General features: G+C 42.8%; 57 protein-coding genes, 1 tRNA gene and 3 pseudogenes (1 of these 61 only partly in view). 17 read left to right on the plus strand and 44 right to left on the minus strand.

Annotated elements, in window-relative coordinates; translation table 11 throughout:
* Positions 1-127: 127 nt before the first annotated feature.
* Positions 128-385, plus strand: a pseudogene (locus AC2VE5_RS04845) (type II toxin-antitoxin system VapC family toxin); the annotation flags it as partial.
* A gap of 43 nt (positions 386-428) precedes the next feature.
* On the opposite strand, the pseudogene AC2VE5_RS04850 reads toward AC2VE5_RS04845, so the two are convergent.
* The 4 genes and pseudogenes from AC2VE5_RS04850 to AC2VE5_RS04865 all read right to left on the minus strand — a co-directional run.
* Positions 429-521, minus strand: a pseudogene (locus AC2VE5_RS04850) (DUF423 domain-containing protein); the annotation flags it as partial.
* Positions 522-606: 85 nt separating this feature from the next.
* Positions 607-1,269, minus strand: coding sequence for a Vat family streptogramin A O-acetyltransferase (locus tag AC2VE5_RS04855; protein ID WP_486886651.1), 663 nt, complete (start codon positions 1,267-1,269; stop codon positions 607-609).
* A gap of 374 nt (positions 1,270-1,643) precedes the next feature.
* Entirely contained in the window at positions 1,644-2,810 is a 1,167-nt protein-coding gene (locus tag AC2VE5_RS04860; protein WP_486886652.1) for a PP2C family protein-serine/threonine phosphatase, read from the minus strand.
* A gap of 50 nt (positions 2,811-2,860) precedes the next feature.
* The gene (locus AC2VE5_RS04865) at positions 2,861-3,628 is read right to left on the minus strand and encodes a DUF1350 family protein (RefSeq protein WP_486886653.1); all 768 of its coding nucleotides are present in this window, start codon (positions 3,626-3,628) and stop codon (positions 2,861-2,863) included.
* A 171-nt stretch (positions 3,629-3,799) separates the two neighbouring features.
* On the opposite strand from AC2VE5_RS04865, the gene AC2VE5_RS04870 reads away from it, so the two are divergent.
* On the plus strand, positions 3,800-4,987 hold the full coding sequence (locus AC2VE5_RS04870; RefSeq protein ID WP_486886654.1) for a sensor histidine kinase: 1,188 nt from the start codon (positions 3,800-3,802) through the stop codon (positions 4,985-4,987).
* Positions 4,988-4,995: 8 nt separating this feature from the next.
* Here the strand turns inward: AC2VE5_RS04870 and plsY are convergent, their stop codons facing one another.
* Genes plsY through AC2VE5_RS04890 form a run of 4 tightly spaced genes read right to left on the minus strand, consistent with a single transcriptional unit; the run spans position 4,996 to position 8,143 of the window.
* The gene (gene plsY / locus AC2VE5_RS04875) at positions 4,996-5,679 is read right to left on the minus strand and encodes a glycerol-3-phosphate 1-O-acyltransferase PlsY (RefSeq protein WP_486886655.1); all 684 of its coding nucleotides are present in this window, start codon (positions 5,677-5,679) and stop codon (positions 4,996-4,998) included.
* Positions 5,680-5,706: 27 nt separating this feature from the next.
* Complete coding sequence (locus AC2VE5_RS04880) at positions 5,707-6,876, minus strand: DUF3086 domain-containing protein (protein WP_486886656.1); 1,170 nt, start codon at positions 6,874-6,876, stop codon at positions 5,707-5,709.
* A gap of 36 nt (positions 6,877-6,912) precedes the next feature.
* On the minus strand, positions 6,913-7,299 hold the full coding sequence (locus tag AC2VE5_RS04885; RefSeq protein ID WP_486886657.1) for a DUF3119 family protein: 387 nt from the start codon (positions 7,297-7,299) through the stop codon (positions 6,913-6,915).
* A 49-nt stretch (positions 7,300-7,348) separates the two neighbouring features.
* Positions 7,349-8,143, minus strand: a complete 795-nt coding sequence (locus AC2VE5_RS04890) for an MlaE family lipid ABC transporter permease subunit (RefSeq protein ID WP_486886658.1) — start codon at positions 8,141-8,143, stop codon at positions 7,349-7,351.
* Between the two features lie 306 nt (positions 8,144-8,449).
* Between AC2VE5_RS04890 and AC2VE5_RS04895 the strand changes: the two genes are divergently transcribed.
* The gene (locus AC2VE5_RS04895; protein WP_486886659.1) at positions 8,450-8,749 is read left to right on the plus strand and encodes a hypothetical protein; all 300 of its coding nucleotides are present in this window, start codon (positions 8,450-8,452) and stop codon (positions 8,747-8,749) included.
* On the opposite strand, the gene AC2VE5_RS04900 is transcribed toward AC2VE5_RS04895, so the two are convergent.
* Positions 8,746-10,386: a Ppx/GppA phosphatase family protein gene (locus AC2VE5_RS04900; protein WP_486886660.1), complete on the minus strand. Its 1,641-nt coding sequence runs from the start codon at positions 10,384-10,386 to the stop codon at positions 8,746-8,748. The genes AC2VE5_RS04895 and AC2VE5_RS04900 overlap by 4 nt on opposite strands.
* Before the next feature lie 97 nt (positions 10,387-10,483).
* Here AC2VE5_RS04900 and AC2VE5_RS04905 point away from each other — a divergent pair, with 97 nt between their 5' ends.
* Both AC2VE5_RS04905 and AC2VE5_RS04910 read left to right on the plus strand, forming a co-directional pair.
* Positions 10,484-11,368, plus strand: a complete 885-nt coding sequence (locus AC2VE5_RS04905) for a 4-hydroxybenzoate solanesyltransferase (RefSeq protein WP_486886661.1) — start codon at positions 10,484-10,486, stop codon at positions 11,366-11,368.
* A gap of 74 nt (positions 11,369-11,442) precedes the next feature.
* Positions 11,443-12,255: a carbon-nitrogen hydrolase family protein gene (locus AC2VE5_RS04910; RefSeq protein WP_486886662.1), complete on the plus strand. Its 813-nt coding sequence runs from the start codon at positions 11,443-11,445 to the stop codon at positions 12,253-12,255.
* A gap of 521 nt (positions 12,256-12,776) precedes the next feature.
* Here AC2VE5_RS04910 and fba read toward each other — a convergent pair.
* The 7 genes and pseudogenes from fba to pdhA form a co-directional block, all read right to left on the minus strand.
* Entirely contained in the window at positions 12,777-13,856 is a 1,080-nt protein-coding gene (fba, locus tag AC2VE5_RS04915) for a class II fructose-bisphosphate aldolase (RefSeq protein ID WP_486886663.1), read from the minus strand.
* Positions 13,857-13,981: 125 nt separating this feature from the next.
* Positions 13,982-14,194: a DUF433 domain-containing protein gene (locus AC2VE5_RS04920; protein WP_486886664.1), complete on the minus strand. Its 213-nt coding sequence runs from the start codon at positions 14,192-14,194 to the stop codon at positions 13,982-13,984.
* Between the two features lie 251 nt (positions 14,195-14,445).
* A pseudogene (locus AC2VE5_RS04925) lies at positions 14,446-14,598 on the minus strand (type II toxin-antitoxin system PemK/MazF family toxin); the annotation flags it as partial.
* Positions 14,582-14,779, minus strand: a complete 198-nt coding sequence (locus tag AC2VE5_RS04930) for a hypothetical protein (protein ID WP_486886665.1) — start codon at positions 14,777-14,779, stop codon at positions 14,582-14,584. The gene AC2VE5_RS04930 and the pseudogene AC2VE5_RS04925, both read right to left, overlap by 17 nt.
* 44 nt (positions 14,780-14,823) lie before the next feature.
* Positions 14,824-14,895 (minus strand) — tRNA-Lys (locus tag AC2VE5_RS04935).
* A 66-nt stretch (positions 14,896-14,961) separates the two neighbouring features.
* Entirely contained in the window at positions 14,962-15,837 is an 876-nt protein-coding gene (locus tag AC2VE5_RS04940) for an aldose epimerase family protein (RefSeq protein WP_486886666.1), read from the minus strand.
* A gap of 17 nt (positions 15,838-15,854) precedes the next feature.
* Entirely contained in the window at positions 15,855-16,892 is a 1,038-nt protein-coding gene (gene pdhA / locus AC2VE5_RS04945) for a pyruvate dehydrogenase (acetyl-transferring) E1 component subunit alpha (protein WP_486886667.1), read from the minus strand.
* A gap of 189 nt (positions 16,893-17,081) precedes the next feature.
* Here pdhA and AC2VE5_RS04950 point away from each other — a divergent pair, with 189 nt between their 5' ends.
* Both AC2VE5_RS04950 and petG read left to right on the plus strand, forming a co-directional pair.
* Positions 17,082-19,133 carry an IMS domain-containing protein gene (locus AC2VE5_RS04950; protein ID WP_486886668.1) on the plus strand — a complete coding sequence of 684 codons (2,052 nt, stop codon included), beginning with the start codon at positions 17,082-17,084 and terminating at the stop codon, positions 19,131-19,133.
* 59 nt (positions 19,134-19,192) lie between these two features.
* The gene (gene petG / locus AC2VE5_RS04955; RefSeq protein WP_106367687.1) at positions 19,193-19,306 is read left to right on the plus strand and encodes a cytochrome b6-f complex subunit V; all 114 of its coding nucleotides are present in this window, start codon (positions 19,193-19,195) and stop codon (positions 19,304-19,306) included.
* Between the two features lie 6 nt (positions 19,307-19,312).
* Here the strand turns inward: petG and rsmD are convergent, their stop codons facing one another.
* Both rsmD and hisH read right to left on the minus strand, forming a co-directional pair.
* Positions 19,313-19,867 (minus strand): 16S rRNA (guanine(966)-N(2))-methyltransferase RsmD, encoded by a 555-nt coding sequence (rsmD, locus tag AC2VE5_RS04960; RefSeq protein WP_486886669.1) that lies wholly within the window; start codon positions 19,865-19,867, stop codon positions 19,313-19,315.
* A gap of 3 nt (positions 19,868-19,870) precedes the next feature.
* Positions 19,871-20,506: an imidazole glycerol phosphate synthase subunit HisH gene (gene hisH, locus AC2VE5_RS04965; protein WP_486886670.1), complete on the minus strand. Its 636-nt coding sequence runs from the start codon at positions 20,504-20,506 to the stop codon at positions 19,871-19,873.
* A gap of 54 nt (positions 20,507-20,560) precedes the next feature.
* On the opposite strand from hisH, the gene AC2VE5_RS04970 reads away from it, so the two are divergent.
* Genes AC2VE5_RS04970 through AC2VE5_RS04980 form a run of 3 tightly spaced genes read left to right on the plus strand, consistent with a single transcriptional unit; the run spans position 20,561 to position 24,068 of the window.
* Positions 20,561-21,064, plus strand: coding sequence for a pyroglutamyl-peptidase I family protein (locus AC2VE5_RS04970; protein ID WP_486886671.1), 504 nt, complete (start codon positions 20,561-20,563; stop codon positions 21,062-21,064).
* Between the two features lie 8 nt (positions 21,065-21,072).
* Positions 21,073-22,422, plus strand: a complete 1,350-nt coding sequence (locus tag AC2VE5_RS04975; protein WP_486886672.1) for a DUF3370 domain-containing protein — start codon at positions 21,073-21,075, stop codon at positions 22,420-22,422.
* Entirely contained in the window at positions 22,419-24,068 is a 1,650-nt protein-coding gene (locus AC2VE5_RS04980; protein WP_486886673.1) for an ArnT family glycosyltransferase, read from the plus strand. The genes AC2VE5_RS04975 and AC2VE5_RS04980 overlap by 4 nt, the downstream gene beginning before the upstream one ends.
* Here AC2VE5_RS04980 and AC2VE5_RS04985 read toward each other — a convergent pair.
* Positions 24,056-25,378: a hypothetical protein gene (locus AC2VE5_RS04985; protein ID WP_486886674.1), complete on the minus strand. Its 1,323-nt coding sequence runs from the start codon at positions 25,376-25,378 to the stop codon at positions 24,056-24,058. The two genes, AC2VE5_RS04980 and AC2VE5_RS04985, sit on opposite strands and share 13 nt — an antisense overlap.
* Before the next feature lie 153 nt (positions 25,379-25,531).
* Here AC2VE5_RS04985 and AC2VE5_RS04990 point away from each other — a divergent pair, with 153 nt between their 5' ends.
* Positions 25,532-25,993, plus strand: coding sequence for a Fur family transcriptional regulator (locus tag AC2VE5_RS04990; protein ID WP_486886675.1), 462 nt, complete (start codon positions 25,532-25,534; stop codon positions 25,991-25,993).
* Positions 25,994-26,075: 82 nt separating this feature from the next.
* Here AC2VE5_RS04990 and AC2VE5_RS04995 read toward each other — a convergent pair whose 3' ends face one another.
* The 9 genes from AC2VE5_RS04995 to AC2VE5_RS05035 all read right to left on the minus strand — a co-directional run bounded on the left by AC2VE5_RS04995 (position 26,076) and on the right by AC2VE5_RS05035 (position 32,033).
* Complete coding sequence (locus tag AC2VE5_RS04995) at positions 26,076-26,540, minus strand: SH3 domain-containing protein (RefSeq protein WP_486886676.1); 465 nt, start codon at positions 26,538-26,540, stop codon at positions 26,076-26,078.
* Between the two features lie 53 nt (positions 26,541-26,593).
* Positions 26,594-28,108, minus strand: a complete 1,515-nt coding sequence (locus tag AC2VE5_RS05000) for an AAA family ATPase (protein ID WP_486886677.1) — start codon at positions 28,106-28,108, stop codon at positions 26,594-26,596.
* An 18-nt stretch (positions 28,109-28,126) separates the two neighbouring features.
* Positions 28,127-28,627 carry a YceD family protein gene (locus AC2VE5_RS05005; RefSeq protein ID WP_486886678.1) on the minus strand — a complete coding sequence of 167 codons (501 nt, stop codon included), beginning with the start codon at positions 28,625-28,627 and terminating at the stop codon, positions 28,127-28,129.
* 75 nt (positions 28,628-28,702) lie between these two features.
* Entirely contained in the window at positions 28,703-29,242 is a 540-nt protein-coding gene (locus AC2VE5_RS05010; RefSeq protein ID WP_486886742.1) for a Jag family protein, read from the minus strand.
* Entirely contained in the window at positions 29,243-30,388 is a 1,146-nt protein-coding gene (yidC, locus tag AC2VE5_RS05015) for a membrane protein insertase YidC (RefSeq protein WP_486886679.1), read from the minus strand. It abuts the gene before it with no gap.
* Between the two features lie 154 nt (positions 30,389-30,542).
* On the minus strand, positions 30,543-30,935 hold the full coding sequence (locus tag AC2VE5_RS05020) for a PH domain-containing protein (RefSeq protein ID WP_486886680.1): 393 nt from the start codon (positions 30,933-30,935) through the stop codon (positions 30,543-30,545).
* Complete coding sequence (gene rnpA / locus AC2VE5_RS05025; RefSeq protein WP_486886681.1) at positions 30,922-31,302, minus strand: ribonuclease P protein component; 381 nt, start codon at positions 31,300-31,302, stop codon at positions 30,922-30,924. Before rnpA ends, AC2VE5_RS05020 begins: the two co-directional genes overlap by 14 nt.
* A 21-nt stretch (positions 31,303-31,323) precedes the next feature.
* Positions 31,324-31,461 (minus strand): 50S ribosomal protein L34, encoded by a 138-nt coding sequence (rpmH, locus tag AC2VE5_RS05030; RefSeq protein ID WP_106367673.1) that lies wholly within the window; start codon positions 31,459-31,461, stop codon positions 31,324-31,326.
* A 59-nt stretch (positions 31,462-31,520) separates the two neighbouring features.
* On the minus strand, positions 31,521-32,033 hold the full coding sequence (locus tag AC2VE5_RS05035) for a DUF2808 domain-containing protein (protein WP_486886743.1): 513 nt from the start codon (positions 32,031-32,033) through the stop codon (positions 31,521-31,523).
* Between the two features lie 508 nt (positions 32,034-32,541).
* Between AC2VE5_RS05035 and AC2VE5_RS05040 the strand changes: the two genes are divergently transcribed.
* Genes AC2VE5_RS05040 through AC2VE5_RS05050 form a run of 3 tightly spaced genes read left to right on the plus strand, consistent with a single transcriptional unit; the run spans position 32,542 to position 35,426 of the window.
* Positions 32,542-33,708, plus strand: a complete 1,167-nt coding sequence (locus tag AC2VE5_RS05040; RefSeq protein WP_486886682.1) for a Re/Si-specific NAD(P)(+) transhydrogenase subunit alpha — start codon at positions 32,542-32,544, stop codon at positions 33,706-33,708.
* 24 nt (positions 33,709-33,732) lie between these two features.
* Complete coding sequence (locus tag AC2VE5_RS05045; RefSeq protein WP_486886683.1) at positions 33,733-34,026, plus strand: NAD(P) transhydrogenase subunit alpha part 2; 294 nt, start codon at positions 33,733-33,735, stop codon at positions 34,024-34,026.
* The gene (locus AC2VE5_RS05050) at positions 34,023-35,426 is read left to right on the plus strand and encodes an NAD(P)(+) transhydrogenase (Re/Si-specific) subunit beta (protein WP_486886684.1); all 1,404 of its coding nucleotides are present in this window, start codon (positions 34,023-34,025) and stop codon (positions 35,424-35,426) included. The genes AC2VE5_RS05045 and AC2VE5_RS05050 overlap by 4 nt, the downstream gene beginning before the upstream one ends.
* A gap of 111 nt (positions 35,427-35,537) precedes the next feature.
* On the opposite strand, the gene AC2VE5_RS05055 is transcribed toward AC2VE5_RS05050, so the two are convergent.
* The 7 genes from AC2VE5_RS05055 to clpB all read right to left on the minus strand — a co-directional run bounded on the left by AC2VE5_RS05055 (position 35,538) and on the right by clpB (position 48,335).
* Positions 35,538-36,116: a pilus assembly FimT family protein gene (locus tag AC2VE5_RS05055; RefSeq protein ID WP_486886685.1), complete on the minus strand. Its 579-nt coding sequence runs from the start codon at positions 36,114-36,116 to the stop codon at positions 35,538-35,540.
* Positions 36,117-36,155: 39 nt separating this feature from the next.
* A complete protein-coding gene (locus AC2VE5_RS05060) occupies positions 36,156-37,145 on the minus strand; it encodes a PulJ/GspJ family protein (RefSeq protein ID WP_486886686.1) in 990 nt (329 codons plus the stop codon).
* Between the two features lie 89 nt (positions 37,146-37,234).
* Positions 37,235-37,945 carry a hypothetical protein gene (locus AC2VE5_RS05065; RefSeq protein ID WP_486886687.1) on the minus strand — a complete coding sequence of 237 codons (711 nt, stop codon included), beginning with the start codon at positions 37,943-37,945 and terminating at the stop codon, positions 37,235-37,237.
* 24 nt (positions 37,946-37,969) lie between these two features.
* Positions 37,970-42,694: a hormogonium polysaccharide biosynthesis protein HpsA gene (gene hpsA / locus AC2VE5_RS05070; RefSeq protein ID WP_486886688.1), complete on the minus strand. Its 4,725-nt coding sequence runs from the start codon at positions 42,692-42,694 to the stop codon at positions 37,970-37,972.
* Positions 42,695-43,252: 558 nt separating this feature from the next.
* Entirely contained in the window at positions 43,253-43,489 is a 237-nt protein-coding gene (gene rpmB / locus AC2VE5_RS05075) for a 50S ribosomal protein L28 (RefSeq protein ID WP_486886689.1), read from the minus strand.
* Positions 43,490-43,591: 102 nt separating this feature from the next.
* Complete coding sequence (gene htpG, locus AC2VE5_RS05080; protein WP_486886690.1) at positions 43,592-45,571, minus strand: molecular chaperone HtpG; 1,980 nt, start codon at positions 45,569-45,571, stop codon at positions 43,592-43,594.
* A 124-nt stretch (positions 45,572-45,695) separates the two neighbouring features.
* Entirely contained in the window at positions 45,696-48,335 is a 2,640-nt protein-coding gene (clpB, locus tag AC2VE5_RS05085) for an ATP-dependent chaperone ClpB (protein ID WP_486886691.1), read from the minus strand.
* A 187-nt stretch (positions 48,336-48,522) separates the two neighbouring features.
* Here clpB and recN point away from each other — a divergent pair, with 187 nt between their 5' ends.
* Complete coding sequence (gene recN, locus AC2VE5_RS05090) at positions 48,523-50,253, plus strand: DNA repair protein RecN (RefSeq protein WP_486886692.1); 1,731 nt, start codon at positions 48,523-48,525, stop codon at positions 50,251-50,253.
* Here recN and AC2VE5_RS05095 read toward each other — a convergent pair.
* Positions 50,242-50,796, minus strand: coding sequence for a DUF2808 domain-containing protein (locus AC2VE5_RS05095; protein WP_486886693.1), 555 nt, complete (start codon positions 50,794-50,796; stop codon positions 50,242-50,244). The two genes, recN and AC2VE5_RS05095, sit on opposite strands and share 12 nt — an antisense overlap.
* A 188-nt stretch (positions 50,797-50,984) precedes the next feature.
* On the opposite strand from AC2VE5_RS05095, the gene AC2VE5_RS05100 reads away from it, so the two are divergent.
* Complete coding sequence (locus AC2VE5_RS05100) at positions 50,985-51,482, plus strand: DUF4149 domain-containing protein (RefSeq protein WP_486886694.1); 498 nt, start codon at positions 50,985-50,987, stop codon at positions 51,480-51,482.
* 115 nt (positions 51,483-51,597) lie between these two features.
* Here AC2VE5_RS05100 and mazE read toward each other — a convergent pair whose 3' ends face one another.
* The 5 genes from mazE to AC2VE5_RS05125 all read right to left on the minus strand — a co-directional run bounded on the left by mazE (position 51,598) and on the right by AC2VE5_RS05125 (position 53,489).
* Entirely contained in the window at positions 51,598-51,765 is a 168-nt protein-coding gene (gene mazE / locus AC2VE5_RS05105) for a type II toxin-antitoxin system MazE family antitoxin (protein WP_486886695.1), read from the minus strand.
* A 35-nt stretch (positions 51,766-51,800) separates the two neighbouring features.
* Positions 51,801-52,184, minus strand: a complete 384-nt coding sequence (locus AC2VE5_RS05110; protein WP_486886696.1) for an endonuclease domain-containing protein — start codon at positions 52,182-52,184, stop codon at positions 51,801-51,803.
* Between the two features lie 160 nt (positions 52,185-52,344).
* Positions 52,345-52,644 (minus strand): TMEM165/GDT1 family protein, encoded by a 300-nt coding sequence (locus tag AC2VE5_RS05115; protein ID WP_486886697.1) that lies wholly within the window; start codon positions 52,642-52,644, stop codon positions 52,345-52,347.
* 4 nt (positions 52,645-52,648) lie between these two features.
* Positions 52,649-52,972: a TMEM165/GDT1 family protein gene (locus AC2VE5_RS05120; protein WP_486886698.1), complete on the minus strand. Its 324-nt coding sequence runs from the start codon at positions 52,970-52,972 to the stop codon at positions 52,649-52,651.
* A 142-nt stretch (positions 52,973-53,114) separates the two neighbouring features.
* The gene (locus AC2VE5_RS05125; protein WP_486886699.1) at positions 53,115-53,489 is read right to left on the minus strand and encodes a YkgJ family cysteine cluster protein; all 375 of its coding nucleotides are present in this window, start codon (positions 53,487-53,489) and stop codon (positions 53,115-53,117) included.
* Between the two features lie 140 nt (positions 53,490-53,629).
* Between AC2VE5_RS05125 and psb30 the strand changes: the two genes are divergently transcribed.
* Complete coding sequence (gene psb30 / locus AC2VE5_RS05130; RefSeq protein WP_106370593.1) at positions 53,630-53,761, plus strand: photosystem II reaction center protein Ycf12/Psb30; 132 nt, start codon at positions 53,630-53,632, stop codon at positions 53,759-53,761.
* 120 nt (positions 53,762-53,881) lie between these two features.
* Here psb30 and AC2VE5_RS05135 read toward each other — a convergent pair whose 3' ends face one another.
* The 3 genes from AC2VE5_RS05135 to AC2VE5_RS05145 all read right to left on the minus strand — a co-directional run.
* On the minus strand, positions 53,882-54,085 hold the full coding sequence (locus AC2VE5_RS05135) for a hypothetical protein (RefSeq protein WP_486886700.1): 204 nt from the start codon (positions 54,083-54,085) through the stop codon (positions 53,882-53,884).
* Complete coding sequence (recJ, locus tag AC2VE5_RS05140) at positions 54,082-56,235, minus strand: single-stranded-DNA-specific exonuclease RecJ (RefSeq protein ID WP_486886701.1); 2,154 nt, start codon at positions 56,233-56,235, stop codon at positions 54,082-54,084. The genes AC2VE5_RS05135 and recJ overlap by 4 nt, the downstream gene beginning before the upstream one ends.
* Positions 56,236-56,395: 160 nt before the next feature.
* Positions 56,396-56,673 carry the 3' end of a polyribonucleotide nucleotidyltransferase gene (locus tag AC2VE5_RS05145; protein WP_486886702.1) on the minus strand. The gene runs 1,882 nt beyond the window's last position, so 278 of the gene's 2,160 nt are visible here — the last part of the coding sequence; the start codon falls outside the window, past its right edge; its stop codon occupies positions 56,396-56,398.

Genomic DNA, 56,673 nt, shown 5'->3' on the forward strand with positions numbered 1-56,673 from the left:
ATCTTTGGACAAGGTTGAAGATGAACTTAGCTTAGGTCTATTAGAACTTTGTGCTGACCCAGACCGTCTTCGCTCTCTAACTTTCTTCCCTCCTCTATAGCTACTTTGTTAGAACGCAACTTGGTATAAAGTTGCAATCGGTAAGTTACCACTTCCAGAACAAATAGATGATTATATCTCCACACGGATGATTCAATTAGGAGCGAAATCGCTAGATATTACAGCTTCCCATGCTTTGCGAGCGGCGGCATTGCCTTTACTTCATCGCGATCCTTTTGACAGAATGTTAATTGCCCAAGCACAGAATGATGGTATGACAATTGTAAGCGCGGATTCAATGTTTAATCAGTACGAGGTTTCTGTAATCTGGGCGGCAAGTTCATGAAAATATAGAGTCAAATTAAATCGAGGCGGAAGTGCGAAGTCTCAATCTTGATTTCAAGGTTGTGGGTGGCAAAAGCGCCTGCCACCACCGATAAGCCGCCGAAAATTGCCGCTAAAGTGATAAATAATTGGGTTATTATTTGCGTTTGGATAGCGAGCGCTATTTAGTATTACCCTTTCTCATCTTGCCAAAAAAGTTAATCTTCCAATAATTAAACCCGCCTATTCCAACAGAATTGTTTTACTGTGCTTATACTCACAATTCATTAAAGCTTCAATATCTGCGGAAACGATCTTGTCCAAATTGCGTGTAATCTTCTCGCTCTCCCAATTCCACCAAGCTATTTCAAGTAAAGATTGGATAGTTTGATCATCAAATCGCTGACGAATGCCCTTCGCTGGATTGCCCCCAAAAATCGTATAGGGCGGGATATCACTCACTACTACTGATTTTGCGGCAACAATCGCTCCATCTCCCACCTGTACCCCCGGCATAATTACTGTTTCATACCCAATCCACACATCGTTACCAATTACTGTGTTGCCTTTGTATGGTAGTTCTTTAGGTTGAGGCTCAACTTTTTCCCAACCATTGCCGAAGATCCCAAACGGATAGGTTGAAAACCTATCTAACTTGTGATTTGCACCATTCATAATGAACTTTACGCCTCTAGCCAAAGCACAAAATTTTCCGATGATTAGTCGATCGCCGATGAAGGGAAAATGGTACAAGACGTTACGCTCAAAGTCTTCCGAGTTTTCTGGATCGTCGTAATAGGTGTAATCTCCAATGATGATATTGGGATTTGACACAGTATTTTGAATGAAGCAGATTTGTGGAAATCCCTTCATCGGATGCTTATCTTTGGGATCTGCTCCGTACAAAATAATCTCCAGCTTTTAAAAACGCTTATTTTTGCATCCTAACCTCAAATTCAAACCTACCACCTTAGCCTGTAACTGAAGCCGTATAACTATTTATTATCCTGTGCGATTTAGGCTAACTCTAGAAGTGTTACCGGAATTTACTCAATTCTTTCTGGAGCTTTTGCTCCCCTTGCTATGGCATGAACAGTATGAAGAATATCAGCAGAATAATATCGATTATCGCAGTTATCGCAGATGCTAAAGGTTTTCATAAAGTGCGATCGCGCTTTTTCTGAAGGAGAAGAATGTACGCGCTTACGTGAAAATGCTTTTTTGAATTTAATTTATAAATAACTTCTTAGCGAAATCGCAGTTGGATAAAATTTAATAATTTACCAATTTATAGAGCTAGGTTTGTTTGCATAGCCAGCAAACATAATTTCTAAAATAGATAAATCGTCATCAAAACCTGTTTTTGAAGTTAATGTTAGTAAATGATTTAGTATCTCATCAAGATTCTGATTTTCATTATTATATCGCTCTTGAAGTAGGTCTACAAAAGCATCAAAGTCCCATTCTCCACCCCTTGCCGAATTAATCTCATAAACCCCGTCGCTAAACACATAAAGACTACTAAATTCCTCTACTTGACAAAACCCGTTTGCATATTCAGAATCAGGAAACATACCTACTGGTACGCCCGCAGTTTTTAATAATTTTATTTGACTGCTATCTGTGGATCTAGATAACAAGACTGCGGGTGGATGCCCGGCGCTGGCATATATTAGCTGACGATTAACACGATTATAAACTCCGTACCAAATTGTGAAATATTTATTATTATGATAATTCATTTGAAAGGTTTCATTAAGCGCACTTAATACCTGATTTGGTTGATAATAATTAAGGCGCGGAATAGCACGAGAGCGGAGTAAATTTAGTACAGAAATAGAAGGCAAAGTAGCCCCCAAACCATGCCCCGCCGTGTCTAATAAATAAATTGCTAAATAATCTGCATCTAACCAATAATAGTCAAAACAATCTCCGCCAAGTTTTTTACAAGGTATAAAACGCGAATTAATAGTTAGAGGTTGGTGCATGGGAATTGGCAAAAGACTTCGTACATAGTCTACTGCTTCGCCTAATTCTGTCTCTAAAAGTTGCTTTTGAATTTGCAAATCACGGCTCATTTGATGCAAACGCAAACCTGCTCTTACCCGCGCTTTTAGCTCATTTTGTTCAATTGGTTTAGCAATAAAATCATCTGCCCCAGAGTCTAAGCCTTTAACGACATCTGCTACCGAATCTAAAGAAGTTAAGACAATAAAAAATGTAGTAGATAAAATAGGATTGGCTTTTACTTGACGGCAAACTTCTATACCGTCCATTCCTGGCATTAACCAATCACAAATTATCAAGGCTGGTTGCAACTGTTGCGCTTTTTGTAGCCCAGTTTCTCCACTATCGGCAGTAATTATGCGATAACCTTGTTGTTCTAAGATTTTTCTTAAAGTTAACTGTACTATTTGGTCATCATCAATAATTAAAATCGTAAACATGAATAATTAAGTAAAGATAGAATTTAGTCTATAAATTGTTTTAATTTAAGTTATATAGATTTTAGAGGATTTAACCAAAAAACAATGGTTTTTCTTAATTGATTTAGATCCCGATAAACTTCTTGCTTAAACCACTGCCCCATCGCATCAAAAGGTGTAAATGTTGTTCCCGATTGCCACTTGACATCTTGCCCTAATGGTGTAGTATGAGTGCCGTTAAGAGTCTGGGCTGTCACCATATTGGGAAAGCGGAGTTGCAATAGTTGAGTCAAGGCAGCCGATTGATCGAGGGTATCATTGCTAAACTTGATTAGCAAGTTGCGACGAACACTATAACGTTCTTGGATAATGTTGTTAGTTTCTAGAGGCGAGGGGGTAAATTCAACGGCAAAAGCAGGATTAAATTGCTGCACAAAAGGAATAGCGTCTCGCGCTGCATAATTATTAAAGGAAATTAAAATATTACCCGATCGCTCTACAGAAAATAAGCTGCCAGTCAAAAGATGAAGCTTGCAACCCATACTATGACCTAAGCCATAAATAGGTAAGTATTGCTTGCGGAGTAAGGATCGACTTTGGAGTTCGTCTATAGTCCGCTCAAAGCTTTGTAAAACAGAACGAGCGATCGCACTATGATCGAGAGTATTTACAAAAGGTGTAGCCACAACAATGTAGCCATGCTTGGCGATTTGCTCTAATAACCAACGATAAGTTACTTGAGGAGCCGCCGCCACAAACGCGCCACCCAAAAAATGTACAATCCCCACTGGGTGCGGGGGAATTAATACCCAATTACCAGAAATTTCTTGCCAATCCATAATTAAATTGTGCCATCAAGCTTAAGTAATTGACGACGCGCTTTAAAGCAATATAGTAATTATGCCTTTTGGTGGTGAGATATCGCGCTATAAGAAGTCGCGTTTAAAAAAGCATTGCTCAACTAAAATGATCGTAGTAACCCGTAGGTATGCCTCCCTACCGTCTTCAAAATGAATGATTTTAGTCAATTGTTGAGCGATAAAGTTGACGTGATTACAGACCTTTGGGTAACTGCTGTTCGTCAAGATAGACAAATTGAAAGCGCTGATAAATTATCGCGTACAGCTATTCAAAATCATCTCGCTCTTGTGCTTGAGGCAATGGTGACAGTAATTTCTCAATATCATGATAGTGAAATTGGGCTGATAATAGATGCAAGCTGTTATCATGGCTCACTTCGCGCCGCTCAAGGCTTCGATCCCACGGAAATTACCCGCGAGTATTGCCTGCTGCGTCAAATAATCTTTTCAACTTTGGAAACAGAGTTATTGCAGGCAAAACCGATAGAATTATTTCGGGTGTTTCGGCTGATAGATGCGACTGTAGACGAAGCGATTTCTCAATGTTTTAAAAGTTATGTAGACGAGCGCTTGGGAGAACTAGAGCAGTTGCAGAGTCAATTGCAGTTAAATAATCAGGAATTGACGCGCTTAGTCCGTGCAAATCAAGACAAACTTTCCCACTTAGCCCACGAACTCAAAAATCCCTTAGCTTCAATTATTGGCTACTCGGATCTATTTTTGCGCCAAAAGCGCAAGTCTTCAGAAGTAAAAGACAATTTTACTAATATCGAACACATTGAACGAGTGTTACGCAACGGCAGGCATTTGTTGCGCTTGGTCAATGATACTTTAGAAGTTTCTCGCTATGAGGCGGGAGAACTAAAGCTGCAAGTAGTCCCAACTAGCGTTCGTTTTTTAGTCAATGGTGTAGTAGAAATGCTAGAGCCGTCAGTGCGAGAAAAACCACTAGAAATAGTAGTAAATTGCGATCGCGCTCCAGATGAAATTAGGACAGATTCCTTAAGATTGCAGCAAATTATCACGAATTTAGTCAGCAATGCCCTCCGTTATACTCAAGAAGGCAAAGTTCAAATCATCTGCGAAAACCAAGATAGGGACAAATGGGTACTAATTGTCAGTGATACCGGAATTGGAATTACCCCCGAAAACCAAGAATTAATTTTTAATCCTTATTATCGAGTTAGCAGCGAACAACAAGCTTCTTTGCCTGATAGTACGGGATTGGGACTTGCTATTGTTTCCCAACTGGTACACTTACTAAAAGGAAAAATTGAACTAGCATCGCAAGTTGGTGTTGGTTCAACCTTTACAGTCACTTTTCCTCTAGCAATTTAAACAGCTATTTATTTCAACATCTGTTCTGGCTCGGAAGCTAAATTTTGACCGATTCGGGGTTCAGTTCCGGCAATTAAGCGCTCAATATTGCTGCGATGTCGCCAAATAACGTAAAGACTACCAGTGAGGGCAAATAATAAATAAGCTAAAGGCTGGTGGAAAAAAAGCATTAGTAAAGAAACAGCGATCGCACCAGCTATAGAACTCAAAGATACAATCCGCGACAAGGCAAATACTAAGCCAAAAACTCCCATTGTCGATAATCCCACCATCCACGACATTGCAAGTAATACCCCTAAACTTGTCGCCACAGATTTACCCCCGCTAAAGCCCAGCCAAATTGACTTACTATGTCCCAAAACTACCGCTAACCCCGCCCCTGCAACCATCCAAGGGAGCCAACTTGCGGCATTTATTTCTGGGGGGATTAGTTGATGATTGGCGGCAAAATTGACTAGCCAATAAGTAAGGGCGATCGCTCCATAACCTTTAAGCGCATCTATCAGTAAAACAAACAATCCTGGCACGGTTCCGAGAGTCCTTAGCACGTTTGTCGCCCCCGTAGAACCGGAACCGTGTTCGCGAATATCAATGCCTTTTAGCACCCGCGCGGCGGTGTAGCCTGTGGGAGTTGAACCTAACACGTAAGCTACAAGCAAAAGTGCGCCGCACAAAGTTAACCAAGTAAGCATATTTTTTAAAGGGGAAGGAACATTGCTTTAGTTAAAAAAGTCGTCTTCTCGCTCTCTAGCCATTTGCGGATCGGGAGCAAAAGCAAGCAATAAGGGAAATTGCAGCAGAGAAAGGCTAATTTTTTCCTCTGAGTCATCAACGATAATTAACGGTAACTCATTTGCTTTGACTAAACGCTCGGCTTTAATTGCCGCCGCATCCGCAGACTCAAATAATACTACACCGCGATCGGGTCCAAAATCAGCACGAGTGATGCCCAAACAATCCTGCAATCCGCGCCGCCATTCTCCTAGACGTTCGGGCATATTAGCAAGGATTAAAGCCCGGAGGCGATCGCCATGCAACTCTGACAAGATGGAAATAACGGCAGAACTAATCAAGATATTTTGCAACCGACTACCCATAGTTTTTAATGCGCCCCTACCTCCTTGATTAAAAAACCACTGCGATACGCGCTCTGCGTGGATGGGTTCAAAAGTGCGGCGTAGTTTCCAAGGTTCTCCGTAGTAATCGGGCTTAGTACGGTATTCGTCCAGCATTTGGCGAATTTGTTTGGTAGTCGATTGAAAGCGTTGCTCGGCAAATTGCGGCGTACTTGCAGGCGCACTGGCTTTTTTAGGTGGCGGTTCTATTGCAGGAACGGTTGGTAAAGGCGGCTCTTTGGCGGCGGGGGTTAACTGTAGCTGTTCGGCGGAAGCTGCCAAATCTTGCAAGCTACCCGTCAGATAATCTTTAAAGCCTTGGACTCTAATTGCTAGTTCTTGAGAAGTGCCAGCAAAAGTAGTTCGCATCTCAGCACGGATGCGTTCTTGACGGCGTTCTAGCTGTTCGATCGCAATTTGTAAGGTTTGTTTGCGTTGCTCTAGGTGCGCCAAAGATTCTTGCACCACTACCGACATAGCATTTTGGGTTTGAACCAACTGCTGGGAAATCGAACTGAAAGAAGCTTGCAAAGTGGCAATTTCTTGTTTGAGACTTTGTTCTTTGACTTGCAAATTCGCTATTCGTTTAGCGATCAAGCTTTCTTGTGATTCTTGCTCAATGTCCGCAATTCCGGTTTCTATGGGCGCTAACAATTTATCTTCCGATGCTGGCGTTTGCCCATCTACGGAATCAACAGCAAATAGATCGATATCGTTCTGAGCATTTTCTGGCTCATTCGTTGGTTCTTGGTTTGAAAATTGGTCTGCATTCATATAAAAACAAGTTTGCCAAGCACTCAATACAATTAATTACTGTTTTGGTAAGCGTTGCTCTAAGCAGCTTCTCAGCATTTTGGGGTCAAACAAAATTGGCAAAAAATGAATACTTTTAACTTCTTTAAAGTAGAACAAAACTGGTACAGATGACCAAAATATGCGCCAAGTTTGCCACTCTGCGTAGGGAAAGCAACGAATTAAAGTTTCACCTCGATAAATATCTAAAGCAGCGTCGCTAAATTGTAGGCGAATTGTTGCCGCTTGAAACATCAGAAATAAACCAAATAAAGCGCAAACTAATCCTACCCATACCTGAAATAGTAATACTGGAATCGCGGCAATTACAATAAATATCGGCAAGGTATAGCTAGGGGCAAGTTGTATGGTGGAAACTGATTGTGGCGTACTAGAAATAGTCATAATTTTTACTTTTGCCCTGATACATAGACTTGCTTACTATTTTAGAGTTTTACAATACCGAGCTACCGCTACCTTGAAACATTACTAAGGTTAATAGAAAGTTACTCACAAAAATAGCTAACAAAGCAGTAACTACGGCAGCAGTAGTTGATTGTCCTACTCCTTTAGCGCCTCCGGTTGTTGTCAAGCCCCAGCTACAGCCAATTACAGCAATTAAAGCCCCAAAACAAGCTGCTTTAATCATCGCGCTACCTACATCCCAAACGCTCAAAAAGTTCTGCACCGAATCAAAAAATACATTTGCAGATAAGTTATATAAGTTATTGGCAACCAAAAAGCCCCCAGCTAACCCAGTAAATAGAAATATCAAAGTTAAAATTGGCATCATCAAGCAGCAAGCAATGGTGCGGGGAACTACCAAGTAGTCGATAGGATCGGTTTTGAGAATGTAAAGCGCATCAATTTGTTCTGTAACTCGCATCGTACCAATTTCTGCTGCAAAAGCCGAGCATACTCTACCCGCCAGCACCACCGCCGCAATTACGGGGGCAAGCTCCCGCGTCAAGGCGATCGCAAGTACGCCTCCCACTGCCTGTACTGCCCCAAAGCTAATAAATTCTCTAGCTACTTGAATCGTAAAAACCATGCCCACAAAAGCGGCAGTGACGAGGACAATTAGCAAAGATTCCGGCCCCACGGCTGCCATTTGGTCGATGGTATTGCGGCGGTGAACTTTGACTTTGAGCAAGTGAAACAATACTTGTCCGCCTAGTAAAATCGCTGCTACTAAGCGCTGACTCCATACCTTCAAGCTTGGGCTTTGCACGATTTCTGCCTGCTGCAAAAGCTCAATTGTACCTATTGGCGAGTTCTTTAATTGAGCTTAAAGCTATTCTCATAAATAAATTAACTCATCCCAGCAATGACTAATTTTTCTAAAATTGCCTAAATGTATCCCAGCAGACTTTTCTCAGTAATCTATCTGCTTAATGTATTTAATACACCCCATACATTGCTTTGGAGTAGTTTACAAAACTTTTAATGAAAATTTAAGATTGTTGAAGACATAGTTATCCACAGCGCGATCGGGCTTATTGTAGAAAATAGCAAACGTCCCCAAACTTTTGCATTGAGTTAACTAACGAAAAATATGCAACAAATGAGCATTTTGCCAAGTTTTCGCCCTACGCTGGCGCTAACAATCGTTTTTAGCTTCGTAGCTCCTGTATTATTAGTCTCTGGAATGCTGGTTAGTTTTTCCTTAGCCAGTCATCTTCCGGGACTCGCAGCTATTTCGGCAGAGATGAATCAAGGTGTAACTGAGTTTTTAGCCGCCTTTGGTAGTGGCAATTCCTGGAGAGGAGTTGCAATTATTGGTTTAGCTTGTAGCTTTGTCGGCGCATTATTTGATACCTATACGTTTTACCGCTACCGCAATCTGCGTAATTAAGCCCCGACGTAACTAGGTGCGAGATCTAAACTTGCCACTAATTTAACTCCGTATTCTGCCTCAAAAACTGCCTTTTTGTAATCCAAACTCCATAGTTCTAAAGCGCAGTCGTCATTGGGATTTGCGGGTTTAAGATAAAGGCGGAGTTCTTGGCTTGTCGCCTCATATTCGCAGCGTAATTGACTAATTGTGCCAACTTGCCGCCGATCTAGAGCCACAGCCAAGCGCAAAAATGTACTAACTTGGCTAACTAGCAGGCGGGAGTTTCTGGGTAGGTTGCGATAATTTTCATGCTTTTTCTTCGGAGCGCTGCGGCGGTGGTAACGGGCAATATTAGCAACAATCTCTAATTCAGTTTCGGTATAGCCGAGCAATTCACCATGGCGAATTAGATAATAGGAATGTTTGTGATAAGCCCCGTGATTGACGTGGTAGCCGCAGTTGTACAACATAGCAGCAGCCCATAATAATTGTCGCTCTTCTACTCCCCAACTATGAAGCTTGCCTTGGAGTCGATCGAATAGCTCGATGGCAAAAGTAGCAACGCGATCGCTATGCTCTAAATTAACCTGATATTTTTGTGCCGTCTTAATCACATTTCTTTGTCGAATTGAGCTTTGGTAGCGCAAACGATCTTCAATCAAGCCGTGAGCCAGCATCCAGTTAACGATAATTCCTTCTCGCAGACTGCGTTCGCACACCGTTATCGATTCCATACCCAAAAGCTTCATTGCTTCAAGTAAAATAATTGCCCCAGCTAAAATAATTTCCGAGCGGCTTTCCGAAATTCCAGCAATGGCGGCTCTTTCTGATTGATTTAGCTTTCGCAGTCGATTGACAATTTCTTGTAAGTCTTTGAGGCTAAATTGATACCCAGTAAGCGGTGAAGGAGTTAATCCTAACTTTTCTCTAGCGTGAACCGATGCTAAAGTCTCAATAGTGCCAGCCGTACCCACCAAGCGGGGAATTTCCCCCGGCTGCAAAAAGGCGCGTAACTCATCAACAGGACGCTCTAGAGAGCCGCGCACGCTGGCAGTTAGATAGTTAAATTCGCGATCGCTAATTGGATCTGTAGTAATGCGTTCGGTAGTCAGGCGCACCGCCCCAATTTTTGTACTACTAAGACTCCGCGCTTCGTGGCTATCTCCCAAAACTAGCTCTGTAGAACCGCCGCCAATATCGATAATAATATGCGGTTGGTCGTTAAATTCCATCCCCGACAATACGCCAAGATATATCCGCCGAGCTTCTTCTTGACCAGAAATTAAGTCAACTTTCAAGCCTAATTGTTCGTCTACTTGCTGCAAAAATTCCTTACCATTGGGTGCTTCCCGCACGGCGCTAGTAGCGACAGCAATCGTTGTGTGGGCGTTGAGACTTTTAGCAATTTCTTGAAAACGGCGAATTGTTGCGATCGCGCGCTCCATTACTTCTAACTTTAAGTTTCCCGTTGCCAAATCGCGATCGCCCAATCTTACCGGATCTTTTTCTCTAGCAACAATTGTAAAAGCTGGTAGTTGCGGCTCAACTTTTACTACCACCATATGCAAAGAATTTGTCCCCAAGTCAATAGCCGCAAGAATTTGTTGCTCAACTTGAGTCGGAATTAACCAAAGCGCAGAAACAGAATTAACCATGTAGATTTACCACCCAGCACCCAGCATCATAAATAACGATATTGTATAAATGGCAAACAAAAGCTAAATCCATCCATCTTTATACTTATTTTTTCATATGACGAGCGCCCAAAACGAAAAAATCTCTGTACCAATTTGGCTTGCTATTGTCAGACTTTTGCGCTGGGATAAGCCCGCCGGACGCTTAATATTGATGATTCCGGCTTTGTGGGCGGTGTTTTTAGCAGCAAAGGGTTCGCCACCAATAGCTTTAGTAGGCGCGATCGTGTTAGGAACCTTGGCAACCAGTGCGGCGGGATGTGTAGTAAATGACTTGTGGGATCGAAATATCGATTCCCAAGTAGAGAGAACCCGCAACCGCCCTCTAGCGGCGCGTTCTCTCTCAGTTAAAGTTGGTTTTGGAGTAGCAATCGTTGCTTTAATCTGTGCCTGGGCGATCGCTTCTTATCTCAATCCTTTAAGTTTTTGGCTGTCGGTGGCAGCAGTGCCAGTAATTTTACTTTATCCCTCCGCCAAACGAGTGTTTCCCGTACCGCAATTAGTTATGGCAATTGCTTGGGGTTTTGCGGTATTAATTAGCTGGAGCAGCGTTACAGGGAGCTTAGATGAGGCGATGTGGATGCTGTGGGGAGCAACAGTGTTGTGGGCATTAGGCTTCGATACAATTTATGCCATGAGCGATCGCGAAGACGATCGCAAGCTTGGGGTAAATTCTAGCGCTTTGTTTTTTGGCAACTACGCACCGATGGCAATATTGATTTGCTTTGCGCTTACAGTTTTACTTATGGGTTGGCTAGGCGCAACTATGCAGCTAAAGTTTGCTTTTTGGATCGCTTTAGGAGTTACGGCTGTGGCTTGGACTTGGCAATATCTGCGACTAAAAAATCCCCAAATGCTTTCTAGTGCTTACGGTGAGATGTTTCGTCAAAATGTATGGATTGGGTTTATTCTCCTTGCAGGCATGATTGCCGGAGTTTTGTAGATAAAATTAATTGCACTGAATCCAAAGTAGACATATATTTTTATAATCTATCCAGCACGCTTTCCATTTAGCTCATGAAGTCTTATCTCGCCGCCGCAATTCAAATGACTAGCCTGCCCGATCTAGAAAAAAACTTAGTTCAGGCTGAAGAATTAATCGAACTTGCCAGGAGACAGGGCGCAGAGTTAATTACATTACCAGAAAACTTTTCTTTTTTGGGAGAGGAAGTAGACAAAATTGCTCAAGCAGAGGCGATCGCCCAAAAAAGCGAAAAATTCCTCAAAACAATGGCTCAACGCTTCCAAGTCACGATTTTAGGCGGGGGTTTTCCCGTCCCCGTAGACGCAGATAAAGTCTACAATACAGCCTTACTAATTGACCCCAACGGTGAAGAAATTGCTCGGTACAAAAAAGTTCATTTATTTGATGTCAACTTACCCGACGGCAATACCTACCGCGAATCCAAAACCGTTATGGCTGGTACAACCATGCCCCAAGTATACGCCTCCAAAGAGTTAGGCAACTTAGGCTTGTCAGTATGCTACGACGTGCGTTTTCCCGAACTCTACCGCCATTTAGCAAATAAAGGTGCAGACGTAGTATTTATTCCAGCAGCGTTTACCGCCTATACAGGCAAAGATCACTGGCAAATTCTCTTACAAGCAAGAGCCATTGAAAACACTTGCTACGTGATTGCGCCCGCCCAAACAGGACAGCATTACTCCCTGCGTCAAACCCACGGTCACGCCATGATTATCGACCCCTGGGGCGTTATTTTAGCCGACGCTGGAGATCAACCAGGATGTGCGATCGCCGAAATTTCTCCAACACGCCTTGAGCAAGTCCGTCGTCAGATGCCATCATTGCAGCATCGCGTATTTTTGTAGAGAAATGCTCCTATACTCTAGTATTTGCGCCAAGAAATTGATTGTTCAAAGATAAGACCTGCTCTTGAAGCAAGAACTTACAGAAATTAAAAACTTAGTTGGCATCACTCGCAACTAGGTATATTGCCCAAAAACTGCCGGACACAGAGATAAGACACTTTTGCAGGGGGTTTGGGCGGCATCTTTTCGGGGGAAGGATTCCTCTGAAAAATGCCTTGGGAGGCAACTCGTCCACGCCAGCTATGGGGAAGACAAAGTAATCCCCCATACTGGCTCCCCGATGGGGAGGCAAAAAGAGGCAAAAAGAGGCAAAAAGCGGGTATCGCTCTCTCTTGCAAACTTTTGTGGAAGGAAACCTCCCCCACAAAGTTTGCGCTTCTTCCCGCTTTGTTGCCGTTGGGTTTGGGGGGCAGACCCCCCAAGCTCTGGTTTTTCCTATCGAAATGCAGGGCGGTATAAGTAGACATCCAATAAAAAAACCGGGCATCGCTACCCAGTTTTTAGTTAGAAATCTCTAATAACTAAGCTTTTACAGCTTGCTTAGAAACAGCTTTTAGTTCGCCTTTAGCGTACTTAGCAGCAAAATCATCTAAGGAAACTTGCTTAATCTTGCTACCTTGACCCGCAGATTCAAATTGCTTATAGCGATCGCCACAAACTTTCTGCATATATACAATCGAAGGCTTAAGGAAGTGACGGGGGTCAAATTCCTTGGGATTGCTCATCAACGCTTCGCGCACCGCCGCCGTAATCGCCAAGCGGTTGTCAGTATCGATATTTACCTTCCGAACGCCGCTCTTGATGCCTTTTTGGATTTCTTCTACAGGAACGCCATAGGTTTCAGGAATTTGTCCGCCATTTTGGTTAATGATGGCGAGTAAATCTTCTGGTACAGACGAAGAACCGTGCATAACCAAGTGAGTATTGGGTAAGCGGCGGTGGATTTCCTCAATCCGACTAATGGCGAGAATTTCTCCAGTAGGCTTGCGCGTAAACTTGTAAGCGCCGTGACTTGTGCCAATAGCAACAGCCAAAGCATCTACTTGAGTTTGTTCTACAAATGCTACCGCTTCATCGGGGTCAGTCAATAGCTGGTCGTGGGATAGAACGCCCTCAGCACCGTGACCGTCTTCTTTATCACCCATGCCAGTTTCTAATGAACCCAAGCAACCGAGTTCCCCTTCAACGCTAACGCCGATGGAGTGAGCAACATCCACAACTTTGCGAGTTACTTCAACGTTGTACTCAAAGCTTGCGGGAGTTTTAGCATCAGCTTCTAAAGAGCCATCCATCATCACGCTAGTAAACCCGTGACTCATTGCTGAATAGCAAGTTGCGGGGCTATTGCCGTGGTCTTGGTGCATGGCAATGGGGATATGGGGGTAAGTTTCTACCGCCGCCAAAATTAGGTGACGCAGAAATGACTCGCCAGCATACTTACGAGCGCCGCGAGAGGCTTGCAAAATCACGGGGCTATCCAGTTCATGGGCAGCCTGCATAATTGCTTGAATCTGCTCCATGTTATTGACGTTATAAGCTGGGATGCCGTAGCCATTCTCAGCCGCGTGATCTAGAAGCAGCCGCATTGGTACGAGCGCCATAGAAATTCCTCCTAATTTGGTTATAGACAAGCGTTTGCATTACGCTAATCTTAAGATAATTTTCAATTTTATAAAAAATTATATCTAGGGATGGGTACTTATTCCTGCACAACTTCCCAGAGACGCTACCAATAATTCTTACTAGCGGTCACCGCAAAAGCAAGGCAAGCTCTAATATCTTCTAAAGTCAGTTCAGAAAAATCTTCAAGAATTTCTGCTCCTGTCCTGCCACTACCTAGATACTCTAAAATGTCATATACAGTAATTCTCATGCCTCGAATACACGGTTTCCCACTGCGTTTCCCAGGCTCAATTGTGATGATGTCCCGGCAGTCCATACGACAGTTAAAAGAAATGTTTATTTGTATTACGTGATATCCCGATCGCTTCTGCAACTTACTACTAGGGCTTATCTGCAAGTAATACATCTACACTTGAAGATTGCGATCGCACTAATATAGAAATATCAAAAATCCGCCCAAACTCTTGCTCTTTTGACCAATTCATATTAGCTATACCAACCCCACCTATCTCTCGGTAGTCCTTGAAGTGAATCTACAGTTCCAAATTCTTCTTAAAGCCTACGGGGTAACGTTGTTGTTTTGCTAGTTAACCGAACAATAAATATATCTTGCGAACTATGAGGGGCATTAATTACAACCGCAGGTCTTACTTTAGAACTAGATAAGTCGGAAAATGGGTATCTTACTAATACAATGTCATTTTTAGAGTAGCTGGGCATAGATATCATCTTCGATGTTATCCCACACAGCATCTAGGGATACGCTACTTGTTTGCAGCCAAAAATTAGATTCATCTTCCGATAAAAGAGTAACTAAAATTCGTGTGCCTTCAGGAATTTCTGTTTGTTCTAATAATTCAATTTTGCCTTGACGAACGATCGCCCACAATGTCTTTAACATATTAAAAACCAATGAACTTGTAGGCTTTTCACTGTCTGTTTTTATGGGTCGCCCGGGATTCGAACCCGGAACAAATCGGTTAAAAGCCGAGTGCTCTACCGTTGAGCTAGCGACCCGTGATTTGGTGTCTATTTTGACACCGTTTATAACGATAACATGACTGAATTATAAACACAAGAGGTTTACAAAAAAGTTACGTTCATACTTACCCAAGTTTGCAAACTGTCTCCCGGTGGGAGGGAGATCAAGCCATCTCCAGTATTTAGAGCATTGCGGGGGGCTGTCCAAGGCTCTAAACAGTAAAAGTCTTTATCTTTAACCGTCCAAAAAACTACCGTATTGTAGTAGTCGTTATTCCACTCTAAATTTAACTGCAATTGACGGCTATCATCTTTGACAGAAGCAGATTCCCTAGATAGTTGCCCAAAAGCTGCATCTATCTCATCACGGCTAAAGTCAAATTCGCCATGAAAAGCCTCAGTTGTTTGAGATTTTTGGTCGTAAAACTCTGTTGAGGGAATTTGTACCTGCAATGCACTTTTATCTGGGGCTGCAAAGTAGGGGTGCAATCCTACCGAAAAAGGCATTGATTCGCTAGAGTTATTTTGAAAGTTTTGATAGATAACTAAGCTATTACCCCAGAGCCGATAGGTAAAACTTACTTCAAAGTCAAAAGGATAAACAGCTTTTGTTTCTTCGTTGCTAGTCAAAACTAAAGTAATACTGGCACAATCGTTTGTCGATTGATCTACAACTTGCCAAGGCAGATCGCGGGCAAAACCGTGTTGTTTTAGAGTGTAGGAGCGATCGCCATGAGTGTAAGTATTGTCAGGTAAGTTGCCGCAAATCGGGAATAAGATGGGAATCCCGCCCCGGACGCTCAATTCGGGATTAGTAAAGCGACTTTTATCTAAGTAAAATATTTCCTGCCCTTGGAGCCGCCATTTAGTAATGATCCCGCCTCTTTCTGGTACTACTTCAATCTCGGATTGGGCGTAAGAATCAGAAAGGACATAGGTTTTGTACTGTTGTTCGTTGAGAGCGACTTCAAACGTCATAGTTTTTCCTTTATTTACTACTGATCTTCCGCAAATACAAACCGATACAACTCGTCTGGCGAAGGCTCTGGGCTATCTTCTGCAAACTTTACCGCGTCATCGATAACTTGAGTAATTTTGCGCTCAATTTCTTTAAGTTCTGACTCTGAGGCTAAATTATGCTCCGTTAGGTAAGCTGCCAATTTTTTAATCGGATCGCGACTAAACCAAAATTCTTTCTCTTCCTTGGCTCGTAGTTCGTCAGGATCGGCTAAAGAGTGACCGCGAAAACGGTAGGTAAGCGCTTCAATCAACGTTGGACCTTCCCCCGCACGGGCGCGTTCTACGGCTTCTGTCGCCGCCGCACGGACTGCTAATACATCCATTCCATCTACTTCTACCCCAGCCATGCCAAAAGCATGAGCTTTCTTATAAATCTCTGGGTGAGAGGTAGCGCGTTCGTGAGCCATGCCAATTGCCCACTTGTTATTTTCGACTACATAAATAATCGGTAGTTTCCACAACGCTGCCATGTTTAAGCATTCAAAAAATTGTCCGTTATTTGCTGCACCATCCCCAAAAAAGCAAGCAGTCAATTGATCTGCAAAGCTTTCATCTCCTAAAGCTTCCCGGCGATATTTAGTTTGAAAAGCGGCTCCCGTAGCTACCGGAATCCCCTCGGCAACAAAAGCGTAGCCTCCTAAAAGCTTATGTTCGTTAGAGAACATATGCATAGAACCACCACGCCCTTTACTACAACCAGTAGCTTTGCCAAATAACTCTGCCATCACTTCTTTGGCTGGTACGCCAGCACTTAGAGCATGGACGTGATCGCGGTAGGTACTACAAACGTAATCTTCCCCTGGTCGCATGGCTTGAATGACCCCGGTAGACACCGCCTCTTGTCCGTTGTATAAATGGACAAAGCCAAACATTTTACCTCGGTAATACATTTCGGCGCATTTGTCTTCAAAATACCGCCCCAGAACCATATCTTCATAGAGTAGCAACCCTACTTCTGACGAAATATCTGCCAAATTAGTATTAAACGCAGGTAATGCTCGTTCTTGAACCATAGTGCAATTGTCCTTGTAGTATTACTTTATATGGGAAAATGTGTTAAGCAACCATTATCAGCATTGTTACTAAGCGTGCTGCAAGTGTAGAGGTCACAAGTTATTATATTGTCACGGTTTGACTGACGTGATAAACGATTTTGATTGTAGGTTAAATTTTGTTGTTCGCGGTGTATAGGGAAATAAGCTGTGCGGATTCCACTAGATTATTACCGAATATTGGGTTTGCCTATTCAAGCAAGCACAGATCAGTTGCAACAGGCATACCGCGATCGCCTATTGCAATTGCCCAGACGCGAGTATTCAGAAAAAGTCATCGCGGCGCGAAAACAACTTATAGACGTAGCGTACAAAGTTTTAGCCAACCCGCAACAAAGGCAGCGCTACGATAGTAACTATTTTGTGGCAGCTTATGGCGATACTACAGATACCATAACCCAAACGCCAAGTACCACTGAGTCCCTAGCTCCCAGTATTGAAATTGCTGACGAACAATTTACTGGTGCATTATTACTTCTCCAAGAGCTAGGAGAATACGAGCTTGTACTTAATTTAGGTCAACCCTATCTCGATCGAGATTTAGCAAATGGCAGCGATCCGGATTTAGTTTTAACTGTTACTCTGGCGTGTTTGGAGTTGGGGAGAGAACAATGGCAACAAGGTCAGTATGAAAAAGCAGCTCATTCTCTAGAAAATGGTGAAAATTTTCTCACAAATGCGGGATTATTTGCCAAAACTAGGCAAGAAATTGCCGCCGATCTCAATAAACTCCGTCCCTACCGAATTTTAGAACTACTAGCACAACCTCAAAATCGGATCGTCGAACGCAAGCAAGGTTTGAAGTTATTGCAAGACATTTTGCAACAACGAGGCGGTATTGACGGTACGGGGGAAGATGGATCGGGACTAGCTTTAGATGACTTTTTAAGATTTATTCAGCAATTACGCAGTTATCTAACAGTTAGAGAGCAGCAAGATTTATTTGAAGCAGAAAGTCAACGCCCGTCGCCCGTTGCCAATTATTTGGCAGTGTATGCCCTGATTGCGCGGGGCTTTGCCGAACGAATGCCGATTCTCATTCGCAAAGCCAAGTTGCACTTGATGCGATTGGGCAAGCGTCAAGACGTACATTTAGAACAAGCTGTATGTTCCTTGCTGCTTGGTCAAACGACCGATGCAAGTAGAGCCGTAGAACTATCTCAAGAATCTGAATCTTTATCTTTGATTCGAGAAAACTCTCAAGGCTCCCCAGACTTATTGCCTGGTTTATGTTTGTATAGCGAAAGATGGTTGCAAAGCGAAGTATTCGCTCAATTTCGAGATCTTAGCGATCGCCCAGCGTCTCTAAAAGATTATTTCGCCGACGAGCAAGTACAGGCTTATTTGGAAGCTTTGCCCACAGAAATAGAAGCAACCAATGAATGGGATGCCGTAACCGTTGATGATAATCGCAGTCCAATTACGTCTAAGCAATCGGTAAAAGCCGCCGAAAGTCGAGGTACAACCGAGCAAAGCTCTCAAGGAGCGATCGCAATAGCTACTCGTAATGATGTAGATACAAGCAGCCTCGTTCATATCAAGCCCAGGCAGCGTCCAAGAAAACGCACCCGTCGTTTTAAAGGTGGGGCGGGCATTTTTCAAAATTCAAAAATAATGCGCCTAGTTTTACTCTCTCTAGTTGGGCTAGGTGGAATACTATTTCTAGGTTTTTTGGCAAGCAAAACTTATAGTGGGGTGCAGGGTACTAGAACTACTCCCCCGCCAGTCTTAGAAGGGGAACAACCCTTAGTAAAGCTAAATGAGCCATTATTCGATCTTGCAGAATCTGCTCCCGCAACACCGCCCACCGATGGGCTACTAACGGAAGCAACTGCCCAGCAGGTTATTCAAGACTGGCTATCTACCAAAGCTGTAGCCTTTGGAACAACTCATGCAACCGAGGGATTAGAGCAAATTTTAGTAAATCCAACTTTGTCTCAGTGGCAAAAACGAGTTGAGGGCGACAAAGCAGACAATCGTTATCGTCAGTTTAAGCACACTCTAAAGATAGACGGGGTGGAAAATAATGAGGCAAATCGCGATCGCGCGATCGTTACTGCTACAGTCGGTGAAGTTGCTCAAGTGTATAGAAATGGCGAACTAAATAAAAGTTTGTCTTATGACGATAACTTGCAGGTAAAGTACGATTTAGTCCGGCAAGCTAATCAATGGCGAATTCGAGAAATGGTAGTTTTGAAGTAGCCCAAGTAGTAAGATCGATTACAGGCAATAAATATTTACTAATTTCTTAGGAGATTACTGTGGTTGAACCCTTATTAGATGGAATGGTTTTAGGATTAATAGCTATAACTCTAGCGGGCTTATTTTTTGCCGCCTACAAACAATACAAGCGCGGCAAGCAACTAGGTTTATAAATCTACTTATTGCCCTTCTTCGCAAGAGGAAGGGCAATAAAAAGTCACAGCAGTATGACCGTAGACTTTTTGCCGACAAATTTTTAAACTTATAACTTGGGGCAAATCAAAATTAGGCGAATGCTCTACAGCAAGTTCGCCATCGGGGTGCAGAAGTTGGTAGTTGGCGACTTCTTCTATCACTGGTTGATACAAATTGCTGGCATAAGGTGGATCGAAGTAAATTAGGTCAAATTGCTGCCCTGCAAGAGTTTTCAATCGCTGTACTACGTCTCCCCGCAATAGCTTAAAGGTTTGATTTTTAGCGATTTGTTGTAAGTTTTGCTGAATAACAGCGCAAGCACGGCTAGATTGTTCGATGCAAGTTACAGATTTTGCCCCGCGTTGCAAAGCTTCAGCGCTCATAGCGCCACTACCCGCACACAAATCTAGCCAAGTGCAATTATCTATGTTTCCTTGCCAAATATTAAACACGGCTGAGCGCACCCGCGAACTTGTGGGGCGGGTATCAAGTCCTGGTAGAGTTTTTAGTTGACGATTGCCGTAAATTCTCAAACTCATAGTTTAAGCAGGAATTTTGGAGTTTACTTGCGCTAAAAAGTTAGCAAAAATTTGCAGCCCCGCCGTAGAAGATTTTTCGGGGTGAAATTGTACCGCCAACAAGTTATCTTGCGCGATCGCGGCGGTAACAGTTTGCGTGCCGTGAGTGACCGTTGCCGCACGAACAGAGGTATTTATCGGGTCAACGTAGTAGGAATGAACAAAATATACCCATTCACTGCCTTGCAGCCCTTGCCACAGTCCGCATTTTGGTTGGGTAATTTCCAATTGATTCCAACCCATGTGAGGAATTGTTATTCCTGGCTCATTTACAAACCGCCGCACCATACCAGGAATAATCCCTAGTCCGGGTTCTTTGCCTTCTTCGCTACCATCAAATAACATTTGCAAGCCGAGACAAATGCCTAAAAATGGCTTACCACTAGCAATTATTTTTTTAATCGGGGCTTCCAAACCGCGCGATCGCAAATGTTGGACCGCCGGATCGAAAGATCCAACTCCTGGCAATACTATAGCGTCAGCTTTTTCTAATTCCCGCATCGAATCGGTAATTTTTAGTTTTACTCCAGCTTTTTCTAAGCCTTTGCAAGCAGAGTGCAGGTTGCCCATGCCATAATCTATAATCGCTATTTCTGTCATTGTTTTACTCAATTGACCCTTTTTTATTTTAAGCTCACGCGATCGCTACTTCCCATGAGTAGGAAAATACTATTTACTTCTTTTACTACCTGGTTGCCGCATCAAAAATCTAATTCTTCTGACGACTTGTTGCAAGAAATCCTCGATGTGCGCGATCGCGATTCATTTTTAAGACAATTGCCTGTAGATATTGAGCTTGCAAGTAAAAGTGCGATTTCCACAATCTCCGAACTCCAACCTGATATCATTATTTGTTGTGGTATGGCTCAAAGTCGTAGCCAGCTATCTATCGAAGCCCAGGCAAGCGATCAAGATCAAGTGTTAAATACTCAAGTAAATTTGCCCCAGTTGATAGCTGGCATTGATGGTATTGAAATTAGTTACGATGCGGGTAAATTTGTCTGCGAAGGTCTTTATTACTCAATATTGAAGCACTTGCAATCTTCGCAATTATCCACTCATTGTATATTTATTCACATCCCAATTCTCAGTCAGGATAATTTGACTGAAGTTAAAAACAGTTTTTTAGCTGTCGTCCAACGATTAACCCTTGTCTAAATTTCTTCATGTTTTCATTTATACTTGCTCAAGTAGCGCCTCAAGAAATAGTCCAAATCCAACCATTAAGGGAGTTACCAGGCTCATTAGATCGAGTGCTGGTATTTAACAGCAATAGCCCCGAATTAGTCCAAAAAGCAGGTATTTTACTTTCAACCTTTCCCCCAAACGGTAAAAGAGTAAAGGCGGCGCATCTAAATTTTCCCTTGCAAGGAAGGTTTGATATCTTTGCCCATCATGTAGCTAAAGCACCTACCGCCAATAATTTGAGATCGCTTTATTTGGGCATAATTCTCCACAACCCTACTAGCAAACCAGTGCAAGTAAATGTCTTACAGGCGGCAACTTATCTTAGTCAACCGGACGCACCATTTAAAGAATTACCTGCTTTAACAGAAAATCCGTTAAGTAAAATTTTTGCTGGACCTGGCGATCGCGTTACCAATACCATACTAAGAGGGCAAAGGCAACCTAGCATACCTGCCTATATTGTTATTCCGCCTCGTCAAAGCAGACTATTGCTTAATTTGCCGATTCCGGTAAAAACTTTAGATCCGCCAGTTAATGGGCGATCGGTACTAATGCGATTGCAAAGCAGCCGCCCTATCTACGCCGCTAGTTTGGCTATGTACGCGCCTTTGGGGGCGAATGGAAAGGAAGTAGCGCCAACTTTGGCACAATGGCAAAAATTATTAATTACTGCAAGTTTAGCTTCACCACGCGATCGCGCTCCCACGCCGCCAGAACAAACTACTAAGAAAATTATCTACGGGCGGGTAGCTGGAATAGCCCAAGGTTCGCAATGGACAGCCCAAATAGTAGATCGCCCGAATGCACCTTATTTAACGATTCCGCGATCGCGTCAGGCATTTTCTTACGGCTTAAGTACCTTACCTCTAGGCAAATTGGGTACAAATCAAGTCCAAAGTGCGCCATTATTGGCACGTTACCCTGATACAGCTTACAGAGCGCATGGCAATTATGGGATTCAGTACAATCTCAATTTACCTTTGCACAACAATACGGGTACTGCTCAAACCGTTATGGTATCGCTGCAAACGCCGATTAAGGAAGACAAGTTGAGTAAAAGTGGATTGCGTTTTTTGCGTTTGCCAGCGAAGCAAGTTTTCTTTCGGGGGACGGTAAGAGTTGCTTATAACGACGATCGCGGCTTACCACAGACGCGCTACTTCCATTTAGTTCAAAAACGCGGTCAGCAAGGCGCTCCTCTAGTAAGGCTCAATATGAAACCACGAGATACGCGGCTTGTACAGGTAAACTTTCTCTATCCTCCTGATGCTACACCGCCGCAAGTTTTGACGATCGCAACTTTGAGTAATTTGACAACCAAGAAATGAATAAGCGTAGTCTCAATTCTCGTCTAATCGCCGCGTTGCCTTACATTAGTTTATTGGTTTGGCTAGTTCCCTTGTTAGTATTTAATGCTCAACAGCAAAGCTTAATCGCTCATGATGAAGGAATTTATGCTTGGCGAGCCAGATGGATTGTAGAATACGGCGACTGGCTTAATCCGGCGATTATTCACTATGGCAAAACTCCAGGAATATATTGGTTAATTGCTAGTTCTTTTTCCTTGTTTGGTATTAGCGAAACAACCGCTAGAGCGCCAAGTATGGTTTTTAGTGTTATTAGCGCTCTACTAACTTATGAAATCGGCAAAATTATTATCAACAAGCAAGTAGGCTGGTTGGCGGCGGCTATTTTGAGCATTGAGTTTTTTTGGTTGCAATATAGTCGAATGTCTGTACCAGATATTCCTTTAGCAAGTTTTGTGTTGTTGAGTATTTGGTGCTTGTTAAAAGCTGAATTGCATCCCAAAAATAGGTTGCTTTGGGGTTTTGGAGTCGGGCTAAGTTTTGGTTTGGGCTTTTTGATTAGAAGCTACATGATTTTTTTGCCAATGCTGGCTCTAATGCCTTATTTAATTTGGGAACATCGCCGCCATCGTCATCTCACCAATCCAGCAATATATTTAGGTTTAGTAGTAGGTTTAATTCCGACAATTTCTTGGCTTTTTACTAGCTGGGCTTATTATAGGACTACCAAATTTGCAGAAATGTTTGACTTTATCGTTCATCTCAACTCAGAAGAACGTAACGGCAATAGTATTTTTTACTATTTTTGGAATATCCCAGCTAAAGCTTTTCCTTGGGCTTTTATGGCATTATTAGGCTTAAGAATTGCTTTAACTAACCCAATTCCTCGCTACCAATTAATATTAGTTGGTTTCCCGATAATTTTATTTATTGAAATTAGTCTATTTTCAACTCGCATACCTCATTATGCACTTTCCCTTTATCCATTTATTGCCTTACGTGCAGCTTTAGCTTTAGCCTGGCTAGGCAAAATATATCAAAATAAATTAGCTCCAAATAAAAGCATACCTCGTACTCTTAGTTACATTATTGGTGGCTTGAGTTGTTTGTTGTTGGTGGCAAGTTTAATCGCGTTTACGGGTGTAGCAATTCCTGTAAATACAGAGATCCAAAAATATGCAGCGATCGCATTTACGTTAGGTTTAGGCTGGTTAAGCGTTCCCCTAGTATGGCTTGGGTATCATAAACTTGGGCAGCAATTTTTAACCGCAAAATATTGGGTAGCAAGTTGGTTAATAGCTCCTTGGTTAGCTCTAAGTGTAGCTGGTATTACGGGTTTTTTAGGAGATTACAACCCAGAAGTTAAAGCATTTTTACAACAACCAAATATAGCGTCTGTAATCCAAAATCATCCCATCAACTTTGTTGAAGGTGGAGGCAAAACTGGGGTACTATTGCGTTTTTATACACCTCACCTAGGAAAAACAGCAGAAAATATTTCCGACTTACCAACAGCTAGTTATGCTTGGGTTAAGTCAGAAACTGCGAGTAAGTCGAACTTGTCTTACAATGCAATCGGCACTATTCGAGATGTGCAATTAGTTCAACTAATAAAAACTGCTGATAATCAAACCCAAAATCCTCGTAGTTTTGGTCAAGGTTTTTGAAAACCAGAACTTGCTTTTTTAGAAGTTTTGTTTTTAGATTTAGATTTATTAACTTCTGCTACAGCTTCCTCAAATAAGTTATTCAAATGGATTGGTACGCTGGCAGTTTCCGGCAATTCTGGCGCTAAAGGTTTATCAAATTCTGCTTGTAAAAGAGTTGGTAAATTGTCAATTCTAAAATCTGGACGTTCTAACAACTGTTGGAGTATTTTTTCTAGTTGCTGGGGATATAGTTGGGCTAATCGCTGCCAAATAAACACATTAATTGTCGGATTTTCTAGGTAGTAACGTACAAGTTTTTCTGCCCCTTCAATACTTTGCCAGTCTTGAGCTTCAAGGATAGTTTTGAACTTACTATAAGTAGGTAAAAACATTTGTCCCCAACGCGGATGAGATAAAGATGTTACCTGTTCTGCTTTTTTTAATTCGCCAGGTAATTCAATTTTAGGTGCTGCCATTTTGGTAGGACTTTTTTGGTCGAACAATTGCGCTACTACTTTAGCGTCTGCGCCCGATTCTTTCGCGGCGGCGGCAATTTCCGCTTCATCCATCCCCGCCTCTTGAGCTAGTTCTGCTAGAGATTTAGTATCATCAATACCTGCATTTCTGAGGTTTTGCTGCATTAATATGTCTTGAAATTCGGCGACTTTTTTATTAAGTTGATATCCCGGCATTGTCACTTCATCGCTACCAAAAAAATCAATAAACTGTTGATGATATTGAGCTACCGATTGCCAAGCTTGTAATAATAATTCTGGCGCATCGCCGTAGAGAGAATATTTATAATTATCTTTAAAATTGCCAATAGCAACAGCTAATTTTGGTTTGCCTAACTTGCCAAGCATTGTGCAACTACTAAAAAATGTCCAATAATTAGTAATCGGCGCAATCCGAGCAAGTAAAATATCTCCTACTTTGCAGCGAGACAATTCTTTAATAGTTTGAGGATTATTAGGTTTAACAATATAGTTTTTAGTTGTGAGCCAGTTTTGGAGTTCAAAACCATCACTCAAAACATCGATTACCGCAAATAAACCCATGAAACTACGTCGCCAGTTGCTAATTAATTCGCGATCGCCTTTTGTCAATTCTGGCTGACTTTCAATAAATAGATCTATTGGCGTTTTGTCCCCAATGCCTTCAGTGATAAAACTATCAACAATTAAATCTTGCTGGTTATCTCCCTGCTTGCGCCGCGACTGCTCGGCGGCGTAGACTTCTAGGGCTGTTGCTAGTTCTCCCTCCGCATCCAAAACAAAGTCAACTAAGGCTTGTTTTAATTGGTGCGACTTCTCTAATATTGCATCCACAACTGATTCTCACTACACTGCATTTATCTAGGGTAAAGGTTTTCTCGCCTAGGACTTCAATTAATAATAATTCTCAATAAGCTTCGCTTGTTGACACTTGCTCCGAAAATTTATTACAATTAGCAACTACACAGCTTTCTTGAGAATGTCGTTATGACTGTTTACACGGCTGGCTCCCTCAAAGCAGAACTCCACGATCGCGGCTGGCGGTTGACTCCTCAACGAGAAACTATACTGCACGTTTTTCAAGAACTTCCTGAAGGAGAACATCTCAGCGCCGAGGATCTGTACCATCAATTAGAGACTAAAGAGCAAGCAAAAGGTATTAGCCTATCTACCATCTACCGAACTTTGAAGTTGATGGCTAGGATGGGCATTTTGCGAGAACTAGAGTTGGGCGAAGGGCATAAACATTACGAAATAAACCAACCTTATCCCCATCACCACCATCATTTAATTTGCGTCCGGTGCAATAAAACCATTGAATTTAAAAATGATTCAATTTTAAAAGTAGGTAGTAAAACGGCGGAAAAGGAAGGTTATCACTTGTTAGATTGCCAGTTGGCGATTCATGCGGTGTGTCCCACCTGTCAAAGGGCATTAATGCCTTTGTAGGGAGTAATATTGATTAGTTAAACCCACTTGCTTATAGCTAAATAAATCTTGGGCAATAAGCGGATAAAACTATTCGCCCCATTTATTCTGGTTGTACTCGCTCGGTATTACCTGCTTTTACCCACCCTTCCAAATCGCTATCGGCTAAACGGACACGCTGCCATTTTTCGTCTTGGCTTTGTTCTAAAACTACAACTGGTTGGTTGTAATCTAAACTGCCAATACGTTCTGCTTCTAAATTTGGTTCAGCGCGCAAGCTTAAACCTTGATTCCATGTAACCCTTGCTGGATAACTACCAGAAGCTAAAGGTGAAGGCTTGCTCTTGGGGGCGGGTTTTTGATTAGTGACAGGGGTAGAAGTTTTCGGTTGAGATTTATTTGCTGTTTTTTTGACGGCACTGCTATCATTAGCAAAAATCGGCTTTGGTGGAGGTGAGGAGGAGCGGTTGATAAATATTAATGCCAAAGCAACGCTACTGCTAATCAACAAAGCGATCGCAATTATCACTCCAAGGGCTAATTTAACTAAACCTGACGACCACCTCATTACTCTTACCTCCTGCAATCAAGGGTCAATCTTACTACCAAACTGGACATCAATTACGGCAATTGTCGCCCAATGCGATCGCTTAACGGACTGTGTTTTGATGCTAAACGAGCTTTGCCTGCTTTTGCCCATTCTTGTAAAAATTGAATTTGCTCGGTAGCAGTGCGGGCTAGAGGGATAATTTGACTTGCAGATTCTAAAATATCGTCGCTGGTAAAGTCGCGGTTTTGGCTAAAACCGATGTGCATAGCTTCCACCAAAGTTTGCTCGATTTCCGCGCCAGAAAAGTCGGGAGTTTCGTAGGCTAGGCGCTGGAGATCGTAACTTTTTAAGTTGTGCGATCGCAATCTCGATAAATGGACTGTAAAAATTTCTTTTCTTTCTTCTTGACTGGGTAAGCCGACAAAAAATATTTCATCAAACCGCCCCTTGCGTAACATTTCTGGCGGTAGCGCTTGAATATCGTTAGCTGTAGCCACGACAAATACCGGAGATGTCTTTTCTGCTAACCAAGTGATAAACGTGCCAAAGACGCGGCTAGAAGTACCAGCATCGCCTTTACTATTTAGTCCCGAAAATGCTTTATCAATTTCATCAATCCACAAAATGCAAGGCGCAAGGGCTTCAGCTACCTGTACCATCTGCCGGGTACGAGACTCAGATTCCCCTACCAAACTTGCAAACAAGCGCCCTACATCTAGCCTTAGTAGCGGCAAATGCCAATGATGTGCGATCGCTTTAGCTGTAAGCGATTTCCCCGTACCTTGAATTCCGACCAGGAGCAGCCCACGCGGGTAGGGTAAACCGTAGGCTCTGGCTTTTTCGGTAAACCCACCACCCCGCCTCAGCAACCAGTCTTTAAGGTTGTCTAAGCCGCCGATATCAGAAATTTTTTCGGTAGTGGGATAAAAGTCTAATATTTGAGTTTGGCGGATAGTTTGGCGCTTTTCTTCTAAAACCAATTCCACATCTTCCGGCTGCAATTGTCCGTGAGTTGCGATCGCTCTTGCTAGTACCCGGCGAATCCGCTCCATTGATAGCCCTTGACAGGAGCGGACTAATTCATCTAATAATTTTGTGCCGATTGATTGCCCTGTAGCCACTAATAAGCGCTCAATTTCGACTTTAATTTCTGACGGCGCGGGTAAAGGAAACTCCAGCACCGTCAGCACTTCGCCTAAGTCTTCGGGAATGGCAAGTTTTGGCGATAGTATGACTACGTTTTTCGGCTGAGATTTGAGCAATTTCGCTAAATTGCGGAGTTTGCGCGACACCGATACGTCTTCTAAAAAGCGGTGAAAGTCTCGCAATACAAAGACGGCGGCGGCGCTGGCGGGGAGTTTTTCGACAAATTCCAAAGCTTGCAAGGGGTTGCGCCGACCAAATCCTGCATCGTTGGGATTTCCTTGGTAGCCGTCTACAAAGTCCCAAGTATATACACTTCGATTACCCTGACGTTGAGATTCTTCTTTAATTACTACTTCTACTCGTTCTTCCTCGTAAGTGGGAACGTAAATTAAAGGATAACGGGCGCGTAGGAGCAGTTCAAATTCATTGCGGAAGCTCATAAACAAGGCGAGAATATTTTAGGGTAATTGCTTTTTTAATGATTCCAATGAAGCCCAACGGCGATCACCTACTTTTTCGGTATTACTATTATCGGCAGGTATGCCCGCGCAATCATTTTCGCATAGCTGCTTTTGGGGCATTTCCAAGCACAACTGTTCGTATAGCCATTCGCCAGGATTAAAGTAGCCTTGAGGCGGTAAAGTTTCGATCAAGTCTTCTACAGCGACTTCTTTATCTATCGCACCTTCGTAGGGAAGACTAGCGCTTTCATCTAACCAAATCATTTCTGAAGTATCCACACTCAATCGATGATTGTATTGCTGCAAGCAACGATGACAAGTCAGGGTAACGATTGTTTCTGCTTTACCCGACACCTCTAAATAATTGCCCTGATGCTGAACTTTGACCTGACCGCGCACCGGAGTTAAGGTGTCTAAACCAGCAATAAATTCTTGTACTGGTACTACCTCAGTTTTCTCTGGTGCTTTTGTCAGTTGGGGAATATAAATTGCCTCCATAGGAAGTTTGCCTTGCCCTCAATGAACTTAATTTTAAGTATCGTTTACTTTGATTGTGGCAAAAATTAAATTTTTTTATTCAGGGTTATGAGACTCACCTTCCCCTAGTCGCCTGACGACAAGATGACGGTGCGGCTCTTTGCCACGACTAAAAGTTTCTAACTCTGGATACTCTTGCAAAATTGTGTGAATTTGCCTGCGCTCGGCGGAGGATAAAGATTTAATTTCTACTTCCTCCGCCGAGGCTCGTACCTGCTCGGCGGCAGCACTAGCGATCGCTTTTAGCTCCGCTTGCCTTTTAGCTCGGTAGCCGTTCAACTCGATGATATAGAAGCCTGCTGGTTCGTTTTGGTTCAAGTTTAAGCTGGCATTAGCTAGGTATTGAATGCCGTCTAATACCGAGCCTTGGGAACCTGTCAAAGTTTCTATTTGCTCGTTACTCAATTTTGTTTGGTCAATAGTCAACCAGTAGCTATTTACTGGCTCCTCCCCTGGTTTGTGTCCGCTAATCGGATTGTTTTCTACTTCTGCTTTCACATCCGCAGATATTCCAGATAATTGCAGCAGCGTTTTTAACCACTGCTGACCCCGCTCCATTGCACTATCAGTCATTATTTAACCCGAAGCTTTTTTCTTAGAACGATTTGGCTCAAAGGGTAGTGATTCCCTATCTTTAGCCTCGGCTACTTTTGCATCTGCTTCGACAATTTTTTGCAAGTTTTCCGGCAAAGGTTCGCGGGAAACGATCGCAGTTTGCAATGTTTGAAATATATTGGCAATCAACATATACATCAGCACTCCCGCCGGAAGTGGGAAAAATAAAAACATCCCCGAAAAAATAATTGGCGTGATTTTATTTACTGTTTCTTGCTGGGGGTTGCCACCTGTAGATCCCTGCCCCGATAGAGTTTGACTCAAATACAAGCTCAAACCAAAGCCGAGAATCATGCCGACAATATCCCAGTGGATTGTCCCATCATCATCAAAAGCGCCGACTCTGCCCAAGGCATCAATAAACAAAAAGCCTTTATTGCTGGCTAGTCCTGGAATTGTGCCTTGAATTGTTGCTTCTCCCGGTGCTAGGGCTTTTATATTGCCGTTGGCATCAATTTCGACTCGATCTTCACCTTTAGTTACTTTTAAAGTAGGTACAAGGCTAGTATCGGGATGCTCGGCTTCTAGGGCTGTTAAAGTTTTGCCTTCTACCGTTTGAAATTCAACCTTTGTCTTTTCGCCTACGCCTAGATTATTTCCACCAGGCAAAACGGCAATAATTGGTGCGTGGACTCCATCGGCAATGTAAATATTTTGTGGTGGAGTTGTAAAAGCCTGGGGTTGGACTCGCTCGATTTGCTCTTGAGGCAAAATTTGCAAGTTGATATTGTAATTAATGTCCGAGAATGGTGAACCGCGCAAAGTTGCAAATAAAGCAAATAGTACGGGCATTTGCACGACCACAGGCAAGCAGCCAGCCAAAGGATTGCCAAATTCCTTATAGACACCGCTCATTTCTTCTTGCAATTTGGTCGGATTGTCTTTGTAGCGCTCTTGAAGTTCTTTAACTCGTTTTTGCATCAACGGTTGAGTAACTCTCGTGCGCCGCATATTGCGAATCGATCCGGCGCTTAGAGGATAAAGCGCAAAGCGAATTACTAGCGTTAACGCGACAATTGCTAGTCCATAGCTTGGCACGATCCCGTAGAAAAAATCTAGGATCGGCAGCATCACGTTGTTAGAGAGAAACCCTATACCAAAATCCATTTATGTGAACTTAACCTAAAATATGTTAATTTGTCTAAATCCAATTTATCCGATACTGGAATATATTTACGGGTAGCGTTTACCGTATAAGTTTTTTGGTGACGATCGGCTCTGTGAAATTTGAGCCAATCTTATAGACAACCCAAGCTAGAGTTTAGTTCTCTACAGTTGCACTTACTTTAGGATTTTTTAGGGCTACTTTATCGTTAATGTATTCGTAAACCTCCCGAAACTTTGGTACGGCTCGGAGTTCCAAACGGCTACCATCTCTAAGAGTGAGTACCATATCTCCCCAAGCGCCTAGCCCACGGGGAACTTTGGCAATTTTGACGATTTCTGAATAAATAATATCCGTGCGATCGCGCCCCATCCAACCCCCAGTAATGGTAATGCGGCGGTTTGTAATCCGGTAGCGCAGCCACAAAGCCCGCACAATCGCGCCTACAGTCAAAGGTAAGGCAACAATTGTCAACCCCACAATCAAACCAAATATCAATTCTCCTACGTGAGGACCACCCTCGTAGTAAACATCTTCACGAATGCCCATTTATGACCTCTGCTTTTGCCAATAACTGCTCTAATTCTTGCAGAAATTGTTGATAATCGCACTTACTCGTCACAGCTTGGGGTTGTACTACCACAACTAAGCTCCATCCTGGGGTTATTTGCGGTAACAACGAACGAAATGCCGCCCGAATTTGCCGCTTAATGCGATTGCGAATTACGGCGTGCTTGCTAACTTTTGTACTGATAGAAATACCAATACGAGTAGCGCCTGCAACCGCTCCGGCTGGATTTGTTTGCAGACGTAAAGCTCTCAAAGTTAAATGAGAGCTTTTTAGGCGGTTTCCTTCCCTAAATAATATTTGGAAGTCGTGCCGATTTTTGAGTCGATTTACTTTTGGTAAAGCCACTTTTGATTTGGCTAATTCGCTTTAGGAAACGCTGAGGCGATAGCGCCCTTTGCGACGACGAGCGCTAATTACATTTTGTCCATCTGGGTTACGCATCCGAGCGCGAAAACCAGAGGTTCTCTTTCTTTTACGGGAAGTACCGCCCAATGTCCGTTTCATTACTTATGCCCTAAATTTTAGTCAAAAAGTCACAATCTACTATGATACCACTAAAATGGCTAAGAAATGCTGACAATCCAAGTACCGACATAACGTAGGAGTGGCACATCACCAGGGGAGAGGATTTGACAATTGAAATAGTAAGTACCGCCAAATCCTGGATTTTTGACGTTAGAAAGAACTAACTCTACTCTGCTACCTGCGGGTACTGGCTCTTGGGGGAAAATTTCTAAAGCTCGATTTTCTCTATTCCAAACTACTTCTCTTAGAGGTACGGCTTTGCCTTTGACGCGAATTTCAACTTTTTCAGCATCAAAAACCCCTTTGTAGTAATCAGGATAAGAGATAGAAAATTGAGCTACGGCTAATTTCAACTGTTTTGGTGGAATCCTCAGCCGATAGCGATCCCAGCCCCCAGCTTGTCCGCCAAAATCTAGTCTAAAGGGCAATTGATTCTCGCGCTTAACACCACTAAAAATGGTGAAGCCAGGTAAGCTTTGAGCCGAAATAAGCGCCGGAAACCCAGCAACTAAACAACTGGTAACAGCTAAGGCAGAAAGGAAGCGGCGCATAGAATTTTTTTGGGCAAACATTGGTTTAGAGTAAGTTTTTGTACTTATAATTTACTACTTGGTTAACCAAGTTAGACGTAATAGTTATTAAAAAAGTGCCTTTAATTAAGTTTAACGGTAGCCATGACAGGGCGTAAGCGGCTAAAGAACCAGTAACGTTAGTTTGGCATTAAGAAATTTTGTTATCAAATTTGAAAAAAAACATCGCCCAAACTGAAGCTAAGTAGGCTAAATTATCCAGAGCAAAGTTGCAAATAATCTAAAAATGCGCGATCGCCTTAGTAAACCAAAGATGAAATTCTAAAGACAAAGATTTCTAAGTTAGATATAGACCTAAGATTGGCAAAATGTGCGACTTTTAGACAAAATAAGGAAATTGCTCAATGGGTGTCTAACTTAATTAGTCAAAGGCACAAAGTATTGCTGTCACTGCCAGAAAGCCGATAATTAAAAAACATCAAGATATTTAACCCTGGCAAATAAAGTTTTCCCGATTTAAGGAGATGAGATGAGAATAGCGGTTGCCAAAGAAATTGAAGTCGGCGAACGTCGCGTTGCTTTGATACCTGAAACAGTGGCGCGATTGGTGAAAAAAGGTTTAGAAGTATGGGTAGAAACGGGTGCGGGCGATCGCTCTTTTTTTACAGATGCAGCTTACGAAGCAGCCGGAGCGAAGGTTGTAGCCGATAGTGCGGCGATTTGGGGCGAAGCGGATATTTTGCTCAAAGTTGGTTTACCCCAAGAGCGAGAAGATGGACGACAGGAAATTGATCTGCTCAAGGAAGGGGCAGTATTGATTGCCTTTCTCAACCCCTTGGGAGCGCCGGAAATAGCCCAAAAATTAGCAGAGAAAAAAGTTACAGCCTTTGCAATTGAACTCATACCGCGTAGCAGTAGAGCGCAAAGCATGGATGCTTTATCGTCCCAAGCATCGGTAGCAGGTTATAAGTCGGTACTAATTGCGGCGGCGGCTTTACCTAAATACTTCCCCATGTTGACAACGGCGGCGGGAACGATCGCCCCAGCCAAAGTATTTATTATGGGAGCAGGGGTAGCAGGGTTACAAGCGATCGCTACAGCGCGGAGATTGGGAGCAGTGGTTGAGGCTTTTGATATTCGTCCCGCCGTCAAGGAAGAAGTACAAAGCTTGGGTGCAAAGTTTGTCGAAGTGCAGCTAAATGAGGAAACGGTAGCCGCCGGAGGCTATGCTAAAGAAATCTCCGCCGATGCCAGAGCGCGCACCCAAGAAGTAGTCGCCGAACACATCAAGCAATCAGATGTGGTAATTACAACGGCGCAAGTTCAGGGTAAAAAAGCCCCGCTACTTGTCACCGAGGAAATGGTAGCGCAAATGAAGCCGGGATCGGTGATTGTCGATTTGGCTGCCGAACAAGGTGGAAATTGCGCCCGTACTGAACCCGGAAAGGACGTACAGTGGCACGGAGTTACAATTATTGGCACGATTAACTTACCTTCTTCCATGCCCGTCCATGCTAGCCAAATGTACTCCAAAAACTTGGCTACTTTGGTGCAGTATTTGGTCAAAGACAACGCTATCAACCTTGATTTTGCGGACGATATAGTTGACTCCGCTTGCATTACCCACGGGGGAGAGATTCGCAATCAAAGAGTCCGTGATGCTTTAACTGCTGCTAGTGCAACGGTGGGCAATTAGTTTTTAATTAGGAGACTTATAACTTTGACTGAAGCATTAATTGCTGCCTTGTTCGTATTCGTTTTAGCATCTTTTGTTGGCTTTGAAGTAATTAATAAGGTTCCGCCAACCTTGCATACTCCTTTGATGTCTGGGGCTAACGCTATTTCGGGAATTGCCGTAATTGGCGCGTTACTTGTCTCTGGGAGTAGAGATGTGAATGTCAGCGTAATTTTGGGTTTGATTGCGGTGGTACTAGCAACTATCAACGTAGTAGGTGGATTTTTGGTTACTGACCGGATGTTGCAAATGTTTAAGAAAAAAGAGGTTAAAGCGTGAGCGATTTTTTGCCAACAGGGATACAGCTAACTTATTTAGTGGCGGTGTCTTTATTTATCATCGGTTTAAAACAACTAGGTTCGCCTGCTACGGCTCGTAATGGTAACTTATTAGCTTCGGGGGGAATGTTGATTGCTGTCGCCGCAACGCTGCTAGATCGGCAAGTATTGAATTATGAGATGATTTTGGTGGGTTTGGCGATTGGTTCGCTGATCGGTGCGATCGCAGCCCAAAGAGTTGCTATGACCGAAATGCCCCAAATGGTAGGTTTATTGAACGGTTTGGGGGGTTTAGCTTCGGCGCTAGTAGCGGTGGCTGAGTTTTGGCGGCTAATTGGCAATGGCGAAGCTATAGGCTTAGATGCCAATATTTCTATGCTGCTAGATGTATTTATTGGTGGTGTCACCTTTACAGGCAGTATGGTAGCTTTTGCTAAATTGCAAGGCTTAATTAGCGGTTCACCGATTACTTTTCCTTTGCAGCAACCAGTAAATATTTTGTTGCTAATTGGGTTTGTAGTGGGTAGCGGTTACTTATTGGTAACGCCGGAAAGTGTACCTTTATTTCTTGGTGTAGTGGCGGTGTCGTTGCTACTAGGGGTACTGTTTGTTATTCCCATCGGTGGCGGCGATATGCCTGTAGTAATTTCGCTGTTGAACTCTTTATCGGGAGTAGCGGCGAGTGCGGCGGGCTTTGTGGTTATGAATAATATGCTAATCGTCGCTGGCGCACTGGTAGGCGCATCTGGGTTGATTTTGACTCAGATTATGTGTAAGGCGATGAATCGCTCGTTATTTAGCGTTCTATTCGGCGCGTTTGGCGGTGGCGGAGTAGCAAGTGGTGGTTCAGGCGCAACAGCGACCGATAAAAATGTCCGCAGTATTGACCCCGAAGAAGGTGCAATGATGCTAGGTTATGCTCGTTCGGTTGTAATTGTTCCTGGCTACGGTATGGCAGTAGCTCAGGCACAGCATAGCGTGCGCGAACTAGCCGATCAATTGGAGCGGATGGGTGTAGATGTCAAGTATGCAATTCACCCTGTGGCGGGGCGGATGCCGGGGCATATGAACGTATTACTAGCAGAGGCAAATGTGCCTTATCCTCAGTTATCGGATATGGATGATATCAATCCTCAGTTTGAACAAACCGATGTAGCTTTAGTAATTGGCGCAAATGATGTAGTCAATCCCGCCGCCCGTCAAGATACCGCTAGTCCAATTTATGGGATGCCGATTTTGGAAGTAGATAAGGCTAAACAGACAATTGTAATTAAGCGCGGCATGAGTACGGGTTTTGCAGGTGTAGACAATGAGTTGTTCTACAAAGATAAAACTACGATGCTGTTTGGTAGCGCTAAAGATATGGTGGCAAAGCTGGTGGCTGAAGTGAAGCAGCTTTAAGTGCAATAAACCTTTGGTACAAAGGAAAATAGTGAATGAGTAGCTTACTTATTTAGGTTTCATGCTTACTTAAGTAAGCTATTTATTTTTCAAAAAATTATACTAACAAAATTAGTCATCGGTAATACTACTACTAATACATTTAGCATCTTTATCCCTACGAAGTGCGCCTAGTATAGTAGATATAATTACGCAGCGTTTAATACCATTAGGTTCATTGCGTACTATTAAAGTAATTTTGCTTAATGATGATGGATTAACACTGCCATTATATTCAAACTGCATTCGATAGTAACCAGTCTGACTTGTATTATTCAAAGTTGTATTAGTCGTATTTATAGCAATAGTTCTACTATTTTCTCCACCCAGAGTTTGCCAATTTGTAGCTTGGCTGCAACTAACAGTAGGATTATTTACAGGTACAGCACGAATAGCCCATAAAACTTTGGTGCTGTCATCACGAAAGCAAGTTTCCCAAGGAGTTTTTTCTTTTCTAGCATTAGCTTGGGCGCTTTGCATAGCTGTTAAAACTTGCTCTTGAGCATTAGTTAAGCGCTGTCGATTGATTAAACCTATATAGCTAGGACCTGCGATCGCTGCCAAAATCCCAACAATAATAATAACAACTAGCATTTCTATCAGGGTAAATCCTGATATGGATTGGTTTGGGATAATTGGCTTCTTATTCATTCTATTTTTGTCCTATTTATCAGGTAATTTTAGCGCTCGCTATTGCGGAGGTACTTTATCAATAACTCCACGAGTTATCACTTGGGTTTGTAAAGTTGGCAGCAAATTATTACTCACATTGATAATTCCCCCATTATTTGTTGTAGGATTGCCCCTTAGAAAAAGACATACGTCCTGATTGAATCCAAGGGTATCTGCTTCAGTTCTGACATAAGCAAAAAAGCTGTTATTGCGACTGGTACTTGTGGTTGGAGTACGTTTATATTTAGGGGGAGCGCAGGAATTAGAATTATTATCAGGATCGTTAAAAGCACGATTATCAGGATCGTCTACAAAATCAACTAAAGCCGGAATGTTGCTTGGTGCTATAGGGCGAGAACTTTGCAAGTTATTACCTGCACCGTCTTTGGGCCAATTTTTAAAATTAGTAGTTTGTTGAGCAGGGTCTACATATCCTGTAGATAGAGCTAAAGTATTTACACTTATGTATTTACGTAATTGATACCGTCTAATTACAGATTTTCCTTGCCATGTTGTTGAAGTCGGGCTATTTCTTGCTTGCAAGTAGACTATTAGGGTATATGTATTTTGCCTGTTCCTAAGAGAATTACATTCATCTTTTTTGAGCGCGTCTGTAAAACTATTACAAGTAGCAGCAGTAGGAAGAGTTTGACTTTGTTGATTGATAGACTCAGACTTCCAGAAAGCCAAAATTGGCTGATATGCTGTATTAAAGGCTGGAAGATAATCTTTAATTTTGTCAAGATCGTCGTAGACGTACACTGCTTCTCGCAAGTCTGAAGCTATATAGTCTAGTGCTGTTTGCATATCGGCTTGAGTTTGATTGCGCGCAGACTCTTGTTGGTCGGTTTGTAGTAACTGTACAACCATGTAAAGCAGACTCGACACAATAATCCCTGCCATTATGATTGATACTAAAAGTTCTACAAGAGTAAACCCTCCAGCTTTATATTTCCCCGAAGAAAGCTCGAACCGACTTAATAATAGGTTAAAAAATCTTGTACTCATTGTATTTTTTTTAGCTTAACTTGAGAAATTTCACTACTGGTTCGGCTAGAGGTTCTGTTTTTAGCAACTAAAGAAAAAGTCAATTTTGCTTAAGGACTAGGTGGTGTTAACACTTCCTTATACTTGTCAAAAGATTCTTTTAAGTCACTCCGCGTAAGCTGAGTATAGAGGACAGACAAAGGGCGTTGTCCTTGAGATCCTTCTCCTGATGTAAAAGTTAAAGGAGCAGGCTCAGTTCCTAGAGTTCGGGAACTTTCAAACGCCCTATAGCTGTAAACTCTTACTCCCATCTGAAAAGTGATACGCCTAGTGTCTGTGTTATTGATTGCCTCTCCCGCGTCTCGGAAAGTTTGAACTACAAAGTCGTAAATGCCATCTCGATTCACATCTACTCTTAAACCTTTAGTAACGGTCATATCAGCTCGATTGTCTGTATATCCGCTACTGCTACTATTTGGAGCCTCTGTCTTGCTAATGCCGCCTGTAGGTGGAGTTGTGGGAGCTTTAGGTAAATCTGAGTCCTGATAATCGCCTCGTTCTAGCATGACTCGTACTCTATCAACTTCAGCTTGCGCTAGTTGAAAAGCTTGTTCAGCCCTTTGATTTTGCACGCGAGTAGCTACAGCTAAAAGAACTGGAGGTGCTATGAACGCAAGCGTTACAGAGGCGACTACCATTGCTACCAAGCACTCTACTATAGTTAGCCCCTGCTCTGAACTTTTGACTGGGGATGGCTTTGCTAAAGTATGACCGTGAGAATTTGACGGCATTAGATAAATTTGGCGGAATAGAGCCAGCACTTTTTTGTCTCCTTAAAGTTAGGGTTAGGAACAGGCAGCAATAGGATCGATTTTTGTTGGCTTACTTGACCCTAATGGGGTAAAAGTAGCACAGCGTAACTTTTTGATGTATGGGTCTTCTACTGGTAACTCGCGGTAGAACTCACTACGAGTATTGCCACTGGTGACAAAGCGTTTGGCAGCAGGTCCGGCTGGGGCGTATTGCAGTCCTACGTCATAACCCCAGCGACGGTTGGGTGGGTTGTAATATCCTATGTATTCGTTGCTAGTGCTGGGCAATGAACTTGGCTCCCAAGCATCTTGATCAAAAGAACCAGTGGCGGAGGTACTAAAATTCAACTGCAAGAAAGCGCCAGAAATGTATAGGTTCCTTTTATTATTGCCATTACCCCAGTCTTCATTAAAACGAGGGAAGTTGTGGAGTCCTCCGTATGACTGCCCAGCCCGTGAAGGTACAAGACCGCTAACAATAATGGCATTAACACGAGTTTCAGATGCTAAGAACAAATCCTTGTTTCTGTTAATATTAGTTTCAGAAAATGGACGGTATGCCAGCTTTGTTTCACCAGACGGCTCGTTGCCATACTCCCGTATGTTAGCTGACGGACAAGGAACAGCAGCAACTCGGCAATATAGGGGATAACCGTTCTTAGAAACCATAACGGGTAAAGTGTTGCTGACATTAAAGTCTTCACGAACCCAATATCTTACAGATCCACTAGCGCTAACCTGTGTTAAGGGACGGTTTTGGTTTTGATAAGAAGTATTACTGATGCTAGCTAATGAGGTAGGTGTAGGAAGTGGTTTAGTAAAGGTGTCCTCGACGTTGCCATCTAGGTAATTGCCCGAAAGAATTGTAACCCCATCAGCCAAAATTTCAACGGGTCGCCAAGTATCTTGAGCGGGGACAGCAAACCTAGGCTCTAGATTTGTACGACCAGTGTAGAAGTTAGGGTTATTACTCCAATCATCGCCAAGCTTTTGAGTAAACTCTTCAATTAGATTGTTAGTAGTTTCATCTGTACTATGCAGGTTTAAATTGCCCTGAATGTAGACAGGATTATCAGAAATAAAGGCTAAACCTTTGTCAGATGTGACACCAACACGTCTTACACTTGCCCCATTTCTGAGACGGAAACCGTAAGGGCGGCGGTCTGGGTCGGCGTAGTAGTCAACGGCTTTAGGGCTGATACCATTGTTGCTATTTATTGGTGGGTCTTGAGGAGTATTGACATTCATGCGGTAGCTAGCAGTTGTTGGAGCGCTTGCGTAAGTAGTCCAAGCAGCAGATGGCGAGCCAGTAACAGAACGTGGTCGAGCAATGTCATCTTCCCGCACTGCATCTTCACGAAAAGCATAGACAAGACCTTCACCAGCAGGTAGCCAGGTGTCATTTACAACCTTATTTCTCCGCAGCATATCGAGGTCAATGTTGAGTACCCGCACATTCATCATTTCCCGACCATTGGAGAGGGCAGTATCTAAAAAAGGAATTGCAGCTTGACTGCCATTTGGTAACGTGATTTTGTTTGGTGCATTAGTGAAGACGGTTCCAGAAGTAGCTGTTGGCAAACACCAGTTAGTATCGGTACATCCTGCTGTCAGGTTTTGAGTCTTTGGTCTGAGTAGAATTCCTGAAAAATCGTCAGGATTTGCTGTACTAAGGACTTGATAATTGTAGGTACCATTAACACTGGTTTGTGTAATGTACTGGTTTAGCTCAGTCGTTACCCCATTTCCATTTAGATCCTGTAGGTCACCAATATATGGTTCTGTGTTGGGCTGTGTATGGTTATTACCGCCAGTAGGTATATCATTATTACCATCATGGTCGTGATTAACTTTAGGAAACAGGTAATAAAGCGATGGATACTTAGGCTGATCTCCCAAAGAGCATAAAGCTAAGGCTAATCCTGTTAGCTGCTTTTCTGGGTTTACGCCTAAATCCGCTTTAAGTTGATTAATTTCCGAGCTACTACATCCAACTTTGAATTTGAAATCTCCTTCACCTGGTACCTTCACTTCAGGTAACTCAATACCAGGTTGACCATTTAAACTTCTTGAAGTAAAGCCAAAGGTGCGATCGCGATCTGTTTGAAATAATGTCAACAAAAGAGTCGCTCTTTGGATTAACTCTCTTCCAGTTGCATTATTACCCAAGCCAGGATTATTCTTGAAGGCTTTAAAGTAATCTGCTCCTGTAAATTGTTGGTAATAACTAGGATCGTAAGGAGAGGCATTGCTATTGACGAATGCTGGGCAATTATCCGTTGTAGTGGGTGTAGTATTATTAAAGTCACAAAGACCGTTAGCTCCTTTGCCTATCTCTCCATTGCCATTACTAGCTGTACCGTCTACAAGTTGAAATAGCTGTGTACCCAAAGCCCCTAGACCTGAACTGCCATTATCAGATGCAATAGCAGTATAAATGTCTTTGTAATTTTGAATATTATATGCCAACATACCTAAAGTGCCAGCAGCCGTATGAAGAGTAGATTTATCTGCAATACTGAGATTGCTATAAGTTGTACCTGCATCCAACTTGCGGATGACTCGCCGCAGATTAGAATAATTCCCCCACATAGTTAACTCAGGAAAGGGGTGAACAATTTTTGAACCTTGCGTTTCTTGAAATGCTGGAAAAGCACCATCAGGATCGCCTGCAAAATAAGCTAAGTTAGTTAAAGCTTTTCTCAGGGAACTTGTGCTACTGTTAACCAAACTTGCAAAGGTAGATTCACTTTCTCCTGCTCCTGGCACTACCTCAAATTCCCATCCATTAGTTCCTTGGCTGAAGGTAGTATCCTGAAGACCATCTCCATCAATATCCACTGCTGTACTACCTAAAAAATCAATATTAAGAGTATTTGTCAGACTTTCGTTTCTAAAAGTTGCGCTTTGCTTAATACTCTCAGATGTTCCTGGGTGAGCCGTTGTTGCTAAAAATGCAGTTGGGAAATAGCCGCCATTTTTTTCGCGGTGATAAATAGCTGTAGCTTGAACTGCTGCTATGTTGTCACGCAGCGTTCGCTGCTGTCGCTGTTCGTTGGTAGCTGTTGCAATAGGAGGATTAAGTGGATCTGTGCCTGTTGCACCCCAGCCGAAGGTATTGCCTAACTCTAGCCTTTGTCCTACGATTATCCGCAGTCCATCTGCACGGGCGCGGCGTTCCCAATAACCATCTAAACCAACATCTTCTGAGTTTGGAGGGTTGTCGTTTGTGAGCTTATTTACATTATCAGCAGTTACACTCCCAGTAGCAGCGATTTCATCCCCAATTTTGCTTCCGCTTGGTATTCCTAAAACACTACTGTAGCTAGGTTTAGGTCCATAGCGGTTATCAGCCCGATATGTATCATCAACGTAAGGCTGAGGTGAAGTATTGTTGAAAATTCGTTTCTTTGCGACCAAATCTCTATTTGTCCAGTTGGTATCCCTTGACCAAGAAGTTAATTTACGGTGCTTAGATTCATTGTTCGTAAATAGTGCTACTGGATCTAGAGAAATATCTTCAATTAAGCTACCTGAACTTTGTGCGATCGAATCTGTATCTTTATTCAGTTTAGTATTGGTGTTAGTAACTGGCGCTTGTCCTAACCCATTGAATAGGTGGAAAGTTGATTCATCCCCAAATGAATTATTGTTAATGCGACCTGAGACGATTTGTCCTTCATAATTATCGGTTTTAGCAACAGTAACTTCCGAAGCGTCCTGAGTATAGAAACAGGAATTGTAGGAACTGAGCATATAGCTAGTCAAGCGCTGGCTTTGATCGCTTCCGAGAGACTGGTTGCCACCTACAATTAGGTTGCCCTCTGTGTGCATAGCTCCGTTGGTATTGAAGCTAGGACCTGGAAAGATTTCTAAGTCATTACGAAACCAAACGCCCCACTTATTACCGCGATCTACTTGTCTATCTTGCTGTAACTCAAGAGTGGTCACAGTTCTGTTGACAGCATTATTATTAACGACAAAAGCGTCAACCTGAAAATTTTTACGCAAACTTGTATTGTTAACCGGATACCAACCTTTTTCTGGTATTCGACTTCCAGTTACACAGTTAGGTGAACTAGCTATGGAACCAGCAATAGGACCGTTGCGAACAATTAGGTTGTTAGCTTTTTGTTGATCTGTACTGTTAATATTTACAGCACTTGTGCCAGTGACAAATTCGGTATTAAGCAGAATGGAGTAAGCAATTTTTGGATCTTTATCATCTATCTTTCCATCGCCATTGATGTCATTTTGAAAAACCCAAGCGTTGTCTGGCGTATCATCTTGGTTTAAGTCCAAGCGTGTCTCAAGAGGAAAAGTATAAGTATCTCCTGTAGTATCCTTCGTAATCCCACTACTGCCATCATTTAGCATCATGCTCAACAGCACCTCACTTGAAGGTACTCCACTAGGCAAACGGGGGTCTTTTTTGAACAGGTACTCTATCTTTGCTTTAGCACGGTCAATGGCTGGTGTTGCTGTATTATAAATAACTTTTTGTTCGCGTTCGCCGATCACTTGAGTTGTACGATTTAAAGTACGAAACAATAAAGCACTAACTACCAAGGTTGCAACCAATAAAACCAAGACAGTTGTTGGCAACACAAAGCCAGCCTTGGAAAAACGACGTTTTTTACCTACAACAAACAAGTTACGCAGAAATGCTTTTATTGACCACTTATAAAAAATGCTAAATAGCTTCCAAATTTTTTTAATTAGATTTTGCTTGGGCTTAACTCGCTTATAAGGTGACATGACTGCTTTCCTACTAAAAATTGGAATGTTTTGCTGTTAATAATGAGAAAAATGTTAATGCAATGCGCGGTAAAGCCTTAAACTCAATAAAACTAAGTGTTGTTATAAGTTTTTATACTTTTGTAAATGGAAATAACTAACTGTCTAACTATTTTTTTAGCAGTTAAAACCTTTGTTAAATATGGGATAAATACCAGTTTTATTATATTGACTGCTACGACGACTTGCGTGTTATTACTGGCAACATAGATTTTCGCTCTAAAAATACGTATGTTTTAGGCGGCAACTTAATTTTGCAATTAAAAAATAATTATGAATATCTTGTTGAGATTAGCTTACCCAAAACCGAGCAAAAAAGTAACGCACGGGAGCTAATTTACAGCAGTTCTCATTCCGATAAAGTACAGCTTTAGGATTTAATTACTGTGAGGTCATGCTTAAGGTGTACTGCACTCAAGTGCGAACCGCTATAAAATTACTTGCTAGAGCTAATTTATGAATTAGGGCTAATGGTTGCACAAGTAGGAGCATACACCATTAGCCCCAAGTAGCGATAACTTAATAATGATTGAGGTTGATTCCGGCTTCTTTTGCCATTGCTGCTATACCTCTACTGTTTAAAGTTTTGATTGCTTTAGTGGAAAGCTTGAGTCTTACCCAGCGATTTCCTTGACTCCACCAAATACGTTTCCATTGCAGGTTGGATTCTTGGAGCTTTTTGGTGCGGCGGTGAGAGTGAGAGATAGCAAAGGCGTTATTGGCTTTTTTGCCTGTCAACTGACATATGCGAGACATAATGGGTTGTAATTTTTAACTAAAGTGCAGTCTCTTATTGTATCGGTACTTAGGAAAAAGGCGATCGCATTTACAAGAAGTGCGATCGCCTATCAAAGTAAATTAGCTACTTGCAGCGCGTTCTGTCAGGCGAGTTAGTACCTGGTTGGAACGTTCGACAAAAGCATTCATTCCTTCTGCGTCAAAGCCTTTTTGCGCCATCAGTGCTAAGTCGTAGACGTGATGACAGATTAGGTTTGCAAGTTCGGCGGAAGGGGAAGATCCATCGCCAATTGCGATCGCGCCTTGGTTGAGATTGACCAAGTTTTGAATCAGGGGATGAGTAGTATTGATGAGCAAAATATGCTCGTCTGGAAATTGAGCGGTTTGTTGCTGCATCATGGCGCTCATATCCCGCATCCGCCGCAAAAATTCGGGTAATAAAACAATTGCTGGTGGTGTTCCTTGGGGATTGTCGGACTTTATAGCTTCGGTGCGGATGGTGACTTTGGGTTTATTGATGGCTTGCTCAAATATCTCCTTAATGATTTCGCTGCGGGTTTTGTTAGTCTTGGGATCGACGATTTCCGCAGGTTTATCTTTTTCTAAGAGGCTTTCGTCAAGATCGGAATCTACGCGAGAGAATTTGACGCTAGAGTATTCTTGCTCCAAAAACGAGATAAAGTGCGTGTCAATAAAGGAGTCCATAAACAGGACTTCTAAACCTTGGCTTTTGTGCAGTTCGATATAAGTTGCTTGGGTGGCTTCGTTAGTGCAGTAAAAAACGCGATTTTCGTGACGTTCCTTATTGCGTTCTAGGTACTCCTTGATCGTGGTGTATTGAGGACTATTTGGGTCGGCTTCTGGCGTTGGGTTAACCTCTTGCCAAGCATCATCCTCGCCACTTTGAACTTGGACGCTGGGGGTTGGTTCTTTTGCTGCTACTTCGTAGGTAGTGCGGTAGATAATGATATCTTCAACTTGCTTTTTGAACTTCTCATCGTTGAGAGCGCCAAATTTGGCAAAAGTACCGATATCTTGCCAGCTTTTGATATATTCAGCGCGGTTATCGCGGTACAGTTCTTTGAGTCTGTCGCCAACTTTACGAGCAATGTAGTCTGCTATTTTTCTAACAGTGCGATCGCTTTGCAAGGCGCTACGAGATACGTTAAGAGGGATATCAACGCTGTCAATTACTCCCCGCATGGGTAGCAAAAAGTTGGGGACGATTTCTTCGCAATGGTCGCTGACAAAGACTTGATTGCAAAATAGTTTAATCTGCCCCTTAGTAACGTCTACATCCGGTACTAATTTGGGAAAATACAGGATGCCATTGAGCAAGAAAGGATAATCGGTATTGAGATGAACCCACAATAGTGGTTCTTCTTGAAAAGGATAGAGGTAGCGGTAAAACTCCAAATAATCCTCTTTAGTTAGGCTGCTAGGAGAATCGCGCCAAGGTGCTTTTTGACGATTGATTACTTCGCCATCTAACTTGATGGGTACGGGAAGAAAATCGCAGTAAGTTTTTACTAACTGACGGATACGAGCGGTTTCGGCGTATTCGCCTTCTTCTTCCTGCAATGTCAGAGTAATAGTCGTACCGCGTTGGGTGCGAGATGACTCCTCTAAGCTAAATTCTGGGGAACCGTCACAACTCCAATGGACGGCTTGAGCGCCTTCTTGGTAAGAAAAAGTATCGATTTCGACTTTTTGCGCCACCATAAACGATGAATAAAAGCCAAGTCCAAAGTGACCGATAATTGGCTGGTCAGATTTGCCTGCGTACTTTTGGATAAATTCTTCGGCGCTCGAAAAAGCTACTTGATTGATGTACTTTTTCACTTCTTCGGCGGTCATGCCAATCCCGTTATCGGTGATGGACAAAGTTTTTTGCTCTTTATCTACAGCAATAACAATTTCTGGTTCGCCAGCGTCGCCGTTGTATTCTCCAGCGCGGGATACCATTTTTAGTTTTTCAATGGCATCTACGGCGTTAGAAACAAGCTCTCGTAGGAAAATCTCGTGGTCTGAGTAGAGAGATTTTTTGATAATCGGGAAAATATTTTCAGTATGGATACTGATTGTGCCTTGTTCCAGCATGGGTTTTAGATGCAGTGATTATTTAATTAAGATTTTAATCGGTGTGTAAGAAGATGGTTGGTTTGTGGGTAGTTAGCGATCGCCGAGTTACAAACCATACCTTTTCGAGCCGTGCGATCGCCTTTTATTTCGCTAATTTAGCTTTTTTAGGCAAGCTCACAGGCATTTGGCGATCGAAGGTCAAACTACTATCTGCATAATCAACAAAAATAGTATCGCCCTCGGTAAAGGTATTTTCCAATAACTTTGTAGCTAGAGGGTTTTCAATTTGCCTTTGAATCGCCCGTTTGAGCGGACGAGCGCCATATACGGGGTCATAACCTGCTTCTGCTAAAAAGTCTAAAGCGGTAGATGATAATTCTAAGCTAATTTTTTGGTCGGCTAAAAGATTCATCACGCGCTTGATTTGGATGGCGACAATTTGGCGTAATTCGCTGCGGTTGAGGGTGTGGAACAGAATAATGTCATCAACGCGATTGAGAAATTCCGGGCGAAAGTGCGATCGCAAAGCGTCTAATACTTTTGTCTGCATTTGTTCGTATTTGCGATCGTCTCCCGCTACATCTAGTATGTGTTCGCTACCGATATTACTTGTCATCACGATTACAGAGTTGCGAAAATCTACCGTCCTCCCTTGAGAATCAGTAATCCGCCCATCGTCTAACACTTGCAACAAAATGTTGAAGACATCGGGGTGCGCTTTTTCTACTTCGTCTAGTAGCACGACTGAATAAGGACGACGGCGCACCGCTTCCGATAATTGCCCGCCTTCTTCGTAGCCTACATAGCCTGGAGGCGCTCCAACTAAACGCGATACTGAGTGTTTTTCCATGTATTCAGACATATCCAAACGCACTAAAGCATCGTCTGCATCAAATAAAAATTGTGCTAAGGCGCGGGCTAACTCAGTTTTACCTACTCCGGTAGGACCCATAAAGAGAAAGGAACCAATCGGACGGCCGGGATCTTTCATCCCTGCACGGGCGCGGCGGATGGCTGCTGCAACCGCTTCTACGGCTTCAGTTTGACCGATTACTCGTTGGTGCAAATGGCTTTCTAGTTGGAGGAGTTTTTGCCGCTCAGATTCTAGCAGGCGATTTACAGGTATACCAGTCCATTTCGCTACTATTTCCGCGATATCGCCTTCGGTTACTTCTTCGCGTAGGAGAGTTGAGCCTTGAGTTTGAATTTCTAATAACTTCGCTTCTTTGGCTTCGCGTTCGTGCTGGACTCCTTCTAGTTGTCCGTACTTCAACTGTGCGGCGGTATTTAAGTCATAGGCGCGTTCGGCTTGCTCAATTTGAACTCGCAGGGAATCTTCTTGTTTTTTTAAGGTACTAATGGCATCTAATATCTGTTTTTCGCCTTGCCATTGGTTGTTAAATTCCTGCTGTTTTTCGGTTAAACTAGCAATTTCTTCCTGAATTCGGTCTAAGCGCTCTTTGGTAGTTGTGGCGCGTTTATCTTCTCCAGCTAAGGATAGTTTTTCCATTTCTAGCTGCATAATTCGCCGATCAATTGTTTCTAATTCTGAGGGCTTAGAAGTAATTTCCATTTTTAGCTGGGCGGCGGCTTCGTCTACCAGATCAATCGCTTTATCGGGCAAAAAGCGATCGCTTATATAGCGATTAGACAACGTAGCGGCGGCTACTAGCGCGGAATCGGTAATTTTGACACTATGATGCACTTCGTAGCGTTGTTTTAAGCCGCGCAAAATAGAAATTGTTGTTTCGACCGTCGGTTCCTTGACATATACTTGCTGAAAGCGGCGCTCTAAGGCGGCATCTTTTTCAATATACTTGCGGTACTCGTCTAAAGTTGTTGCGCCAATACAGCGCAATTCTCCCCGCGCCAGCATGGGTTTGAGCAAGTTTCCCGCGTCCATTGTGCCTTGACTTGCGCCTGCACCTACAACGGTATGCAATTCATCGATAAATAGCACAATTTGCCCGTTAGATCCGGTAACTTCTTTGAGTACCGATCGCAAACGATCTTCAAATTCGCCGCGATATTTAGCCCCAGCAATCAAACTCCCCATATCTAGCGAAATTAATTGCCGATTTTTGAGAGATTCGGGAACGTCACCGTTAATTATCCTTTGGGCTAACCCTTCCGCGATCGCTGTTTTACCTACTCCTGGTTCGCCAATAAGTACGGGATTATTCTTACTACGCCTTGACAATACTTGAATTACCCTTCTTATTTCTTCATCTCTACCAATTACGGGGTCAAGTCTGCCAGTTTTTGCTTGTTCAGTTAAATCTCGCCCAAACTTTTCTAAAGCTTGGTAGCGCGATTCGGGGGTTTGATCGGTGACTTTTTGGCTACCTCGAACCGCTTGAATTGCAGCTTCTAATTTTGCAGTGTCGAGGTTAAAAGTTTTGTACAAACGACGACCAATGCGATCGTCTTGAACTAAACCTAATAGTATATGTTCGATGGAGATAAACTCATCTTCCATCTTCGCTCTAGCTGCCTCTGCGCGGTCGAGCAAGAGGTCTAAACTGCGCCCTAGGTAGAGTTGTTCGCTTTTGCCAATTTTGGGCTGGCGCTGGGTAAAAGCATCGAGTTGTTGTTGAAAGCGGCTAAGTTCGATCCCGGCTTTATTTAAAATGCGATCGCCCAGTTCGTTCGGTTCCAACAATGCCAATACTAAATGCTCTACATCTAGTTGTTGCTGTAAGTAACTCCGGGCTATATCTTGGGATTTTACAATTGCGTCCCAGGCTTTGTCTGTGAACTTGTTAGGATCGGTAGGCTGCATTTTGAAATATTTTTAAGTTGGCGATAGTAATTTGTCTAAAAATTGCCTGTACATCAACAGTTTAATCTTTATTGTTTAGCAACGATGCACAAGTATATATGTACTATGCTAGGAAGTCACACTAAACTAAGAGTGTCTATCAAACTAACAATTTTTGGCATCTAACCTTACGGTGAATTAAGTTTTTATGCTGCTATCCCTTGCAATTGAAAATTTTGCTTTGATCGATCGGCTAAATTTGGAATTTGGCGCTGGTTTGAACGTACTGACTGGCGAAACGGGTGCGGGAAAATCCATTATATTAGATGCGATCGATGCAGCTTTGGGAGGCAAGGTTTCTAGCCGCGCTATCCGTACAGGCTCAAATCGGGCAATGGTAGAAGCTACGTTTAAGTTGAACCGCTCTTTGGCTGCATGGCTAGTAGAGCAAGAAATTGAGCTAATTGATGAAGAAACAGTAGTTTGCAGTCGAGAAATGAATGCTCGTAGTGGTAGTCTCCGCAGTCGCACGCGGGTAAATGGCGTATTAGTCAATCGTCAGGTAATAACGCAACTGCGAAGCTTGCTAGTAGAAATTACCGCTCAAGGGCAAACCGTACAAGTAGGACAATCAGCACAAGTTAGGCAATGGTTGGATCTTTATGGTGGAGAAGCACATTTTAAAGAGCGGGAAATTGTCGCCAAGCTGTTTGCCGATTACGGGGAAGCTAAGACAAACTTAGAAAAACGCCGCCAAGGCGATCGCCAGCGTTTGCAGCAATTAGACTTACTTAAGTATCAATCACAAGAATTAGGAGCAGCAAATTTAAGCGATCCTGATGAAATGGAAGCTTTAGAGCAAGAAAGTCAGCGTCTTAGTCACGTGGTGGAATTGCAACAGTTGAGCTACAAAGTCTATCAAGCAGTATACCAAAACGATAACGATGGTTTGGCGGCGGCGGATTTATTGGGAAACGCGGAAATAGTTTTAACAGATATGGTGCAGTACGATTCTCAATTGCAGCCATTGGTAGATGCGATTTCTGAAGCTTTAACTGCTGTTGGAGAAGTCGGTAGACAGATACACGTTTATGGCGATGCTTTAGAAGCCGATCCGCAGCGATTGGCAGAGGTAGAGGAGCGAATTCGCGAATTAAAACAAATTTGCCGTAAATATGGACCTACCCTCGGAGAAGTAATTGCTTATTACGATCGCGTCCAAACGGAATTAGCAGAAATAGACGGCGGCGAACAATCGATTGAAGCTTTGGAACAACGGGAACAAGTTTGCTATACCAAACTCATGCAAACAGTAGATAGGCTTACTAAACTACGTCAAACTACCGCCGCACGGATGGAAGAAAAGCTACTGATCGAACTTAAACCATTGGCAATGGACAAGGTACAGTTTGAAGTTGCCATTGAACCTACTACAGTTTCAGCTATGGGAGGCGATCGCATTACCTTTCTATTTAGCGCCAATCCTGGCGAACCGTTGCAACCGCTTACAGAAGTTGCTTCTGGTGGAGAAATGAGCCGCTTTTTATTAGCTTTAAAATCTTGCTTTTCCAGCTTAGATCCGGTAGGAACTTTGATATTTGATGAAATTGATGTCGGGGTATCGGGAAAAGTTGCAAATGCGATCGCCGAAAAGTTGCATCAACTAAGCGATCGCCAACAAGTTTTATGTGTTACTCACCAGCCTTTAGTTGCAGCAATGGCAGATACGCACTTCCGCGTTGATAAACAAGCCCTTGATACCTCTACCGATACTGATATTCGGACAGTGGTGCGAGTCAAAGCCTTAGATAATTTTTCTACTCGCCGGGAAGAATTAGCCACGTTAGCTAGTGGACAATCTCAAACGGAAGCGATCGCCTTTGCAGATTCTTTGCTAGTTCAAGCCGCCCATTTGCGCCAAGGGAAGTTAGTCAAATAAATCGCCGTAAAATTGCAGCCGTCCATAGCCCATAAATTGCCCAGCCGTTTTTGCACCCGCCGGGAAAGCTTTGACACCAAACAAGTAAACTCCCGACGAAAAGGGATTTTGCACTGGACGCAAACCAATAGTAATTGTTTTTCCTGGAGCGATCGGCGGGTCAAATACTACAGTGACAGTCCGCGTTTTTTTGTCTCTCGTAACTTCGCCCAAAGTAATGTTTTCTCCCCTGCGTCGGCGCGTCCCTACAAATGCACGAGTATCATCTAGATCGAAACGGATATTATCTACACCCTCATGCTGATTAAACGTAACTGTTTGCAAGGGTTCTCCAGCTTTTTCCGGTAGATCGATAGTGAAATAATAAGTTGCACCCCAAGCATTGATGTCTTTTAATGTCGTGGTACTTTCTACTAAACGGGGCTGTTGCACAAAAGACACAGTTCCATCTCTCAACTGTACCGATTGCGCGAGTTCGGGTGTAATTACGGAAATACTTGCAATTGCTACCATTGCAGCTAAACTTGTGCGGCGGATTAGCATAGAAAATTAATTAGGTTGCTTTAAAAACTGCGATCGCTAATTACTTTTAATCTAGGCAATTGTTATCAATCTTGGCGAGAGTTAACAAAACTTACGGCTTTTCACGGGTTTACTTTAAAAAATATTTCGCAGTTGTTACTAACAAAAATAGTTAAGTTAAAAATATAAAATACATCAGAGGAAATTATATGACTGCTGTTTCTAACCTGCAAATAAAGCGATCGCCTTGGCAAACCATTGTTTTATTAACCTTGGGTTTATGGCTGGGTGCAAGCTTAATTTTAGACTGGGTAATTATGCCTAGTTTATATGTGTCAGGGATGATGACTCAAGCAGGTTTTACCTCCCCAGGTTATCTAATTTTCTGGAATTTCAATCGGATTGAATTAGTAGCGGCAGCTATAGTATTAACTAGTGTATTAGCTCTAAATAAAACAGCGTTTGTCAGCAATAACTGGCGGCGCGGTGCGGTAATTTTGTCAGGACTAATGTTAGTTGTAGCTTTGACTAATGCCTACTTTTTGACTCCGCAAATGTGTGCTACTGGAGTACAACTAAATTTATTTGAAACTGTTGAAGTTCCAACCACGATGAACAACTTGCACGTTGCTTATTGGCTACTAGAAGCAATTAAGTTGGCGGTGGGTGGTACGCTTTTGGGCTGGTGTTTTCGTCAAGAAGCTTAAGAAATTTTGAACTATATTAATCATTAAAAAAGCCTTTCATTACTTGATGAAGGGCTTTTTGCTGTAGAGGTGCTACTCTATCCATATTTCTCCTCGCTTATAAGTTAACGTCCCGTTAGGCATTTAAACCATCTTTCACCGCAACATCCCACGCGGATATCTCTTGTTGAAACTCTAGATCGTTGGCTTGTTCTGTATAAGCAGCTTCTAGCTCTTGCATAAAAATTCTCCTTTTCTCTTTCCAAAGAACTTCGTTTATAAAGCTACTGCGATCGCACTTCATCCGTATTTTCCAATTTTCCTAATTCTCCCCCCTTTTTAAGGGGGGTTGGGGGGGATCAACCGTTCAATCTCACCACAAACACTCTCAAAATCGCCTAAAACCTGCTGATTCGTGTATCGGATTACTTTTAACCCATAACTTTCCAAGCGCTGAGTTCTTTCTTCGTCGTAATCTTTTCCCTGTTTTGTATAGTGACTCTCGCCATCAACTTCAATAACTAGCTTGAGAGGGGGACAATAAAAGTCAACAATAAAATAATCAATCGGTCTTTGGCGGAAAACTTTGAAATCGAAAGTTCTTAAATATCCATACCAAAGCTTCTTTTCGGCGGGGGTCATATTTTGCCGCAGTTCTTTGGCTTTAGAAATTAAGGCGCGATTGTAGGGAAGATGAAAGTCACTGGTGCTGAGGTTTGGCATCGATCCCCCCCAACCCCCCTTAAAAAAGGGGGAGAATAATTAATTATTAAATCCAATTTGTCGTCTTTTTCTCATTTTCTGTGATCGCTTTACAATATCAATTTAGATTTGAAAGTGGGTGAATTTTTAAGATAAATGCGTAAATGCGATCGCAGTTCCATCAATCTTGATCTAAAACAGTTTCACTATCGCTTTTAGATAGCAACAAACGAATCCCTAAAATAGCAAACCCGATCGCGGCAATTAATTTCACGGTACGCACAGGCAATAATTCTGCCATCCATTCTCCAGCAATTACCCCAAGCAAACTGGTTAATACGAGCGCAGTAGCAGTACCAAAAAATACAGCGCGGGGTGAAGATGATTGTCCGCTAAGAGCGATCGCTGCTAACTGACTTTTATCGCCTAATTCAGACAAAAATACGGTAACAAAACTCAGTCCTAGCAAATGCCAATCCATATTTTTAACCTACAATTACATCCCACAACAGCGTTGCGGATATTAATAGCAAACTAATACCTGCGGCTATTTCTATAGTTTTGGGCGTAAAACGACTCGCAATCGCGCGTCCCACTATTACCCCTAATAAGCTAGTTGTAACTAAGGCTGCACTTGCACCTAAAAATACTACCCAAGGATTTTGAGATTCTGCACTCATAAGCAAGGTTGCTAACTGAGTTTTGTCGCCTAATTCAGCCAAAAATATTGTCAGGAATGTAGAGCCAAAAATTGCCCCAATAGAGGAGCGGTTGCGCTCCGGTGCTGTCGCTACAAGTGGTTTTTCCAATGTATTGACTGAATAAGGGGCAGCATCAAGTTTCACGAGTCATTAGGTTAAAGGACAAAAATTTCTCATATTCTTTTCATTTTCTCGGTAATTGTTACAAAAATCAACCACTTTGCACTTTTCTTAAGGAAAAACACGTTATCTACAATTTGGGAGGCAAATCTAGACTTATGCCTACCGCACTCTCAAATCGCAGCATTTCTAGCGACAAATCGCCATAAACTCCAGTAATTTGTTGTTCGCAGCATTCGATCGCAAAATCGTTTAGTTCTTCTGGTTCTATGCCGTACATATCGGCAAATACCTCTGCTTCTACGCGACAAAAACGCGGTCTATCAGCATAAATCCGACATTCGCGGGCGATGCGATCGTAGTTGACGCACCAGCCATCGGCTCCTACCATACTGAGATATAGCTCTAATTCGTCTGGTAAGAGGTACTCATCTAAATCTGGGCGATCGCTCGCATCTAGATGACAGCAGGCTCCACATTGCTTGACGCATTGCCAGGTTGCCATAATTTAATAGTTGTAGTTTTTGTTATTATTTATTATAGATTTGTTAACTTACTTTAATAGAGCGATCGCTCTTCGGGGTAAGATAGGGTGCGGATTTTGTAGCGCATTTACAGAATTGTTTGGGTCAATTTGGAGGAAAAATGGAATCATTGTTTGATGGATTAAACAGCATTAATTGGCTAGTAATTGCTCAGTTGGTTTCCGTGGGACTAATTATGATTTCGGGACCAGTGGTAATATTTATTCTTGCCTTTCGCAACGGCAACCTGTAGAAGTCAAGGGCGGAAGCTACAGAAATTGGCTATTTGGGGGATACAAAGAGTACCCCCTAATTATTTTCAACTAACTTAAAAATCAATACTGTCGTTAGCTAAAAATAAACGCGCTACCAATCAATATAAACGATGCCCAGTAATAAGGACGACCATTGCGACTTGCAGAAGCTTGATTAGAGTTAGTTGGGCTTGGCGGAGAGGTTCAATAGCTTGAAAAGTATTTAACGCTTGCTGATAAAATCCTCTAGCTTGGGAATGTTGCCCGAATTGGTTGTAGACCAAACTAATATTAACGATTAATTCAAAAGTATAAAATATCAATCACTACACTCTTTTTTAGAAGTTTCTAAGGCTTTGAGCGCTGCTTGGACTAAATTATAAAATTTGGGCTGAGATAAATCTACCAAAGTTGCATCTTCTCGCTTAGTACCCAATAAACCTGTATTTTGACCAGATTGAATAGCTAAAACTTTTCCAGCATCATTTTTGATTCTCAATTCCCATAAAGAATTTGTAGGAAAGAAGCCGCAAGTGTAAAGGCGTTGTTTGTAGTCAAATTTGGCGCTGTTGGGTGCTGGTGGAGAAAAACAAAGCGGAAAATTGGGGGGAGCGGGAAATCTGTGGGGAGGGTTTCCCTCCACAGAGTTTCCCAAGAGAGCGGTTTCCCTCCCCCAAGTTTTCCAAGAGGGTTGAAGCGGGGTAGCAACTCTAGCACCTACCAACTCTAGTTCTATATTGGTATTGCCGTTCCAAGTATTTTCTCGTAATTTGTAGGCAATATCAATTCTGGGCGGGAGGGGAAAATAATCGCGCCACCGCCAAGCGATCGCTTTAATTTTATTCATTCCATCAGAAGATACAGTAAGTTTAATATGACCTTTGCCCACAAGTTGTTGTTCGACTACTTGGACGTTTGCCGTCCAAAATACCGGATCGGGATTTTCAATGCCGCAGGGATTGAGAGCTAAAATTTGCTCGTAAAGCGATGGATTAATTTGGTCTAAAGAAACTTGGGCATCAATATTTAGTACAGGTTTGAGGTGTTCGACTTGCAAGCATTGATTGGCAAAAGCAACCAAACGCGATCGCAATTGAGTCAAATTCCTAGCAGAAAAAGAGAAGCCCCCCGCCGCTTTATGTCCGCCAAACTTGCCTAAGAGGTCTTTACAGGCTTCTAAAGCAGCAAATACATGAAATTCTGGAATCCCCCGCGCCGAACCCCGAATTTGGTCTTCATTCTCCTCAGTCCCAATAAAAACGGGTACGCCGTAGCGTTCTAATAAGCGCGATGCCACAATCCCAATTACACCGTGATGCCAATTTGGTTGCACGATCGCCAAAACTCGATCTTGATGCAAAGATGAAGCATACAACTCCTCTACAAGTGCGATCGCTTCCGTTTCAATTTGTTCGCAAAGTTGCTGGCGAGTTTGGTTAATTTGTTCGCATTGCATCGCTCTTTCTAGGGCGATTCCGGGGTCGTCGGTAGTTAGCAATTCAATGACTATTTGGGGGTCAGCAATGCGCCCAATTGCATTGATTCGCGGTCCTAGGCGAAAACCAATATCGTCAGGCTTGAGGGTTTGTTCTGCCTTCGCAGCTTGTTTATTTGCGCTTCCACCTTTGACCCCCGCAACTTGAATCAAAGCTTGGACTCCAGCTAGTTGAGAATGGGGTAGCAGTTGCAAGCCGCGTTTTACCCAACGACGATTTACTCCAGTTAAGGGGGCAAGATCGGCAATTGTTCCGAGAGTAAATAGTTCTAATAGGGGCTTAACTAAGCCTTTAATTTCCCCTAATTGTTGCGCTAGGGAGATAGCTAAGATGTAGGCAACGCCCACACCCGCCACGCCGCGATAAGGCGAAGACTCGGCGATCAGTTTGGGGTTGAGGATGGCATTAGCTGGGGGAAGCTGTTGAGGGACATCGTGGTGGTCTGTAACGATAACGATTAGCCCTAGTTCTCTAGCGCGAGCAATCGCATCATAGGCAGAGATGCCATTATCTACCGTAATAACTATCCCAAACCCATCGCGTTTAAATTCTTCAACGATGCGTTTATTGATACCATAGCCTTCGTGCATCCGACTGGGAATAGCATAGTCAACTTGTGCGCCCAACCATCGCAGACTCCGCAACAATAAAGCAGTGCTAGTCATACCGTCAGCGTCATAGTCGCCGCAAATTGCTATTTTTTGTCCTGTAGCGATCGCATTTTCGAGTAATTCTACGCTCAAACCTAGATCCGGAAACTCCTCTAAGGGTGAAGGTAAGCTTTGAGATTCTGGATCTAGAAATGCTTGGATTTGTTCTAAAGTTTCTACGCCGCGATTGATAAGTAGTTGAGCAACTATTGGCGATATAGAACTTTCTTGAGCAAAAGCGATTACTTTTTGGGTAGCAGGGTGAATTTGCCACCGATGTAGTGGTAGCCGAGAATTTGGCTGCTCCGATGTAGGACGGTTTGGCACTCGCGTATAACAACTAGAAACTAGCGCTTATTGTACCTCGTGGTTCTGGATTATAGACATCGCAGGTGTGAGTGGAATATTACTTGAGCCATTATAATCAGTTCGGCTTGCGATTAAAAAAGCACATAAACCTAAAGTTTATGTGCTTTCAAAGACCTGCTTAACGATTAACGGCGGCGGCGGCGCGTGCGGCGGTAGCTTCGTCGGGGTGAATGCCTAAACGGGTAAGATTAATTCGCCCTTTATTATCAACCTCGCGGATTTTTACAACCACTTCATCGCCGACGGTCAACTCGTCTTCAACTTTGCCGACACGGTGGTCGGCAATTTGGGAAATATGCACCATTCCTTCCTTTCCAGGTAGAAATTCTATAAATGCGCCAATGGGTATAATGCGAGTTACGCGACCTGCGTAAACATCGCCTTCATTGAGCTTGC

Source organism: Aliterella sp. E5.1, assembly GCF_057473825.1.

What these genes read in the sequence shown, in the direction of transcription:
- AC2VE5_RS04980 (WP_486886673.1), top strand. Translation starts at nt 22,419, where the DNA reads ATGAATAAGCGTAGTCTCAATTCTCGTCTAATCGCCGCGTTGCCTTAC.
- AC2VE5_RS04910 (WP_486886662.1), top strand. Translation starts at nt 11,443, where the DNA reads ATGAAGTCTTATCTCGCCGCCGCAATTCAAATGACTAGCCTGCCCGAT.
- plsY (WP_486886655.1), bottom strand. Translation starts at nt 5,679, where the DNA reads ATGCTTACTTGGTTAACTTTGTGCGGCGCACTTTTGCTTGTAGCTTAC.
- rsmD (WP_486886669.1), bottom strand. Translation starts at nt 19,867, where the DNA reads ATGAGTTTGAGAATTTACGGCAATCGTCAACTAAAAACTCTACCAGGA.
- htpG (WP_486886690.1), bottom strand. Translation starts at nt 45,571, where the DNA reads ATGCTGGAACAAGGCACAATCAGTATCCATACTGAAAATATTTTCCCG.
- clpB (WP_486886691.1), bottom strand. Translation starts at nt 48,335, where the DNA reads ATGCAGCCTACCGATCCTAACAAGTTCACAGACAAAGCCTGGGACGCA.
- mazE (WP_486886695.1), bottom strand. Translation starts at nt 51,765, where the DNA reads ATGAAGTGCGATCGCAGTAGCTTTATAAACGAAGTTCTTTGGAAAGAG.
- AC2VE5_RS04905 (WP_486886661.1), top strand. Translation starts at nt 10,484, where the DNA reads ATGACGAGCGCCCAAAACGAAAAAATCTCTGTACCAATTTGGCTTGCT.
- AC2VE5_RS05095 (WP_486886693.1), bottom strand. Translation starts at nt 50,796, where the DNA reads ATGCTAATCCGCCGCACAAGTTTAGCTGCAATGGTAGCAATTGCAAGT.
- AC2VE5_RS04870 (WP_486886654.1), top strand. Translation starts at nt 3,800, where the DNA reads ATGAATGATTTTAGTCAATTGTTGAGCGATAAAGTTGACGTGATTACA.
- AC2VE5_RS04865 (WP_486886653.1), bottom strand. Translation starts at nt 3,628, where the DNA reads ATGGATTGGCAAGAAATTTCTGGTAATTGGGTATTAATTCCCCCGCAC.
- psb30 (WP_106370593.1), top strand. Translation starts at nt 53,630, where the DNA reads ATGGAATCATTGTTTGATGGATTAAACAGCATTAATTGGCTAGTAATT.
- hisH (WP_486886670.1), bottom strand. Translation starts at nt 20,506, where the DNA reads ATGACAGAAATAGCGATTATAGATTATGGCATGGGCAACCTGCACTCT.
- AC2VE5_RS04880 (WP_486886656.1), bottom strand. Translation starts at nt 6,876, where the DNA reads ATGAATGCAGACCAATTTTCAAACCAAGAACCAACGAATGAGCCAGAA.
- AC2VE5_RS05125 (WP_486886699.1), bottom strand. Translation starts at nt 53,489, where the DNA reads ATGGCAACCTGGCAATGCGTCAAGCAATGTGGAGCCTGCTGTCATCTA.
- AC2VE5_RS05035 (WP_486886743.1), bottom strand. Translation starts at nt 32,033, where the DNA reads ATGCGCCGCTTCCTTTCTGCCTTAGCTGTTACCAGTTGTTTAGTTGCT.
- rpmH (WP_106367673.1), bottom strand. Translation starts at nt 31,461, where the DNA reads ATGAAACGGACATTGGGCGGTACTTCCCGTAAAAGAAAGAGAACCTCT.
- AC2VE5_RS05100 (WP_486886694.1), top strand. Translation starts at nt 50,985, where the DNA reads ATGACTGCTGTTTCTAACCTGCAAATAAAGCGATCGCCTTGGCAAACC.
- AC2VE5_RS04940 (WP_486886666.1), bottom strand. Translation starts at nt 15,837, where the DNA reads ATGACGTTTGAAGTCGCTCTCAACGAACAACAGTACAAAACCTATGTC.
- AC2VE5_RS05000 (WP_486886677.1), bottom strand. Translation starts at nt 28,108, where the DNA reads ATGAGCTTCCGCAATGAATTTGAACTGCTCCTACGCGCCCGTTATCCT.
- AC2VE5_RS04885 (WP_486886657.1), bottom strand. Translation starts at nt 7,299, where the DNA reads ATGACTATTTCTAGTACGCCACAATCAGTTTCCACCATACAACTTGCC.
- AC2VE5_RS04920 (WP_486886664.1), bottom strand. Translation starts at nt 14,194, where the DNA reads ATGGACTGCCGGGACATCATCACAATTGAGCCTGGGAAACGCAGTGGG.
- AC2VE5_RS05055 (WP_486886685.1), bottom strand. Translation starts at nt 36,116, where the DNA reads ATGAATAAGAAGCCAATTATCCCAAACCAATCCATATCAGGATTTACC.
- AC2VE5_RS04995 (WP_486886676.1), bottom strand. Translation starts at nt 26,540, where the DNA reads ATGAGGTGGTCGTCAGGTTTAGTTAAATTAGCCCTTGGAGTGATAATT.
- AC2VE5_RS04895 (WP_486886659.1), top strand. Translation starts at nt 8,450, where the DNA reads ATGCAACAAATGAGCATTTTGCCAAGTTTTCGCCCTACGCTGGCGCTA.
- AC2VE5_RS05020 (WP_486886680.1), bottom strand. Translation starts at nt 30,935, where the DNA reads ATGGGCATTCGTGAAGATGTTTACTACGAGGGTGGTCCTCACGTAGGA.
- yidC (WP_486886679.1), bottom strand. Translation starts at nt 30,388, where the DNA reads ATGGATTTTGGTATAGGGTTTCTCTCTAACAACGTGATGCTGCCGATC.
- AC2VE5_RS05110 (WP_486886696.1), bottom strand. Translation starts at nt 52,184, where the DNA reads ATGCCAAACCTCAGCACCAGTGACTTTCATCTTCCCTACAATCGCGCC.
- rpmB (WP_486886689.1), bottom strand. Translation starts at nt 43,489, where the DNA reads ATGTCTCGCATATGTCAGTTGACAGGCAAAAAAGCCAATAACGCCTTT.
- AC2VE5_RS05040 (WP_486886682.1), top strand. Translation starts at nt 32,542, where the DNA reads ATGAGAATAGCGGTTGCCAAAGAAATTGAAGTCGGCGAACGTCGCGTT.
- AC2VE5_RS04970 (WP_486886671.1), top strand. Translation starts at nt 20,561, where the DNA reads ATGAGTAGGAAAATACTATTTACTTCTTTTACTACCTGGTTGCCGCAT.
- AC2VE5_RS04860 (WP_486886652.1), bottom strand. Translation starts at nt 2,810, where the DNA reads ATGTTTACGATTTTAATTATTGATGATGACCAAATAGTACAGTTAACT.
- recN (WP_486886692.1), top strand. Translation starts at nt 48,523, where the DNA reads ATGCTGCTATCCCTTGCAATTGAAAATTTTGCTTTGATCGATCGGCTA.
- AC2VE5_RS04975 (WP_486886672.1), top strand. Translation starts at nt 21,073, where the DNA reads ATGTTTTCATTTATACTTGCTCAAGTAGCGCCTCAAGAAATAGTCCAA.
- AC2VE5_RS04930 (WP_486886665.1), bottom strand. Translation starts at nt 14,779, where the DNA reads ATGTTAAAGACATTGTGGGCGATCGTTCGTCAAGGCAAAATTGAATTA.
- AC2VE5_RS05005 (WP_486886678.1), bottom strand. Translation starts at nt 28,627, where the DNA reads ATGGAGGCAATTTATATTCCCCAACTGACAAAAGCACCAGAGAAAACT.
- fba (WP_486886663.1), bottom strand. Translation starts at nt 13,856, where the DNA reads ATGGCGCTCGTACCAATGCGGCTGCTTCTAGATCACGCGGCTGAGAAT.
- AC2VE5_RS04990 (WP_486886675.1), top strand. Translation starts at nt 25,532, where the DNA reads ATGACTGTTTACACGGCTGGCTCCCTCAAAGCAGAACTCCACGATCGC.
- hpsA (WP_486886688.1), bottom strand. Translation starts at nt 42,694, where the DNA reads ATGTCACCTTATAAGCGAGTTAAGCCCAAGCAAAATCTAATTAAAAAA.
- AC2VE5_RS05115 (WP_486886697.1), bottom strand. Translation starts at nt 52,644, where the DNA reads ATGGATTGGCATTTGCTAGGACTGAGTTTTGTTACCGTATTTTTGTCT.
- AC2VE5_RS04900 (WP_486886660.1), bottom strand. Translation starts at nt 10,386, where the DNA reads ATGGTTAATTCTGTTTCTGCGCTTTGGTTAATTCCGACTCAAGTTGAG.
- pdhA (WP_486886667.1), bottom strand. Translation starts at nt 16,892, where the DNA reads ATGGTTCAAGAACGAGCATTACCTGCGTTTAATACTAATTTGGCAGAT.
- AC2VE5_RS05060 (WP_486886686.1), bottom strand. Translation starts at nt 37,145, where the DNA reads ATGAGTACAAGATTTTTTAACCTATTATTAAGTCGGTTCGAGCTTTCT.